General features: G+C 60.7%; 55 protein-coding genes and 1 other RNA gene (1 of these 56 running past the window's edge). 23 read left to right on the top strand and 33 right to left on the bottom strand.

The genetic code is table 11. The features are described 5' to 3' along the window. The 4 genes from mlaC to murA form a co-directional block, all read left to right on the top strand. A protein-coding gene (mlaC, locus tag BHU62_RS10825; protein WP_073532021.1) for a phospholipid-binding protein MlaC crosses the window boundary here: on the top strand, positions 1–92 show its 3' portion. The gene continues 538 nt to the left of window position 1, outside the view; only the last 92 of its 630 coding nucleotides appear in the window; its start codon lies off the left edge, out of view; its stop codon occupies positions 90–92. Further along, positions 92–394, top strand: a complete 303-nt coding sequence (gene mlaB / locus BHU62_RS10820; protein ID WP_073532020.1) for a lipid asymmetry maintenance protein MlaB — start codon at positions 92–94, stop codon at positions 392–394. The genes mlaC and mlaB overlap by 1 nt, the downstream gene beginning before the upstream one ends. Positions 395–534: 140 nt before the next feature. Continuing rightward, on the top strand, positions 535–789 hold the full coding sequence (gene ibaG / locus BHU62_RS10815; RefSeq protein ID WP_073532019.1) for a BolA family iron metabolism protein IbaG: 255 nt from the start codon (positions 535–537) through the stop codon (positions 787–789). 55 nt (positions 790–844) lie between these two features. After that, positions 845–2,104, top strand: coding sequence for a UDP-N-acetylglucosamine 1-carboxyvinyltransferase (gene murA / locus BHU62_RS10810; RefSeq protein ID WP_073532018.1), 1,260 nt, complete (start codon positions 845–847; stop codon positions 2,102–2,104). Between the two features lie 70 nt (positions 2,105–2,174). On the opposite strand, the gene degS is transcribed toward murA, so the two are convergent. From degS to zapG, 3 genes are all read right to left on the bottom strand, one after another. Continuing rightward, positions 2,175–3,233: an outer membrane-stress sensor serine endopeptidase DegS gene (gene degS / locus BHU62_RS10805; RefSeq protein WP_073532017.1), complete on the bottom strand. Its 1,059-nt coding sequence runs from the start codon at positions 3,231–3,233 to the stop codon at positions 2,175–2,177. An 88-nt stretch (positions 3,234–3,321) separates the two neighbouring features. Continuing rightward, complete coding sequence (gene degQ, locus BHU62_RS10800) at positions 3,322–4,692, bottom strand: serine endoprotease DegQ (RefSeq protein WP_073532016.1); 1,371 nt, start codon at positions 4,690–4,692, stop codon at positions 3,322–3,324. A gap of 177 nt (positions 4,693–4,869) precedes the next feature. After that, the gene (gene zapG / locus BHU62_RS10795) at positions 4,870–5,271 is read right to left on the bottom strand and encodes a Z-ring associated protein ZapG (RefSeq protein WP_063918700.1); all 402 of its coding nucleotides are present in this window, start codon (positions 5,269–5,271) and stop codon (positions 4,870–4,872) included. Positions 5,272–5,502: 231 nt separating this feature from the next. Here zapG and zapE point away from each other — a divergent pair, with 231 nt between their 5' ends. From zapE to sspB, 5 genes are all read left to right on the top strand, one after another. Next, entirely contained in the window at positions 5,503–6,630 is a 1,128-nt protein-coding gene (zapE, locus tag BHU62_RS10790; protein WP_073532015.1) for a cell division protein ZapE, read from the top strand. Positions 6,631–6,905: 275 nt separating this feature from the next. Next, positions 6,906–7,334, top strand: a complete 429-nt coding sequence (gene rplM, locus BHU62_RS10785) for a 50S ribosomal protein L13 (protein WP_073532014.1) — start codon at positions 6,906–6,908, stop codon at positions 7,332–7,334. Positions 7,335–7,349: 15 nt separating this feature from the next. After that, positions 7,350–7,742, top strand: a complete 393-nt coding sequence (gene rpsI, locus BHU62_RS10780; protein WP_004937080.1) for a 30S ribosomal protein S9 — start codon at positions 7,350–7,352, stop codon at positions 7,740–7,742. Between the two features lie 325 nt (positions 7,743–8,067). Continuing rightward, on the top strand, positions 8,068–8,709 hold the full coding sequence (sspA, locus tag BHU62_RS10775) for a stringent starvation protein SspA (protein ID WP_004937082.1): 642 nt from the start codon (positions 8,068–8,070) through the stop codon (positions 8,707–8,709). Positions 8,710–8,714: 5 nt separating this feature from the next. Further along, entirely contained in the window at positions 8,715–9,215 is a 501-nt protein-coding gene (gene sspB, locus BHU62_RS10770; protein ID WP_073532013.1) for a ClpXP protease specificity-enhancing factor, read from the top strand. 63 nt (positions 9,216–9,278) lie between these two features. Here the strand turns inward: sspB and BHU62_RS10765 are convergent, their stop codons facing one another. From BHU62_RS10765 to gltB, 3 genes are all read right to left on the bottom strand, one after another. Then, positions 9,279–9,758: a hypothetical protein gene (locus tag BHU62_RS10765; protein WP_073532012.1), complete on the bottom strand. Its 480-nt coding sequence runs from the start codon at positions 9,756–9,758 to the stop codon at positions 9,279–9,281. Between the two features lie 166 nt (positions 9,759–9,924). Further along, a complete protein-coding gene (locus BHU62_RS10760; protein ID WP_073532011.1) occupies positions 9,925–11,343 on the bottom strand; it encodes a glutamate synthase small subunit in 1,419 nt (472 codons plus the stop codon). A 14-nt stretch (positions 11,344–11,357) separates the two neighbouring features. Further along, positions 11,358–15,818 (bottom strand): glutamate synthase large subunit, encoded by a 4,461-nt coding sequence (gene gltB / locus BHU62_RS10755; protein ID WP_073532010.1) that lies wholly within the window; start codon positions 15,816–15,818, stop codon positions 11,358–11,360. 693 nt (positions 15,819–16,511) lie between these two features. Between gltB and BHU62_RS10745 the strand changes: the two genes are divergently transcribed. From BHU62_RS10745 to mtgA, 4 genes are all read left to right on the top strand, one after another. Continuing rightward, a complete protein-coding gene (locus BHU62_RS10745; RefSeq protein WP_073532009.1) occupies positions 16,512–17,450 on the top strand; it encodes a TIGR01212 family radical SAM protein in 939 nt (312 codons plus the stop codon). 92 nt (positions 17,451–17,542) lie between these two features. Next, complete coding sequence (gene arcB / locus BHU62_RS10740) at positions 17,543–19,882, top strand: aerobic respiration two-component sensor histidine kinase ArcB (protein ID WP_073532008.1); 2,340 nt, start codon at positions 17,543–17,545, stop codon at positions 19,880–19,882. Between the two features lie 237 nt (positions 19,883–20,119). Continuing rightward, complete coding sequence (gene elbB, locus BHU62_RS10735) at positions 20,120–20,773, top strand: isoprenoid biosynthesis glyoxalase ElbB (RefSeq protein WP_073532007.1); 654 nt, start codon at positions 20,120–20,122, stop codon at positions 20,771–20,773. Then, positions 20,770–21,498, top strand: coding sequence for a monofunctional biosynthetic peptidoglycan transglycosylase (gene mtgA, locus BHU62_RS10730; RefSeq protein WP_073532006.1), 729 nt, complete (start codon positions 20,770–20,772; stop codon positions 21,496–21,498). The genes elbB and mtgA overlap by 4 nt, the downstream gene beginning before the upstream one ends. Positions 21,499–21,555: 57 nt before the next feature. Here mtgA and BHU62_RS10725 read toward each other — a convergent pair whose 3' ends face one another. The 5 genes from BHU62_RS10725 to BHU62_RS10705 form a co-directional block, all read right to left on the bottom strand. After that, positions 21,556–23,112, bottom strand: coding sequence for a S10 family peptidase (locus BHU62_RS10725; RefSeq protein ID WP_073532005.1), 1,557 nt, complete (start codon positions 23,110–23,112; stop codon positions 21,556–21,558). Positions 23,113–23,227: 115 nt separating this feature from the next. Beyond that, positions 23,228–23,803: a division/outer membrane stress-associated lipid-binding lipoprotein gene (dolP, locus tag BHU62_RS10720; protein WP_073532004.1), complete on the bottom strand. Its 576-nt coding sequence runs from the start codon at positions 23,801–23,803 to the stop codon at positions 23,228–23,230. A gap of 9 nt (positions 23,804–23,812) precedes the next feature. Then, positions 23,813–24,403, bottom strand: coding sequence for a DnaA initiator-associating protein DiaA (diaA, locus tag BHU62_RS10715; RefSeq protein WP_004937103.1), 591 nt, complete (start codon positions 24,401–24,403; stop codon positions 23,813–23,815). Between the two features lie 51 nt (positions 24,404–24,454). Further along, positions 24,455–24,808, bottom strand: a complete 354-nt coding sequence (locus BHU62_RS10710; RefSeq protein WP_088776049.1) for a YraN family protein — start codon at positions 24,806–24,808, stop codon at positions 24,455–24,457. Further along, a complete protein-coding gene (locus BHU62_RS10705) occupies positions 24,805–26,844 on the bottom strand; it encodes a penicillin-binding protein activator (RefSeq protein WP_073532002.1) in 2,040 nt (679 codons plus the stop codon). Before BHU62_RS10705 ends, BHU62_RS10710 begins: the two co-directional genes overlap by 4 nt. Positions 26,845–26,906: 62 nt before the next feature. On the opposite strand from BHU62_RS10705, the gene rsmI reads away from it, so the two are divergent. Both rsmI and rnpB read left to right on the top strand, forming a co-directional pair. Continuing rightward, complete coding sequence (rsmI, locus tag BHU62_RS10700) at positions 26,907–27,770, top strand: 16S rRNA (cytidine(1402)-2'-O)-methyltransferase (protein WP_073532001.1); 864 nt, start codon at positions 26,907–26,909, stop codon at positions 27,768–27,770. Between the two features lie 41 nt (positions 27,771–27,811). Beyond that, an RNA gene (gene rnpB / locus BHU62_RS10695) (RNase P RNA component class A) lies at positions 27,812–28,189 on the top strand. Between the two features lie 57 nt (positions 28,190–28,246). On the opposite strand, the gene BHU62_RS10690 is transcribed toward rnpB, so the two are convergent. Then, positions 28,247–28,948 (bottom strand): pirin family protein, encoded by a 702-nt coding sequence (locus tag BHU62_RS10690; RefSeq protein WP_073532000.1) that lies wholly within the window; start codon positions 28,946–28,948, stop codon positions 28,247–28,249. 107 nt (positions 28,949–29,055) lie between these two features. Here BHU62_RS10690 and BHU62_RS10685 point away from each other — a divergent pair, with 107 nt between their 5' ends. Then, a complete protein-coding gene (locus BHU62_RS10685) occupies positions 29,056–29,952 on the top strand; it encodes a LysR family transcriptional regulator (RefSeq protein ID WP_073531999.1) in 897 nt (298 codons plus the stop codon). A 50-nt stretch (positions 29,953–30,002) separates the two neighbouring features. On the opposite strand, the gene BHU62_RS10680 is transcribed toward BHU62_RS10685, so the two are convergent. The 16 genes from BHU62_RS10680 to BHU62_RS10600 form a co-directional block, all read right to left on the bottom strand. Then, positions 30,003–30,989 carry a glutathione S-transferase family protein gene (locus BHU62_RS10680; protein WP_073531998.1) on the bottom strand — a complete coding sequence of 329 codons (987 nt, stop codon included), beginning with the start codon at positions 30,987–30,989 and terminating at the stop codon, positions 30,003–30,005. Between the two features lie 70 nt (positions 30,990–31,059). Then, entirely contained in the window at positions 31,060–31,455 is a 396-nt protein-coding gene (locus BHU62_RS10675; RefSeq protein WP_073531997.1) for a DoxX family protein, read from the bottom strand. Between the two features lie 295 nt (positions 31,456–31,750). Further along, positions 31,751–32,038, bottom strand: coding sequence for a YqjK-like family protein (locus BHU62_RS10670; protein WP_073531996.1), 288 nt, complete (start codon positions 32,036–32,038; stop codon positions 31,751–31,753). Then, positions 32,035–32,436 (bottom strand): phage holin family protein, encoded by a 402-nt coding sequence (locus BHU62_RS10665; RefSeq protein ID WP_073531995.1) that lies wholly within the window; start codon positions 32,434–32,436, stop codon positions 32,035–32,037. The genes BHU62_RS10670 and BHU62_RS10665 overlap by 4 nt, the downstream gene beginning before the upstream one ends. Before the next feature lie 2 nt (positions 32,437–32,438). Further along, on the bottom strand, positions 32,439–32,744 hold the full coding sequence (locus BHU62_RS10660; RefSeq protein WP_073531994.1) for a DUF883 family protein: 306 nt from the start codon (positions 32,742–32,744) through the stop codon (positions 32,439–32,441). Between the two features lie 163 nt (positions 32,745–32,907). Continuing rightward, on the bottom strand, positions 32,908–33,279 hold the full coding sequence (locus BHU62_RS10655) for a DUF1090 domain-containing protein (protein WP_073531993.1): 372 nt from the start codon (positions 33,277–33,279) through the stop codon (positions 32,908–32,910). A gap of 240 nt (positions 33,280–33,519) precedes the next feature. Further along, positions 33,520–33,894 carry an EnvZ/OmpR regulon moderator MzrA gene (gene mzrA / locus BHU62_RS10650; protein ID WP_004937130.1) on the bottom strand — a complete coding sequence of 125 codons (375 nt, stop codon included), beginning with the start codon at positions 33,892–33,894 and terminating at the stop codon, positions 33,520–33,522. Beyond that, positions 33,891–34,571, bottom strand: coding sequence for a DedA family protein (locus BHU62_RS10645; protein WP_073531992.1), 681 nt, complete (start codon positions 34,569–34,571; stop codon positions 33,891–33,893). Before BHU62_RS10645 ends, mzrA begins: the two co-directional genes overlap by 4 nt. Positions 34,572–34,707: 136 nt before the next feature. Then, on the bottom strand, positions 34,708–35,154 hold the full coding sequence (locus BHU62_RS10640) for a hypothetical protein (RefSeq protein ID WP_073531991.1): 447 nt from the start codon (positions 35,152–35,154) through the stop codon (positions 34,708–34,710). A 439-nt stretch (positions 35,155–35,593) separates the two neighbouring features. Continuing rightward, positions 35,594–36,829: a serine/threonine transporter SstT gene (gene sstT, locus BHU62_RS10630; protein ID WP_073531989.1), complete on the bottom strand. Its 1,236-nt coding sequence runs from the start codon at positions 36,827–36,829 to the stop codon at positions 35,594–35,596. A 262-nt stretch (positions 36,830–37,091) separates the two neighbouring features. Further along, the gene (locus tag BHU62_RS10625; RefSeq protein ID WP_073531988.1) at positions 37,092–38,060 is read right to left on the bottom strand and encodes a TerC family protein; all 969 of its coding nucleotides are present in this window, start codon (positions 38,058–38,060) and stop codon (positions 37,092–37,094) included. A gap of 252 nt (positions 38,061–38,312) precedes the next feature. Continuing rightward, entirely contained in the window at positions 38,313–39,044 is a 732-nt protein-coding gene (locus BHU62_RS10620) for a glutamine amidotransferase (RefSeq protein ID WP_073531987.1), read from the bottom strand. Between the two features lies 1 nt (position 39,045). Next, on the bottom strand, positions 39,046–40,026 hold the full coding sequence (locus BHU62_RS10615; RefSeq protein WP_073531986.1) for a Gfo/Idh/MocA family protein: 981 nt from the start codon (positions 40,024–40,026) through the stop codon (positions 39,046–39,048). Between the two features lie 51 nt (positions 40,027–40,077). Continuing rightward, positions 40,078–40,590, bottom strand: a complete 513-nt coding sequence (locus tag BHU62_RS10610) for a M48 family metallopeptidase (RefSeq protein ID WP_073531985.1) — start codon at positions 40,588–40,590, stop codon at positions 40,078–40,080. Further along, positions 40,583–40,906 carry a HigA family addiction module antitoxin gene (locus BHU62_RS10605; protein WP_073531984.1) on the bottom strand — a complete coding sequence of 108 codons (324 nt, stop codon included), beginning with the start codon at positions 40,904–40,906 and terminating at the stop codon, positions 40,583–40,585. The genes BHU62_RS10610 and BHU62_RS10605 overlap by 8 nt, the downstream gene beginning before the upstream one ends. A gap of 14 nt (positions 40,907–40,920) precedes the next feature. Beyond that, positions 40,921–41,211 carry a type II toxin-antitoxin system RelE/ParE family toxin gene (locus BHU62_RS10600; RefSeq protein WP_073531983.1) on the bottom strand — a complete coding sequence of 97 codons (291 nt, stop codon included), beginning with the start codon at positions 41,209–41,211 and terminating at the stop codon, positions 40,921–40,923. Between the two features lie 230 nt (positions 41,212–41,441). Between BHU62_RS10600 and rlmG the strand changes: the two genes are divergently transcribed. Further along, on the top strand, positions 41,442–42,581 hold the full coding sequence (gene rlmG, locus BHU62_RS10595; protein WP_073531982.1) for a 23S rRNA (guanine(1835)-N(2))-methyltransferase RlmG: 1,140 nt from the start codon (positions 41,442–41,444) through the stop codon (positions 42,579–42,581). A gap of 34 nt (positions 42,582–42,615) precedes the next feature. Here the strand turns inward: rlmG and BHU62_RS10590 are convergent, their stop codons facing one another. Next, positions 42,616–44,637: an FAD-dependent oxidoreductase gene (locus BHU62_RS10590; RefSeq protein ID WP_073531981.1), complete on the bottom strand. Its 2,022-nt coding sequence runs from the start codon at positions 44,635–44,637 to the stop codon at positions 42,616–42,618. A gap of 307 nt (positions 44,638–44,944) precedes the next feature. Between BHU62_RS10590 and BHU62_RS10585 the strand changes: the two genes are divergently transcribed. Next, a complete protein-coding gene (locus BHU62_RS10585) occupies positions 44,945–46,564 on the top strand; it encodes an ABC-F family ATP-binding cassette domain-containing protein (protein ID WP_073531980.1) in 1,620 nt (539 codons plus the stop codon). 15 nt (positions 46,565–46,579) lie between these two features. On the opposite strand, the gene BHU62_RS10580 is transcribed toward BHU62_RS10585, so the two are convergent. Next, complete coding sequence (locus BHU62_RS10580; protein WP_073531979.1) at positions 46,580–48,070, bottom strand: PLP-dependent aminotransferase family protein; 1,491 nt, start codon at positions 48,068–48,070, stop codon at positions 46,580–46,582. Positions 48,071–48,191: 121 nt separating this feature from the next. Here BHU62_RS10580 and BHU62_RS10575 point away from each other — a divergent pair, with 121 nt between their 5' ends. Genes BHU62_RS10575 through BHU62_RS10565 form a run of 3 tightly spaced genes read left to right on the top strand, consistent with a single transcriptional unit; the run spans position 48,192 to position 52,224 of the window. Continuing rightward, positions 48,192–49,457: a 4-aminobutyrate--2-oxoglutarate transaminase gene (locus tag BHU62_RS10575; protein WP_073531978.1), complete on the top strand. Its 1,266-nt coding sequence runs from the start codon at positions 48,192–48,194 to the stop codon at positions 49,455–49,457. Between the two features lie 12 nt (positions 49,458–49,469). After that, complete coding sequence (locus BHU62_RS10570; protein WP_073531977.1) at positions 49,470–50,924, top strand: NAD-dependent succinate-semialdehyde dehydrogenase; 1,455 nt, start codon at positions 49,470–49,472, stop codon at positions 50,922–50,924. A gap of 58 nt (positions 50,925–50,982) precedes the next feature. Next, entirely contained in the window at positions 50,983–52,224 is a 1,242-nt protein-coding gene (locus BHU62_RS10565) for an amino acid permease (protein WP_073531976.1), read from the top strand. A 73-nt stretch (positions 52,225–52,297) separates the two neighbouring features. Here the strand turns inward: BHU62_RS10565 and yfcF are convergent, their stop codons facing one another. After that, on the bottom strand, positions 52,298–52,933 hold the full coding sequence (gene yfcF / locus BHU62_RS10560; RefSeq protein WP_073531975.1) for a glutathione transferase: 636 nt from the start codon (positions 52,931–52,933) through the stop codon (positions 52,298–52,300). 159 nt (positions 52,934–53,092) lie between these two features. Here yfcF and BHU62_RS10555 point away from each other — a divergent pair, with 159 nt between their 5' ends. Further along, positions 53,093–53,809, top strand: a complete 717-nt coding sequence (locus BHU62_RS10555; protein WP_073531974.1) for an HPP family protein — start codon at positions 53,093–53,095, stop codon at positions 53,807–53,809. Here the strand turns inward: BHU62_RS10555 and aac(6') are convergent, their stop codons facing one another. Both aac(6') and BHU62_RS10545 read right to left on the bottom strand, forming a co-directional pair. Beyond that, positions 53,810–54,250, bottom strand: a complete 441-nt coding sequence (gene aac(6') / locus BHU62_RS10550; protein WP_073531973.1) for an aminoglycoside 6'-N-acetyltransferase — start codon at positions 54,248–54,250, stop codon at positions 53,810–53,812. 125 nt (positions 54,251–54,375) lie between these two features. Beyond that, complete coding sequence (locus BHU62_RS10545) at positions 54,376–54,726, bottom strand: hypothetical protein (RefSeq protein ID WP_073531972.1); 351 nt, start codon at positions 54,724–54,726, stop codon at positions 54,376–54,378. An 81-nt stretch (positions 54,727–54,807) separates the two neighbouring features. Between BHU62_RS10545 and BHU62_RS10540 the strand changes: the two genes are divergently transcribed. Beyond that, positions 54,808–55,494 (top strand): helix-turn-helix transcriptional regulator, encoded by a 687-nt coding sequence (locus tag BHU62_RS10540; RefSeq protein ID WP_073531971.1) that lies wholly within the window; start codon positions 54,808–54,810, stop codon positions 55,492–55,494. Positions 55,495–55,622 lie beyond the last annotated feature (128 nt).

Raw genomic sequence — 55,622 nt, 5'->3', positions numbered from 1 at the left:
CGTCTACGCTGCGAACTCAGGGCATCGACGGCCTGACCAAACAACTGCAGGCCGCCGCCGCGCAGCCGATCTCGCTGGACAAGAAAAACTGATGTCGGCAGCGCTCAGCTTCGAATCAGAGCAGCAGACGCTGATCCTGCGCGGTGAACTGGACCGGGAAACGCTGCTGCCGCTGTGGCGGCAACGCGACGCGTTGATGGCGGGTAAAACCGCGATCGACGTGGCGCAACTGCAGCGGGTGGACTCCTCCGGGCTGGCGCTGTTGCTGCATCTGCAGGAAGAGCAACGCCAACGCGGCGCAGCGCTAAAAATTTTCGGCGCCACCGAGCGCCTGAAAACGCTGATTGCGCTCTATAACCTGCAGGCGATAATGCCTGTCGATACCGCCGGTTAGCGGCGTTTTACGCCGCCTTTAGGTGGTCAAACGCTACAAGGCCCCTGTTATACAGGGGCTTTTTCTTTAGTTTAAGAAAACATCGTATTCCACTAAGATATTAGGCTGTTTATGATCCTTTAGCGGCAGAACTGGATACTATGGAAACCAACGAGATTAAAGACGTGCTGATGCGTGCATTGGCACTGGATGAAGTGCATGTGACGGGTGACGGCAGTCATTTTCAGGCGATCGTGGTCGGCGAACTGTTCGCCGGCATGAGCCGCGTCAAAAAACAGCAGACGGTTTACGCGCCGCTGATGGAATACATTGCGGACAACCGCATTCATGCCTTGTCGATCAAGGCTTACACCCCTGAAGAGTGGCAGCGAGACCGCAAACTCAACGGATTTTAAGGCTGTTTGCCCTGATGGGTGGGCAGCTTCAGATTAGATAACAGAGAGTAGTCAGATGGATAAATTTCGTGTGCAGGGTCGGACCCGCCTGAGCGGTGAAGTGTCTATTTCCGGGGCCAAGAACGCCGCCCTGCCGATCCTGTTCGCCGCCCTGTTGGCGGAAGAGCCGGTCGAGCTGCAGAATGTCCCTAAGCTGAAGGACATCGACACCACCATTAAGCTACTCAATCAGTTGGGCACCAAGATTGAGCGTAACGGTTCGGTCTTCGTGGACGCCAGCGGCGTGAACGAGTTCTGTGCGCCTTACGATCTGGTGAAAACCATGCGCGCTTCCATCTGGGCGCTGGGGCCGCTGGTAGCGCGCTTTGGCCGTGGCCAGGTTTCTCTGCCGGGCGGCTGCGCGATCGGCGCGCGTCCGGTCGATTTGCACATCACCGGTCTGGAGCAGTTGGGCGCTGAAATCAAGCTGGAAGAAGGTTACGTCAAGGCGTCCGTCGACGGTCGCCTGAAGGGCGCACACATCGTCATGGACAAAGTGAGCGTGGGCGCGACCGTGACCATCATGAGCGCTGCGACCCTGGCGACCGGCACTACCGTTATCGAGAACGCCGCGCGTGAGCCGGAAATTGTCGACACCGCCAATTTCCTCAACACGCTGGGCGCGAAGATCAGCGGCGCCGGCAGCGACAAGATCACCATCGAGGGCGTCGAGCGCCTGGGCGGCGGCGTGTATCGCGTGCTGCCTGACCGCATCGAGACCGGCACCTTCCTGATTGCCGCTGCGGTTTCCGGCGGCAAAGTGATGTGCCGCAACACCCGTCCGGATACGCTGGATGCGGTGCTGGCCAAGCTGCGTGAAGCCGGTGCCGACATTGAAGTGGGCGAAGACTGGATCAGCCTGGACATGCACGGCAAGCGGCCGAAAGCGGTCACCGTGCGCACCGCGCCGCATCCGGGATTCCCGACCGACATGCAGGCCCAGTTCAGCTTGCTGAACCTGGTGGCGGAAGGCACTGGCGTGATCACCGAGACCATCTTCGAAAACCGCTTCATGCACGTGCCGGAACTGATCCGCATGGGTGCACACGCGGAAATCGAGAGCAACACCGTGATCTGTCATGGGGTTGAACAGTTGTCCGGTGCGCAGGTGATGGCGACCGATCTGCGCGCTTCCGCCAGCCTGGTGATCGCCGGCTGCATCGCCGACGGCGTGACTCTCGTCGATCGCATCTATCACATCGATCGCGGCTATGAGCGTATTGAAGACAAGCTGCGCGCGCTGGGTGCGAACATCGAGCGTGTGAAAGGCGAGTAAGTGATTAGCGCCGGCGCGGTTGCGTCGGCAAGATGAAAATCAAAGGGCCGGCTATCTATGTCGGCCCTTTTTAATTGCTGTCTTCCGGGAACTCACCCACCGTCATTGTCAACGTAATGCGCTTGCCTTCGCGCAGCACGATGACCGGTATTTCGGTGCCCGGCCTGATCTCCGCCACCTGATCCATGGTCTCCAGCACGGAGACTGCCGGTTTGTTATCCACGTTGATGATGATGTCGTTGATTTGGAAGCCGGCGCTGCTCGCCGGGCCGTTTGGCGTAATTTCGGTCACGATGATGCCTTGCAGGCGATCGATGCCGGAGTTGGACGAGCGCAGCGGAATGATCTCTTTGCCCTGAATGCCGAAATAGCCGCGAATAACGCGGCCGTCGCGGATCAGCTTGTCCATGATCTTGGTGGCCAGTTCGATCGGAATGGCGAAGCCGAGGCCCTCCGGCGTTTCGCCGTCGGTGATTTTGTCATAGGTCAGGGTGTTGATGCCGATCAGCTCGCCCAGCGAATTGACCAGCGCACCGCCGGAGTTGCCGCGGTTGATCGAAGCGTCGGTCTGCAGGAACGTTTGCCGGCCGGTGGTGCTCATACTGATGCGCCCGGTGGCGCTGAGGATGCCCTGGGTCACGGTCTGCCCCAGGTTATACGGGTTGCCGATCGCCAGCACCACGTCGCCGACGTGGGCAACGCGGTTTTTGTTGGTGGGGATCACCGGCAAATTGCCGGGATCGATCTTCAGCACCGCCAAATCGGTCAGGCCGTCGGAGCCGACCAGCAGCGCTTCATAGCGGCGTCCGTCCTGCAACACCACGGTGATCTGCTGAGCGTCTTTGATCACGTGGCGGTTAGTGATGATGTAGCCGCGTTCGTTCATGATCACGCCTGAACCGAGCGACAGCACGTTGGCGGCGCCATTCAGGTTGCGGTTGTAGATGTTCACCACGGCGGGCGCGGCGCGGCGCACCGCTTTGTTAAAGCTCATCGGCGTTTCGTCACTGGTATTCTCAACTTTGTCTGCAAACAGGCCGTTGGAAGAACGCAGCATGGGCAGCGCGGCCAGCAACAGGCCGGCAACGATGAGACCGATAACGACGGAACGCAAGAGCTTAGCAAACATGGAGTTTTCGTGGTGTGATGAACGATGTTCGGAGGATAGCATGAGTTAACCGGGCGCAGTATGTCACCGAGCCCGGTTTTTGCACAAATTAACGCAGCAGCAGATAAATGGTTTCGTTGCCGCGCACGATATTGAGCGCCATCACGGGTGGCTTGGCTTCCAGCACCTTGCGCAGCGCGGTGATGTTGTCCACGCGCTGACGGTTGACGCCGATGATCATGTCGCCTTTTTGCAGGCCGATCTGCGCCGCCATTGACCCTTTATCGACGTTCTCCACTTTCACGCCCTTGTCGCCGCTCGGCAGCGCGCCGTTGCTGAGAGAAACCCCCTGCAGCGCCGGCGACAGCGTCTCGGCGTTGGTCGAGGCGTTCTCGCTGTTTTCCAGCGTGACCGAGACCTCCTGCGGCTTGCCGTCGCGCAGCAGGCCCACCTTGAGGGTTTTGCCCGGTGCGGTGGTGCCAACCTTGGCGCGCAGTTCGGCGAAGCTGCTTACCGGTTTGCCGTCGACGGAGACCAGGATATCCCCGGCTTTGATGCCGGCTTTGGCGGCGGCGGACTTCGGCAGCACTTCGCTGACAAAGGCGCCACGCTGGGCGTCGGTGTTGAAGGCTTTGGCCATATCAGGGGTCATTTCGCTGCCCTTGATGCCCAACAGACCGCGTTTCACTTCGCCGAATTCGATCAGCTGCTGGCTCAGGTTCTGCGCCATATTGCTTGGAATGGCGAAACCGATGCCGACGTTGCCGCCGCTCGGCGCCAGGATGGCGGTATTGATGCCGATCAGCTCGCCGTTCAGGTTAACCAGCGCGCCGCCGGAGTTGCCGCGGTTGATCGAGGCGTCGGTCTGAATGAAGTTTTCCAGCCCTTCCAGATTCAGGCCGGAGCGCCCCAGCGCCGAGATGATGCCGGAGGTGGCGGTTTGGCCCAGGCCAAACGGGTTACCGACCGCCACGGCGAAGTCGCCGACGCGCAGCTGGTCGGAGTCGGCCATTTTGATAGCGGTGAGGTTTTTGGCATCGCTGAGCTGCAGCAGGGCGATATCGGATTGCTCATCGCGGCCGACCAGCTTGGCGTCCAGTTCGCGGCCGTCGTTCAACTGCACGCGGATTTTATCGGCGTTGTTGATGACGTGGTTGTTGGTCAGCACATAACCTTTGGCGGCGTCGATGATCACGCCGGAGCCCAGCCCTTCGAACGGGCGGGTGCTCTGTTGCTGGCCGGGGAAGTTGGGGCCGAAGAAGCGTTTGAACTCTTCCGGCAGTTGCTGACGCTGCACCTGGGTGCCTGCGACGTGCACGCTCACGACGGCGGGCAAGACTTTTTCCAACATCGGTGCCAGGCTCGGCAGCGGCTGCCCCTGAACGGCGACGGGCAGGGCCGCGTTGGCCACCGGTACGGAGCTGAGCGCCAGGCCGAGGCTCATTGCCAGTGCACTAAGAATTAAAGACTTTTTCTTCATTGATGATAACTCTCTCAATACCTGCCGATGAAAATTTGATGATAAGGCAATCACCTTGCCATAGTGAAGGGTAAGACCGTGAATTTGCGTGCAAAGTTCAGTAAAGGTAACGCGGAGGAAGGTCAGTGAAGGCCAACAAGGGATAAACCCGCGGGTGGCCCCGCGGGCGAAGGGCGATCAGTCGCGGCGCGCGCCTTGACCGCGCAGCAGGCCGGAGGCGCCTTCCGAGTAGTCGCGCGGCATTTCCACCGGCGCCTGATCGTTGTCCGCTTCCGCTTCGGTCAGACGATAGCGGAACGGGTTCTCCTGCATCGGCAGGTCAGGCAGCAGATTGTTGGAGCTTTTCGCCATGTGTTGATACAGCTGGCGATAATCGCGCGCCATGTTATCCAGCAGCTCGGCGCTGCGGGCGAAGTGGCCGACCAGCTCCTGACGGTATTCTTCCAGCTCGGTTTTGCTCTTGTCCAGCTCGTTCTGCAAGACTTGTTGTTGACGTAATTTACGGTTGCCAAAACGCATCGCCACCGCACCAATCACGATACCGACGACCAAACCAATCAGCGCATACTCCCAGGTCATGATGTCTCCTATTTTGACTTCGTTGTTCCGCAGGGATTTTTCACTTAATAATATCCACTATAACCGTTAACCTTGTCCGAGTGGAATCCTGATGCGCTTCCACCTGGTTTTTACAGGGTTTTCAGCGGCGCCCTCAGCGGGTATTTGTGGCGATAACGGTGCGAATCGGCATCAACTTGCCGCCAACGTTGGCTAAATAATTTCTAAGCGTTCTTAGGGAACATCGAACAGATGCAGGTACTATCACCGTTATCTCGCTACCAGCAGGCGCTGGATGCAGGGGAATATCAGGCCGATGAGGTTCAACGCCGGGCCGTGACTCAATTGGATCGCATTTATCAGGCCCTGTTGCAAAAGCCGGCGGCGAGCGCGCCGGCCGGCGGGCTGCGCGGCAAACTCAGCCGCCTGTTGGGCAAAGGCGGTGAAACGGCGCCGCAGCGCCCGGTGCAGGGGTTGTATATGTGGGGCGGCGTCGGGCGCGGCAAAACCTGGCTGATGGACATGTTTTTCCACAGCCTGCCGGGCGATCGAAAAATGCGCCTGCACTTCCATCGCTTCATGCTGCGGGTGCATGAAGAGCTGACTGAGCTGCAAGGGCGGGAAAACCCGCTGGAGATCGTCGCCGACGGCTTCAAGGCGGAGACCGACGTGCTGTGTTTCGATGAGTTTTTCGTGTCCGATATCACCGACGCCATGCTGTTGGCTACGCTGCTGCAGGCGCTGTTCGCCCGCGGCATCACGCTGGTGACCACGTCGAACATTCCCCCGGACGATCTGTACCGCAATGGCTTGCAGCGCGCGCGTTTCTTGCCGGCCATCGATCTGATCAACGAGTACTGCGACGTAATGAACGTCGATGCCGGCATCGACTATCGTCTGCGCACCCTGACGCAAGCCCATCTGTATCTGACGCCGCTCAACGAACAGACGCGGGAAACCCTGGACCATATGTTCGTCAAGCTGGCGGGCAAAGCGGGGGACGACGCGCCGGTGTTGCAGATCAACCATCGGCCGTTGCAGGCGATCCGCTCGGTGGACGGGGTGCTGGCGGTGGATTTCCATACGCTGTGCGAAGAGGCGCGCAGCCAGCTGGACTACATTGCGCTGTCGCGACTGTACCACAGCGTGATGCTGTATAATGTGCGGGTGATGGGGCCGCTGAAAGAGAATACCGCGCGCCGCTTCCTGGCGTTGGTGGACGAATTCTACGAGCGGCACATCAAGCTGGTGATCGGCGCCGAGACGTCGATGTTCGAGATCTATCAGGGGGTGCAGCTGAAGTTCGAGTTCCAGCGCTGCCTGTCGCGCCTGCAGGAAATGCAGAGCGAAGAGTACCTTAAGCTACCACATCTGCCCTGAGTCAGGCGGGCTCGCCGCCGCCGTATCGCCGGTTGTTCGCCGCCGGCGATAAATTTATTTTCCATTCAAAAACCGTTCGATCTTTGTGAGCGACTTCTCTATAATCTTGCGACCCCACGTTACAACAAAGTTTTTTTTCCCAAAAACTTTATAGTGCCGGCAATGGCTATTCGAAGGGGTAGGTTTGCTGGACTTGTATGGTCGTGTGAGCCTCAACTGTTTTCGAGCGTTTGGGTGTTCACCAACGTGTAACTAATTATTGGGTAAGCTTTCTAATGAAAACTTTTACAGCTAAACCAGAAACCGTAAAACGCGACTGGTACGTTGTTGATGCAGATGGTAAAACTTTAGGCCGTCTCGCTACTGAACTGGCTCGTCGTCTGCGCGGCAAGCATAAAGCGGAATACACCCCGCACGTGGATACCGGTGATTACATCATCGTTCTGAACGCTGAGAAAGTTGCTGTAACCGGCAACAAGCGTAATGACAAAGTGTACTACCACCACACCGGCCACATCGGTGGTATCAAGCAAGCGACCTTTGAAGAGATGATTGCCCGCCGTCCTGAGCGCGTGATTGAAATCGCGGTTAAAGGCATGCTGCCAAAGGGCCCGCTGGGTCGTGCTATGTTCCGTAAACTGAAAGTTTACGCGGGCACCGAGCACAATCACGCGGCACAGCAACCGCAAGTTCTGGACATTTAATCGGGATTAATGGCAATGGCTGAAAATCAATACTACGGCACTGGTCGCCGCAAAAGCTCCGCCGCTCGCGTCTTCATCAAGCCGGGCAACGGTAACATCGTTATCAACCAGCGCAGCCTGGAACAGTACTTCGGTCGCGAAACTGCCCGCATGGTAGTTCGTCAGCCGCTGGAACTGGTCGACATGGTTGGCAAACTGGATCTGTACATCACCGTTAAAGGTGGTGGTATCTCCGGTCAAGCTGGCGCTATCCGTCACGGTATCACCCGTGCACTGATGGAGTACGACGAGACTCTGCGTTCTGAACTGCGTAAAGCTGGCTTCGTCACCCGTGACGCTCGTCAGGTTGAACGTAAGAAAGTCGGCCTGCGTAAAGCACGTCGCCGTCCGCAGTTCTCCAAGCGTTAATTTTCGCTGCTTCGGCAGTGCGATTTACGCAAAAAACCCGGTGCTTCACCGGGTTTTTTTATGCCTGAAATCCGCCGTCCCCGACTAAAATCTGTGGTATATCAGACAATTCAACACGAATTCGCCGCACCGTCCCCACAAAACAAGCAAAATCTGGTAAACTATCACCCACTTTTGCGCCTGTTCGCCGTGCAGTTGACCTCCTGGGCCGGTTTTTTATGGGCTTGGGTCGCGCTGCGTGCTGCCGGCCTGCGGCAAGATTATTCAGGATAGCAGCCTGTCAGTTGGCTATTCGCAGTATTTTCTAGATAACTTGGAGGTTTTCATGGCTGTCGCTGCCAACAAACGTTCGGTAATGACGCTGTTCTCTGGCCCGACCGACATTTTTAGCCATCAAGTACGTATCGTACTGGCGGAGAAAGGTGTCAGCGTCGAGATCGAGCAGGTCGAAATGGATAACCTGCCGCAAGATTTGATTGACCTCAACCCTTACCAGACGGTGCCTACGCTGGTCGATCGCGAACTGACCCTGTATGAATCCCGCATCATCATGGAATACCTGGATGAGCGCTTCCCGCACCCGCCGCTGATGCCGGTTTACCCGGTCGCCCGTGGTGAGAGCCGTTTGATGATGCTGCGCATCGAGAAAAACTGGTACTCGCTGATGGACAAGATCGAGAAGAGCAGTGGCCAGGAAGCGGAATCCGCCCGTCGCCAACTGCGCGAAGAGCTGCTGGCGATCGCGCCGATCTTCGGTCAGGCGCCGTATTTCATGAGCGAAGAGTTCAGCCTGGTAGATTGCTACCTGGCGCCGCTGTTGTGGCGTCTGCCGCAGTTGGGCATCGAATTGAGTGGCGCCGGCTCCAAAGAGTTGAAAGGCTACATGACCCGCGTCTTCGAACGCGACGCTTTCCTGGCTTCCCTGACCGAAGCCGAGCGTGAAATGCGCCTGCAAACCCGGGGCTAAGCGCGATGGACATGTCTCAGATGACGCCGCGTCGCCCGTATTTGCTGCGGGCGTTCTACGACTGGCTGCTGGATAACCAGCTGACGCCGCACCTGGTGGTCGACGTGACTCGCCCCGATGTTCAGGTGCCGATGGAGTTCGCGCGTGACGGCCAGATCGTGCTGAACATCGCGCCGCGCGCGGTAGGCAATCTGGCGCTGGGCAACGAAGACGTGCAGTTCAACGCGCGCTTCGGCGGCGTGCCGCGTCAGGTTTCGGTGCCGATGGCTGCCGTGCTGGCGATCTATGCCCGTGAAAACGGTGCCGGCACGATGTTCGAACCGGAAGCCGTTTACGACGAAAATGAAGACGTCTTCGAAGGTCTGGATAATGAGACGATCCCTTCGGAAAGCCTGATGTCGGTGATCGACGGCGATCGCCCGGATACCGCGGAAGACAACGGCCCGGACGACGAGCCGCCGCAGCCGCCGCGCGGTGGCCGCCCGGCGCTGCGCGTGGTGAAATAAGCCCGCGAGAACCAACGAAAAAGCACCCCATGGGGTGCTTTTTTTTTGCCTGGCAGAGGCGGATCAGCCTTTCAAGGCGGCAATGCAGGCGTCGCGCGGCGCACTGAGATCGCCCACGCGCACGGTGGACAAGGCGCGGGTCGCACGCTGGCGGAAGCTGGTGATGGCCGTATCGCCTTGTACTTCCGGCGGTGCGGTGCAGATATCATTGAGCGGCAGGTCGTTGCCTTTGTTGAGCGCCTGCAACACCGCCGCCGGGTTGTAGATCAGCGCTGCAGAGAGGGCCGATTTGATGCCTGCGGTAAATTCGGCATTGCCGCCGCCGGCCAGCTTGGGCGCCAGCGCGATCCAGCTATCGTCCCCCAGCCGAATGTTGTTTTCCACGGCGGTGAACTGCCCGGCCTTGCCCAACTGCGCCACGACCGGCCGCGCGCCGCGCGCTTCGATATTGTAGCCGACCTCCTGAGAATCCAGCGCCATGGCTGAAGAGCTGAAGCTGACGGCCAGCAGCGCGCCGGCCAACAGGGAAACGGAGCATTTCATGTTCGCTATCCTTAATCTCGGTGTCAGGCGCAGCCGCGCCCCGGAATGGTGCTAACTGAATACTATAGCGCGTTGAGTGGGCGAGGAGGGGGGAGGTTGTTACAAAGCGTGGCAGGCTAAAAAAGAGGCCCGGCAACGTGCCGAGCCTCTGAGCGGCACAGAAGGTTTACACTTCCAGGTAGTTCATGATGCCGTGCGCCGCCTTGCGGCCTTCGGCGATCGCCGTTACCACCAGGTCGGAGCCGCGCACCGCGTCACCGCCGGCGAAGATTTTCGGGTTACTGGTCTGGAAGGCGTTGTCGCTGCCTTCAGGCGCCACGATGCGGCCCTGCTTGTCGAGCTGCACGTCGTGTTCCGCCAGCCAGTCCATGCGGTGCGGGCGGAAACCGAATGCCATCACCACCGCGTCGGCGTCGATCACGTGTTCGGAACCTGGTACGTGCTCCGCCGCCTGACGGCCGTTGGCATCTGGCGCACCCAGCTGAGTGCGCACCATTTTTACTCCGGCCACGCGGCCGGCGCTGTTCAGCTCGATGCTCAGCGGCTGCAGATTGAACTGGAAATCCACCCCTTCTTCCCGGGCGTTCTTCACTTCGCGTTTGGAGCCCGGCATGTTGGCTTCGTCACGGCGGTAGGCGCAGGTGACCTGCGTCGCGCCCTGGCGCACCGAAGTGCGCACGCAGTCCATGGCGGTATCGCCGCCCCCCAGCACCACTACGCGTTTGCCCTCCATGCTGACGTAAGGCTCGTGCTGCTCGGTTTCATACCCCATCAGCTGCTTGGTGTTGGCGATCAGGAACGGCAGCGCGTCGTACACGCCCTGCGCATCTTCGTTCTCCAGGCCGCCGCGCATCGACTGATAGGTGCCGACGCCAAGGAACACCGCGTCGTACTCGTTCAGCAAGGTGTCCATGCTGACGTCTTTGCCCACTTCGGTGTTCAGCTGGAACTCGATGCCCATCTCGCTGAAGATGCCGCGGCGTTTGACCATCACTTCCTTTTCCAGCTTGAAGGCCGGGATGCCGAAGGTCAGCAGGCCGCCGATCTCCGGATGACGGTCATACACCACCGCCTTGACGCCGTTGCGGGTCAGCACGTCGGCGCAGGCCAGCCCGGCGGGGCCGGCACCGACGATCGCCACGCGTTTACCGGTCGGCTGCACGTGCGACATATCCGGTTTCCAGCCCATTTCGATGGCTTTATCGCTGATGTAACGCTCGATGTTGCCGATGGTAACCGCGCCGAATTCGTCGTTCAGGGTGCAGGAACCTTCACACAGGCGATCCTGCGGGCACACGCGGCCGCACACTTCCGGCAGGCTGTTGGTCTGATGCGCCAGGTCCGCCGCCTCCATGATGCGGCCTTCGTTGGCCAGTTTCAGCCAGTTCGGGATGTAGTTGTGCACCGGGCACTTCCACTCGCAATACGGGTTGCCGCAGGACAGACAGCGGTCCGCCTGGGCCTTGGCCTGGGTTTCCGAAAACGGTTCGTAGATCTCGACGAACTCGATTTTGCGGATCTTCAGCGGTTTCTTTGGCGGATCAACACGCTGCAGGTCGATAAATTGATAAACGTTCTGACTCATTAATGACCTACCTCTTACTGCGCCTGCACCCGCAGCTCGGCTGCGGAACGGCTACGGTGACCCAACAGCGCTTTGACATCGCTGGACTTCGGTTTGACCAGGGCGAACTTCGGCGCCCATTCCGGCCAGTTGGCCAGGATCTCTTCCGCGCGGGAAGAGCCGGTTGCCTGCACGTGTTCGGTGATCAGGCCGCGCAGGTGCTCTTCGTGGATCGCCAGCTGCTCGACATCCAGCACTTCCACCAGCTCCGGGTTCACGCGTTTGCGGAACTCGCCGTCTTCGTCCAGCACGTAGGCGAAGCCGCCGGTCATGCCCGCGCCGAAGTTGATGCCGGTTTTACCCAGCACGCAGACGATGCCGCCGGTCATGTATTCACAGCCGTTGTCACCGATGCCTTCCACCACGGTGATGGCGCCGGAGTTGCGCACCGCGAAACGCTCGCCCGCGCGGCCGGCGGCGAACAGCTTGCCGCCGGTGGCGCCGTACAGGCAGGTGTTGCCGACGATGCTGGCTTCATGGCTGCGGAAGGCGGAGCCGATCGGCGGGCGCACCGCGATGCTGCCGCCGGCCATACCCTTGCCGACATAGTCGTTGGCGTCGCCGGTCAGGGTCAGTTCGACGCCGCCGGCGTTCCAGACGCCGAAGCTCTGCCCGGCGGTGCCGGAGAAGTGCGCCTTGATCGGATCGGCCGCCATGCCCTGATCGCCGTGCACGTTGGCGATAGCGCCGGACAGCATGGCGCCCACGGAGCGGTCGGTGTTGCGAATGTCGAAGTAGAAGGTTTTACCCTGCTTCGCTTCGATATGCGGTTCCGCCTGCGCCAGCAGCTCTTTGTTCAGCAAGCCCTTGTCGAACGCCGGGTTGCTGCTTTCGGTGCAGTACACCGCTTTGCCCGGATGCGGCGTGGCGGTTTTCAGCAGCGGCGACAGATCCAGCTTATTCTGTTTGGCGGAGATGCCGTCCAGTTCGGTCAGGAACTCGGTGCGGCCGATCAGATCCACCAGCTGGCTCACGCCCAGCTGTGCCATGATCTCGCGGGTTTCACGCGCGATAAACTGGAAGTAATTCGTCACGCGTTCCGGCAGGCCGTGGTAATGATCGCGGCGCAGCTTGTCGTCCTGAGTCGCGACGCCGGTCGCACAGTTGTTGAGGTGGCAGATGCGCAGGTATTTACAGCCTAACGCCACCATTGGCCCAGTGCCGAAGCCGAAGCTTTCCGCGCCCAGGATCGCCGCTTTGACGATGTCCACACCGGTTTTCAGGCCGCCGTCCACCTGAAGGCGGATCTTGTGGCGCAGGCCGTTGGCCACCAGCGCCTGCTGGGTTTCCACCAGGCCCAGCTCCCACGGGCAGCCGGCATATTTCACCGAAGACAGCGGGCTGGCGCCGGTGCCGCCGTCGTAACCGGCGATGGTGATGAGATCGGCATAGGCCTTCGCCACGCCGGTGGCGATGGTGCCGACGCCCGGCTCGGACACCAGTTTCACCGAGATCACCGCCTTCGGGTTGACTTGTTTCAGGTCGAAGATCAGCTGTGCCAGATCTTCGATCGAGTAGATGTCGTGGTGCGGCGGCGGGGAGATCAGGGTCACGCCCGGCACCGAGTAACGCAGCCTGGCGATGTACGGGGTGACTTTGTCGCCCGGCAACTGGCCGCCTTCGCCCGGCTTGGCACCCTGCGCCACCTTAATCTGGATCACGTCGGCGTTCACCAGGTAGGCCGGCGTCACGCCGAAGCGGCCGGAGGCCACCTGCTTGATGCGCGACACCTTGTTGGTGCGGTAGCGCGCCGGATCTTCGCCGCCTTCGCCGGAGTTGGAGAAGCCGCCGAGGCCGTTCATGGCGATCGCCAGCGACTCGTGCGCTTCCGGGCTCAGCGCGCCAATCGACATCGCCGCGGTGTCGAAGCGTTTGAACAGCGACTCTGCCGGTTCAACCTGATCGACCGGGATCGGTTCGCCTTTCGGCGTAATGGCCAGCAGATCGCGCAGCATGGCCACCGGCCGCTCGTTCACCAGCTTGGCATAGGCCTGATAGTCGCTGTACTCGCCGCTGTGCACCGCTTTTTGCAGCGAGTTCACCACGTCCGGGTTGTAGGCGTGGTATTCGCCGCCGTGCACGAACTTCAGCAGGCCGCCTTGCTCCAGCGGCTTGCGCTTCAGCCAGGCGCGCTTGGAGAGGTTCTGCAGATCCTGCTGGAAGTCGCCGAAGCTGGCGCCGCCGATGCGGCTGACCACGCCCTGGAAGCACAGATCCGCCAGATCGCGGTGCAGGCCGACCGCTTCGAACAGCTTGGAGCAGCGGTAAGAGGCGATGGTCGAGATGCCCATCTTGGACATGATCTTGTACAGGCCTTTGTTGATGCCGTTGCGGTAGTTCAGCATCACGTCGCGGTATTTCTTGTCGATCGCCTGGCTGTCCACCAGCTTGGCCAGGGTTTCATAGGCCAGATACGGGTAGATGGCGGTGGCGCCGAAGCCGAGCAGCACGGCGAAGTGGTGCGGATCGCGGGCACTGGCGGTTTCAACGATCAGGTTGGCGTCGCAACGCAGGCTTTTTTCCACCAGGCGGGTTTGCACGGCACCGACCGCCATCGGGGCCGGTACCGGCAGGCGGCCTGGCGCGATGGCGCGGTCGGACAGCACCAACAGCACCGCGCCTTCACGCACCTTGCGTTCCGCTTCGTCGCACAGGGCGCGAATGGTTTGCTCCAGATCCTGCTGTTGCGGATCGAAGGTTAGATCGAGGGTCTCGGCGCGATAGTATTCGCCTTCCAACGTGGTGAGCTGTTTGAAATCGGAGTACAGCAGGATCGGCGATTTGAAGCTCAGGCGGTGCGCCTGGCCTTCGGCTTCGCAGAACACGTTCATTTCACGGCCGATGCTGGTAGCCAGCGACATCACGTGCGCTTCGCGCAGCGGATCGATCGGCGGGTTGGTGACTTGCGCGAACTGCTGGCGGAAATAGTCGTAAACGATGCGCGGCCGGCTGGAGAGCACGGCGAACGGGGTATCGTCGCCCATCGAACCGGTGGCTTCCTGGCCGATCTCGCCCAGTACGCGGATCACCTGATCCAGCTCTTCGCTACTGTAGCCGAACTGTTTCTGGTAGGTTTCGAGCTGCGCGTCGTCGAGCTCGCGGCTGCCGACCTGGTCGTCCGGCAGATCTTCGAACGGCACCAGGCGTTTGACGTTTTTCTCCATCCACTCTTTATACGGATGGCGGCTTTTCAGATCGTTGTCGGTTTCTGCCGAGTGCAGGATGCGGCCGCTGCGGGTGTCGATCACCATCAGCTCGCCGGGGCCGACGCGGCCTTTTTCCACCACTTCGTCAGGCTGGTAATCCCAGATGCCGACTTCGGAGGCGCAGGTGATCAGCTTGTCTTTGGTGATCACATAGCGCGCCGGGCGCAGGCCGTTACGATCGAGGTTACAGGCGGCGTAGCGGCCGTCGGACATCACGATGCCGGCCGGGCCGTCCCACGGCTCCATGTGCATCGAGTTGAAGTCGAAGAAGGCGCGCAGATCGCCGTCCATGTCCGGGTTGTTCTGCCAGGCCGGCGGCACCAGCAGGCGCATGGCGCGGATGAGATCCATCCCGCCCGCCAGCAGCAGCTCCAGCATGTTGTCCAGCGAGCTGGAGTCGGAGCCGGTTTCGTTGACGAACGGTGCGGCGGCCTGCAGATCCGGGATCAGCGGCGTTTGGAATTTGTAGGTACGGGCACGCGCCCATTGGCGGTTGCCGGTGATGGTATTGATCTCGCCGTTGTGCGCCAGGTAGCGGAACGGCTGCGCCAGCGGCCAGCGCGGCACGGTGTTGGTGGAGAAGCGCTGGTGGAACAGGCAAATGGCCGATTCCAGGCGCAGATCCGCCAGATCGAGATAGAAGCGCGGCAGATCTGCAGGCATGCACAGGCCTTTATAGATCGTCACCAGGTTGGAGAAGCTGCAGACGTAGAAGCTGTCGTCCTGCACGCGTTTCTCGATGCGGCGGCGCGCCACGAACAGGCGGCGTTCCATATCGCGCGGGCGCCAGCCGGCCGGGGCGTTAACGAAGATTTGCTCGATACGCGGCAGAGAGGAGAGGGCGATCTCACCCAGCACGTCCGGATTGGTCGGCACTTCACGCCAGCCGACGATCGACAGCGTTTCGTTTTGCAGCTCTTCTTCCACGATGCGGCGGCTGAAGCGCGCTTCTTCTTCATTCTGGCTGAGGAACATCATGCCGACGGCGTAGTTTTTGGCCAAACGCCAGCCGCGCTCTTCCGCCACCATGCGGAAGAAGCGATCGGGTTTTTGCAGCAACAGGCCGCAGCCGTCGCCGGTCTTGCCGTCGGCCAGGATCGCGCCGCGGTGCTGCATGCGGGCCAGCGCGTGAATGGCGGTGCGAACCACCTTGTGGCTAGGTTCGCCTTCTATGTGGGCGATCAGGCCGAAACCACAGTTGTCCCTCTCTTGGGATTTATCGTACAACATATCAGTGAACCTCCCCAGGCTCTGCGTGACTCTCACAACCTACTGCGAGGGGGCTTCCCAATTTCAGGCAGAAGTCCAATCAGCAAGTTAACCCCGCCAATCTGCTTTTCCGCCCTCCATCAATGGCCTCTCGTGACGGTCTCACAAGTGGTATAGGACTTGTTTTAAGAGGGAGTCTTCAATTACTGCATAAATATGACGAGACGTTTGCCCGTCCAGAAAGCTTCCAGCGGAGTTCCAACTTAGCGAGAAAGAATTCGCAGGTCAAATGTGGGCTTAAGATAGATTCTTATCGAATTGATGGTGTTTATCTTTTTGAAAAATAAGTATTTAAATGCTTTTTTGCACTATCGTGGGGCAATGCCGATCCCCGCAGAAGTGTGAGCTGTCTCACTATAGTGCAACCCCTTAATCTCTGCACCATGCTAGTGCGGGGGTTAATGGCAGAGTTTTATTCTATAAGACATTGCTTTGTTGATGTTTATAACTATTTTTCACCGCATTGTCATATTGCCGTTAACGGTTGCGTGACGATTAGAATAATTCATCAGAATTATGGTGAATTGATTTGCATTTATGGTGAATAGTTATGCTTGGTGGCGCCTTTGCGGGGAAAGCGTTGATCTCTGTCATCGCGGGAAAAGCCGTTTCTTATTAGCATCGCGGCTTTGAACACAGAGAACCACCAAGATTATGCAGTTGCCGCAATTAGTCAATATGTTTGGCGCGGATCTCCAGCGCCGCTATGGCGAAAAGATTCATAAACTCACGCTGCACGGCGGATTCAGCTGCCCAAATCGCGACGGCACGCTGGGGCGTGGCGGCTGCACGTTTTGCAATGTGGCCTCGTTCGCCGATGAGGCGATGCAGCGGCAAAGCATCGCCGAACAGCTGGTTCACCAGGCCGCGCGGGTCGACCGGGCGCGGCGCTATCTGGCCTATTTCCAGGCCTATACCAGCACTTATGCGGAAGTAGAGCTGCTGGCGTCGATGTATCGGCAGGCATTGGCGCAGAGCGAGATGGTCGGCCTGTGCGTCGGCACCCGGCCGGACTGCGTGCCGCCCGCCGCGTTGGATTTGCTGACGGGGTATCGCGAACAGGGTTACGAAGTGTGGCTGGAGTTGGGGTTGCAGACGGCGCACGATAAAACGCTCAAGCGCATCAACCGCGGCCATGACTTCCGCTGTTATCAGCAGACCGCGCAATTGGCCAGGCAGCGCGGGCTGAAAGTGTGCTGCCATCTGATCGTCGGGCTGCCGGGAGAAACCCAGCGCGATCATCTGCTCACGCTGCAGCGGGTGGCGGAGTGCGGCGTGGACGGCATCAAGCTGCATCCGCTGCACGTCGTCACCGGCAGCACCCTGGCGCGGGCGTGGCGCACCGGGCGTTTGCCCGAACTGGCGCTGGAGGAGTACGCCGCCAGTGCCGGGGAGATGATCCGCCACACGCCGGGCGAGGTGGTGTATCACCGCATTTCCGCCAGCGCCCGCCGGCCCACATTGTTGGCGCCGCTGTGGTGCGAAAACCGCTGGAACGGCATGCAGGCGGTCGGCGCTTATCTGCAGCAATACGGCGGGCAGGGCAGCGCGCTGGATGAAAAGTGGCGCTACCGCCCTGGAATGCCGCTCTGAAGTGCAATCTTTGCCACACTTCGGCGTTTGCCGCCTTATCTCACCGCTGTTTTACGGTATGATTCAAAAGATTGTGTCTGATGGGAGCCGCTATGAAGCAAATCCGGGTGTTGGCCCAGTATTACGTCGATTTAATGGTGAAACTGGGGTTGGTGCGCTTCTCGCTGCTGCTGGCCTCGGCGCTGGTGGTGCTGGCGATGGTGGTGCAGATGGCGGTGACCATGCTGCTGCGCGGCGAAGTGGAAAGCATCGACGTGGTGCGTTCGATCTTCTTCGGTCTGTTGATCACCCCGTGGGCGGTCTACTTTCTCTCGGTGGTGGTGGAGCAGCTGGAGGAGTCGCGTCAGCGGTTGGCGCGGCTGGTGGACAAGCTGGAAGAGATGCGCCACCGCGATCTGGAGCTCAATCAGCAGCTTAAAGACAATATCAGTCAGCTGAACCAGGAGATCGCCGACCGTATCAAGGCGGAAGAAGAGCGTCTGCAGGTGATGGAAAAGCTGACGGAAGAAATGGAACAGCGCGAGCTGGCTCAGATTGAGCTGGGGCAGCAATCGGCGCTGCTGCGTTCCTTCCTCGACGCCTCGCCGGACCTGGTCTACTACCGCAACGAAGACAAGGAATTCTCCGGCTGCAACCGCGCGATGGAGTTGCTGACCGGCAAGAGCGAGAAACAGCTGATCGGCCTGACGCCGTTCGACGTCTACGGCCAAGAGATCGCCGAGAAGGTGATCGAAACCGACGAAAAAGTGTTCCGCCACAACGTCTCGCTGACCTACGAACAGTGGCTGGTGTATCCCGACGGCCGCAAGGCCTGTTTCGAACTACGCAAGGTGCCGTTTTACGACCGGGTGGGCAAACGCCACGGGCTGATGGGCTTCGGCCGCGATATTACCGAGCGTAAGCGCTACCAGGACGCGCTGGAGAACGCCAGCAGGGAGAAGACCACCTTTATCTCAACGATCAGCCACGAGCTGCGCACGCCGCTTAACGGCATCGTCGGCCTCAGCCGCATTTTGCTCGATACCGAACTGAACGACGAGCAGCTGAAATACCTGAAGACCATTCACGTCAGCGCCATCACCCTTGGCAATATCTTCAACGACATTATCGAAATGGATAAGCTCGAGCGGCGCAAGGTGCAGCTCGACAACCAGCCGGTGGACTTCACCGGTTTCCTGGCGGATCTGGAGAACCTCTCCGGCCTGTTGGCGCAGCCGAAAGGGCTGCAGTTCATCATGGAGCCGCAGGCGCCGCTGCCGCAGCAGATCGTGACCGACGGCACGCGCCTGCGGCAGATCTTGTGGAACCTGATCGGCAACGCGGTGAAATTCACCCAGCAGGGGCAAATCGTGGTGCGCGTGCGGCGCGAGGCGCAGGAGAAGCTGGTGTTCGAGGTGGAAGACTCGGGCATGGGCATCCCGCAGGACGAGCAGGACAAGATCTTCGCCATGTATTACCAGGTGAAAGATCAGCGCGGCGGCCGCCCGGCCACCGGCACCGGCATCGGGCTGGCGGTGTCCAAGCGGCTGGCGCAAAGCATGGGCGGCGACATCACCGTGCGCAGCGAACAGGGGCACGGTTCTTGCTTCACCCTGACTATCAAGGCGCCGGCGGTGCAGGAAGCCGTCAGCGCGGCACCGGAGGAAGAGGAGCTGCCGTTGCCGGCGCTGCATATCCTGCTGGTGGAGGATATCGAGCTGAACGTGATCGTGGCGCGCTCGGTACTGGAGAAGCTGGGCAACAGCGTCGAGGTGGCGATGAACGGCCACGACGCGCTGGCGATGTTCGATCCGGATGAGTTCGATCTGGTGCTGCTGGATATCCAGCTGCCGGACATGACCGGGCTGGATATTGCTCGGGTGCTGCGCGAGCGCTACGCCGGGCAGGCGCTGCCGCCGCTGGTGGCGCTGACGGCCAACGTGCTGAAAGACAAAAAAGAGTATCTCGAGGCGGGCATGGACGATGTGCTGAGTAAGCCGCTGTCGGTGCCGGCGTTGACCAAGGTCATCAAACATTACTGGGATCATCAACCTTCTCACACTTCAAAGAAAACGGAGCACAAGGCGATGCAGATTAATGAGTCGTTACTCGATACCGCGATGCTGGAACAGTACATGGATTTGGTCGGCCCGCAGCTGATCCACCAAAGCCTGGAGATGTTCGAGCAGATGATGCCGGGCTATTTGGCGGTGCTGGATTCCAATATGACGGCGCGCGATCAGAAAGGCATCACCGAGGAAGGGCACAAGATCAAGGGGGCCGCCGGCTCGGTCGGTCTGCGTCACCTGCAACAACTGGCACAACAGATTCAAACGCCGACGCTGCCGGCCTGGTGGGATAACGTACAGGACTGGGTGGATGAGCTGAAACAAGAGTGGCGCAACGACGTGCAGGTACTGCGGGTTTGGGTAGAGAACGCTGAAAAAAAATGACCCCGACCTAAGCCGGGGTGCGCGAATATTGCGCCAACACCAGGGAAATTGTGAACCTGCGTATTGGTTTCAGTGTTCTGGTCGAGCAGGTTGTAGCGAATTCCTAAACATCATACAGCCAACAACATAGCAAATGTAAGCGCTCTTGTTAGAAGATTCATTAAAATGTGTGATGTAGATTAGTGTTTGTCAACTCCGAGCACGAACCAGTTGACAGCAGCGATAGGAGTAAGAGTGATGAAAAAGGTGGGTGTAGTCCTCAGCGGCAGCGGCGTTTATGACGGTACGGAGATCCATGAAGCGGTGTTGACGCTGCTGGCGTTGGACCGCGCCGGCGCGCAGGCGGTGTGCTTTGCGCCTGATAAACCACAACGCCATGTTATTAATCACTTATCTGGCGAAGAGATGGCGGAGTCGCGCAATGTCCTGATCGAATCGGCGCGCATTGCCCGCGGCGCGGTGCAGCCGTTGTCGCAGGCGGACGCCGCGCAGCTGGATGCGCTGATCGTGCCCGGCGGCTTCGGCGCCGCCAAGAACCTCAGCAATTTCGCCGAAGCCGGCGCGGAATGCTGGGTCGATGAAGATTTGGCGCGCCTGACGCGCCAGATGCATAAGGCCAACAAACCAATTGGCCTGATGTGCATCGCGCCGGCGCTGTTGCCGAAGCTGCTGGATCAACAAGCGCGGCTGACCATTGGCAACGATCCTGACCTGGGGGAAGTGATCGACGCCATGGGCGGCGAACCGGTGATTTGCCCGGTAGACGACATCGTGGTGGACAGCGAACACAAGATCGTGACCACGCCGGCCTATATGCTGGCGCCGTCGATCGCGCAGGCGGCCGCCGGCATCGATAAACTGGTGGTGCGGGTGCTGGAACTGGCTGAATGAGAAAATCGGTCGGCGGATGGCGGCTGCATCCGTGGTATTGGCTGAAGCGCGGCGTCATCGCGATTCTCGGCCTGTGGGTATTGGGTATCGTGGCCTTCGCCTTCCTGCCGGTGCCGTTTTCCGCCGTGATGGCGGAGCGGCAGATCAGCGCCTGGCTGAGCGGCGACTTCAGCTATGTTGCCCACTCGGACTGGGTGTCGATGGACGACATCTCGCCGCAAATGGCGCTGGCGGTGATGGCGGCGGAGGATCAGAAGTTTCCCGATCACTGGGGCTTTGATGTAGCGGCGATCGAAAAGGCGCTCAGCCACAACGAGAAACGCCCGACGCGTATTCGCGGCGCGTCCACGCTGTCGCAGCAAACCGCCAAGAACCTGTTTCTGTGGGATGGCCGCAGCTGGCTGCGCAAAGGGCTGGAGGCCGGGCTGACGTCGGGCATCGAGTTGGTGTGGACCAAGCGGCGCATTCTGACGGTGTATTTGAACATCGTGGAGTTCGGCGACGGGGTGTTCGGCGTGGAAGCGGCTTCACAGCGTTTCTTCCATAAGCCGGCCAAACGGCTGACAGCGGCCGAGGCGGCGCTGCTGGCGGCAGTATTGCCGAATCCGCACCGCTTCCTGGCCGATGCGCCATCCGGCTATGTGGTGCAGCGTCAACAGTGGATCATGCGCCAGATGCGGCAGTTGGGTGGGGAAGGTTTCCTGAAAGAGAACAAGCTGGATTAACCAAGCGATACCCTGCTTTCGGGCAAGGTATCTCTCTCTTCGGTGGTTAATGTCGCATCAGGGCTTATCGCTGATAAATGCCGTTAAATCCGCGTGCATCTTTTTAAGCGATAGTTCATCCACGTACGGCATATGCCCGGTGTCATACCAATAGAAACGGATATTGTCGCGTAATTTGGGCGACACGGGCAGATGGCTCATCTCATATTTGGCGACGAAGTAAGGGGTGGCCAGATCGTAAACCCCGCCAATCACCATCACTCTCATTGCCGGGGTCATTTTCATCACCCGCGACAGGCTCGGCAACACGTTAAATGATCTGTCCCGGCTGTTGCTGGACATGTTCCAGTCATAGACCTCATCGGAAAATGCGCGATAGTTTTGGTCGGCGCTAAAATGCAGCGTTTTGCCAAGATAATCGTGGAATTGCGCGACGTAGGCGGAAGTAATTGCACTGACGCTGGGATCGTAGTTGGACGTTTCAGCGATATTATCCAGCGACGGCCCACGATAGCGGGTATCGATTCTGCCAATGGTCTCGTCCTGACTGCGCAACAGTTGCTTGGCGAAGACCGGCCCACTCATGCGCAAATTGGCCTTGAGCCAATAATCGGCCGGAATGCCGGTAAATTGGTAAAGCTGCTCGGCGAGCGTTTGGCGATCTTTTTCAGGCAGATTGGCACCTTGCAGCAAGGCTTGGGCATAAGTCCCCAGCGCAAACTGCTCGGCCTGGTCTAACAGGGTTTTCAGGCTCTGGTGTTTGCCCGGCAGCCGCTGGTGGTACCATGCGCTGGCTGCGTAGGTTGGTAGTGCCAGATAGTAAGGTTGATCGACGCCGGGGTTTTGATTGGGATCGTCGATGTTATTGTCGTAGTTCAGAAACTGCGACATCAGGATAATACCGTTAAGATCGATATTCTGATTTTTTAGCGTCTCGGCCAATACCACCGAGCGGGTAGTGCCGTAGCTTTCACCCAATAAATATTTAGGTGAGTTCCAGCGTTGGTAATGCGTTAAAAACTGAACGATAAATTGAGAAAAAGCCTGAGCATCACCGTTGACGCCATACACGTTGCTGGCACTGTGTGATTTTTGCTGCGCTCTCTCCGGCTGGCTGGCGGCACTGCTGGAAAAGCGGCTGTAACCCGTTCCGGGGGCATCGATAAACACCAGATCGCTGACGTTGAGCAGGCTGTATTGGTTGTCGGTTAGTTGGTAAGGCGCCAGCTGTGTTTTCTCTGGCTGAGTAGCGATAACCCGTTTAGGCCCCAGCGCTCCCATATGCAGCCAAAGCGAGGCGGAGCCCGGCCCGCCGTTGTAGATAAAGGTAATCGGCCTGCTCTCGTTCTCATTCTTTTTGAAATACGCAACATAGAACATGCTGGTCACGGGATCTTCCGGATCATCTTTACTCAATTCCAGCACCCCGGTTTGCGCCTGATAATTGATTTTTACCTGGTCGACCGTGATCGCGCCTTCAGTAGCAACGGTTTGATCGGCCATCGGGGCCGGGTCATGTTCGGCGCGGGGCGCATCCTGTGTGGGATTGGCGGCGGAAACTCCGGCGGTGAATAAAGAAACGGCACTGGGAAAACCGATTAAAATTCTGTCCATTTGAATTTTATCCGTAATGAAGTGAGAGATTACTTTAAACGCGGCTCATTAAACTAGGGTAAACAGTGGGGAGCGTACAGAAAGTAGGCAAGGGGAAGGCCCCTTGCCTGAAGGATCATTTCACGAAGGTAAAGGCGGTGGTGACGTGTTTCACGCCGCTCACCTGGCTGGCGATCTGCGCCGCCGACTGCCCTTCCTGCTGCGTGACCAGGCCCAGCAAGAACACTTCGCCGTTTTCGGTAGTGACCTTCACGTTGGACGATTTTACCGTATCGCTGGTCAACAGCTGCGAACGCACCTTGGTGGTGATCCAGGTGTCGGAGGACGCGGTGCTCAGGCTGACCGGCGTGCCCTGACGGATTTCGTTATACACTTCAGTGGTGCCTTCCACGCCCATGGCGATCTGCTTGGCGCGCGCGGTGAGATCGGCGTTAGGCGACTGGCCGGTCAACAGCACTTTGCCCTGATAGGCGGTGGCGACCACCCGGGCTTCTTTCTTCAACTGCTGGTCTTTGCTCAGGGCGCTTTCGACCCTGGCTTCCAGCGTGCCGTCATCCACCTGGGTACCCACGCTGCGCGGGTCGGTGGCGGTTTTGGTGGCGACTGCCGCACTGCCGACGACGACGCCGGCGATACAGCCTTGCAACAGCAGGGCGCTGGACAGCACTGCAAATGTGGCTTTTAGCTTCATCTCAGTTCCTTAATCGTCCTGGTGGGGGAATAACGTATTGTCTATCAGGTCGCACAGGCAGTTTACGGTAAGCATGTGCATTTCCTGAATGCGCGAGCTGCGGTGCGACGGGATGCGGATCTCGACATCCTGCTGGCCGAGCAACCCGGCCAGTTCGCCACCGTCATAGCCGGTGAGCGCCACGATGGTCATATCGCGCGTCACGGCCGCCTCGACCGCTTTCACAATATCACGGCTGTTGCCGCGAGTGGAAATCGCCAGCAGTACGTCGCCGGTGTGCCCGAGCGCGCGCACCTGCTTGGCGTACACCTCGTCGTGCAGCCGATCGTTGCTGATCGCCGTCAGCACCACGTTGTCGGCGTTGAGGGCGATGGCCGGCAGGCTGGGGCGCTCGGTTTCAAAACGGTTGATCATGCTGGCGGCGAAGTGTTGCGCGTTGGCCGCCGAGGTGCCGTTGCCGCAGCACAGGATTTTGTTGCCGTTGAGTAAGGATTGAACCAGCGTCATCGCAGCACGGGAAATGGCGTCAGGCAACGCTTCCGCCGCCGCGATCTGGGTTTGGATGCTTTCGGTAAAACAGACTTTAATTCTATCCAGCACGTTGTATTAATCCACTAAGTCAAAGGGCCGGTCTGCGCCGCAAAACCCCGATTAATCCGCATTGAAGGCGTTGGGTATCCATTCTAACTGGCTACCGGTAATGGCCAAAACATCAAAACGGCAAGATGATGTGTCAAAACTGGCTCCGCGCCCCGCCAGCCAGACGGCGGCGGCGTGCAGCAGCCGCTGCTGTTTGCGAGCGGTGACGCTGGCGGCCGCGCTGCCGAAGGCGTCGTTGCGGCGGTAGCGCACTTCGACGAACACCCAGGTAGCGCCGTCGCGCATGATGAGGTCGAGCTCACCGCCGCGCACCGCGACGTTGGCGGCGCAGAAGGTGAGCCCGGCGTGTTCCAGATGACGGCGGGCCAGTAACTCATAGCCCGCCCCTGAGGCGCGTGGGTTCAAGAGACCGGAACGACCGTGCCCTGACGGTATTGCAGCCAAGGCAGTTTGCGGTTGATCACGCAGTTCGGCGACGCGCTCAACGTACCGGTGGTGCCGGAAACCTGGAAGCCCGGCAGCTGGCGCATTTCAGCAAAGTGGTTGGCCAATGTCCAGGCATCCATCCCCATCGCATACAGGCGCACCAGCGAGTAGTCGTTGCGGAAACGCGCGCTGGCCTGCTGCAACAGCTGAGGGTTTGAGCCCGCCAGCAGCGGGATATCGCTGAACTGCAGGCCTTCCATTTCCAGCCGGAAGTCCGGGCCGGCGCCGGCCTGGTAGCTGCGCGAGCTGGCGTACATCGCCGGTTTGCCGCGCGAGCTGGTGGCCATGTCGATCATCGGTTTAATCAGCGTCAGCTGAGACTGAGTGGCGACGATATACACCGCGTCGACGCCGCCGCCGGTAGCGGCGGGTACGTCGCTCGGCGGCGCCGGAATGGTCAGCCCGGCGATGGTTACGCTCTGCGGCGCCGGGGCGCTCGACATCGGCGTGCCGGTCATGCGGATGCCGCCGCTATTCACCATCTGGCGCAGTTCACCGGCGGAGCCGATGTCCTGGCGCAGCACGGTTTGCCCGCCTTGCTTCTGCCATTCCTGGTTGAAGGCCTTGGCGACGCGATCGCCGAAGGCGCCGCGCGGTACCAGCAGCAACGGTTGACGCTTCTGCTGTTCCCAGATGTGGCGAGCGGCGTCGCGCGCTTCATCTTCAGGCGACAGGGCGAAGTAGCAGATATTCAGGCTGTCCTTCGGCGTTTCCGGCTGGTTGAGCGCCAGCACGTTCAGCGTGGTGGTGCTGGAAGACAGCTGATCGACGTTTTCTTTCAGCAGCGGCCCGACCACCAGGGTGGCGCCGTCCTGCTGCGCCTGGCTCAGCAAGGCGGCCAGCGGCTGGCTGGAGGTGTCGTACACTTTAACCTGCGCGTTGGCGGCCTGCAGCGGCGTTACCGGCGCGCTGGACGGCGCAGTGGGTTGCGCGGCGGTCACGGCGGGCTGGCTCGCTTGCGCCGAAGGGCTGACCGCGCCGTTGGCGTTGATGTCGCCCGTGGCGGCCTGATCGGCCGGCGCCGTTGGGGCCGCTGCGCTGGCCGGTTGCGCGGCTTGAGGCTGCGGAGCCGGCGCGGAACCGCCGTTTTTCGCCGCTTCGAAGCCTTGTTGGATGGCGTCGGCGAACACTTTCGCTTGGCCGTTTAACGGCAGCAACAGGGCGATTTTCGAGGTGGAGGCCTGGGTGAAGTTCAGCGCCTGATTCAGGCGCGCCGGCAGCGTTTTGGCCGCCGGGTTCTTCGGATAACGGTTCTGCCAGTCTTTGATACCGGCCTTCAGCAGATCGGGATCCTGCTTGTTGTCCTGATAGACGCGCAGCAGATCCAGCCAGCCTTGCAGCACGTTCTCGTCGGCGTTGATCACCAGGCTGTTCATCTCCTGCGGCGACAGCTGCAGCAGCGCTTGCCAAGTCTGATCCAGGTTTTCCTGGTGCGGTTTGCCGGTCAGCAACGGCTCCTGAGCGATATAGGCACGGATCAATGGCAGCGACGCTTTGCCTTGATTGGCGGCGATCTGCGCCTGGTAGTAGCGCACCTTCTGATTAGGCGACAGCGAACCGCTGTCCAGGTGGCCCAGCGTGCTGCGGGCGCTGACGTAGCTTTTGTTGGCGATCTGCAGTTCGGCGGTCAGCAATTGGCGTTCCGTCTGCTGCGCGCCGCTGAGGTTTTTCGGCAGCTGATTCAACTGGTCGCCGGCCTGCGGCAGTTTTCCTTCACGCAGCAAGGCGCGAATAGCAAGTAATTGCCAGTCAGCCTTGTTATCATCGCTGCTTTGCTGCAACTGCTGCAGGTAGTAATCGGAGCTGGCGCTCGCTTCGTCCTGTATATTGGCGGGCGGCGTTTGCGGGGCCCGACTTGGACAGCCTGCCAGGAAAAGGGCGGCCGCGATGACTGCGGTAAGTCGGACTGGCTTGGAACGCCCTGCTTTGGTACGAACGAATGTTGAGGAAAGCATACTGTATCCAGTGATGTTTTTTTCAAGATGCTCAATATTAAATCGGCAACCCGGATGAAACAATGAATCAACACCAACAATCAGTCATTTCTGCATCAACGCTGTATGTGGTGCCCACCCCAATCGGCAATCTGGGCGATATCACCCACCGTGCGTTAGAGGTACTGAAAAGCGTTGATCTGATCGCGGCGGAAGACACGCGCCATACCGGATTGCTGCTGCAACACTTCGCGATCAACGCGCGGCTGTTCGCGCTGCACGACCACAACGAACAGCAAAAGGCCGATCAGCTGCTGGCGAAACTGCAGGAAGGCCAGAGCATCGCGCTGGTGTCCGACGCCGGCACGCCGCTGATCAACGATCCCGGTTATCACCTGGTGCGCCGCTGCCGCGAGGCCGGCATTCGCGTGGTGCCGTTGCCGGGCGCCTGCGCCGCCACCACCGCGCTGTGTGCCGCGGGCGTCGCTTCCGACCGTTTCTGCTACGAAGGCTTCCTGCCGGCGAAAACCAAGGGGCGCAAGGATACGCTGATGGCGCTGGCGGAGGAACCGCGCACGCTGATTTTTTACGAATCCACCCACCGCCTGCTGGAAAGCCTGCAGGACATGGTCACCGTCTGGGGCCCGCAGCGTTATGTGGTACTGGCGCGCGAGCTGACCAAAACCTGGGAATCTATCTATGGCGCGCCGGTAGGCGAGTTGCTGGCCTGGGTGCAGGAAGATGAAGTGCGTCGCCGCGGCGAAATGGTGCTGATCGTCGAAGGCCATAAGGCGCAGGAAGATGCGCTGCCGTTGGAGGCGCTGCGCACGCTGGCGCTGCTGCAAAAAGAGTTGCCGCTGAAAAAGGCGGCGGCGCTGGCGGCGGAAATCCACGGCGTGAAGAAAAATGCGCTGTATAAGCACGCGCTGGAGCAACAACAGCCGTAAAGCGGTTGACCTGCCGTCGCCGCGACGCTACTATCCGCGCCGGAGTTGACCAGACAGTCGCCGCTTCATTGCCGTCCTCTTCGGGGAGACAGATGGAGGGGAGGAAAGTCCGGGCTCCATAGGGCAGGGTGCCAGGTAACGCCTGGGAGGCGCAAGCCTACGACTAGTGCAACAGAGAGCAAACCGCCGATGGCCCGCGCAAGCGGGATCAGGTAAGGGTGAAAGGGTGCGGTAAGAGCGCACCGCGCGGCTGGCAACAGTTCGTGGCACGGTAAACTCCACCCGGAGCAAGGCCAAATAGGGGTTCACATGGTACGGCCCGTACTGAACCCGGGTAGGCTGCTTGAGCCAGTGAGCGATTGCTGGCCTAGAGGAATGACTGTCCACGACAGAACCCGGCTTACCGGTCAACTCCCTCGACAAAAGAAAACCCCGCGCAACGTCAGTTGCGCGGGGTTTTTTCGTTTTCCGGCCGCTTATACCGGCAGATCGATCAGCAGCGCGCGCAGCGGCGTTTCGGCGCGGATCGTCAGGCGATTCTCCTCGCGCACGAAGGCGCCGTCGCCGCAGGTCAGGCGCTGCGCTTCGTGGCGCTCGCCGGTGGCGGCGATGGTGCCGTGAATCGACTGCAAATAGGCGCGCGGCCCGTTGATAGCCAGCGTTTGCTGTTCGCCCGGCTGCAGATCGAGATGGTGGATCCAGACCTGCTGGCGCAGCTGCAGGCTGCCCTGCGCGCCGTCCGGCGAGGCCAGCAGCAGGTTGCCTGCCGCCGGCAGCGTCAGGCGCTGCACCCGCTCGTTGTTGCGTTCCGGGCAGGCGTCCAGCCACAGCTGCATGCGGGTCAGCGGCGTGTCGCTGCTGACGTTCTGTTCGCTGTAGCTCAGGCCTGGCTGAGTGGCTAACAGCAGCGCTTCACCGGCTTTGGCGCGCACCGTGTTGCCGTCGCTGTCGCGGTATTCCGCCTCGCCCTGCAGGATCAGGTTCAGGATATCCACGCTGGGATAGGTGCGCGGCTGGAACGACGCGCCCGGTGCCAGCACCTCCTGATTCAGCACCCGCAGCGACGCGTAGCCCATCAGTTTGGGATCGAAGTAGTGACCAAAGGAAAAGGTGTAGCGAGCCTGCAGCCAACCAAAGTCAGCTTGCCCGCATTGTTGTGCTGTTCTGCATGTAATCATGGCAATCGGCTCTCTAAATTCATTATCCAAATGGTAAGCATCTGGACGTCGGATTGTTAGCCAGTTAATCTGGTCGGCATATTCAAATTTCCTGACAGAGGGATGCGATGGCCAGAGATCGGGCGCTCACGCTTGAGGCGTTGAGAGTAATGGACGCGATCGACCGGCGCGGCAGTTTCGCCGCGGCCGCCGACGAATTGGGCCGGGTGCCGTCGGCGCTCAGCTACACCATGCAAAAATTGGAAGAAGAATTGGATGTGGTGCTGTTCGACCGTTCGGGCCACCGCACCAAGTTCACTAACGTGGGGCGCATGTTGCTGGAGCGCGGTCGGGTGTTGCTGGAAGCGGCCGACAAGCTGACCACCGACGCCGAAGCGCTGGCGCGCGGTTGGGAAACCCACCTGACCATCGTCAGCGAAGCGCTGTCGCCGCCGAGCCTGCTGTTTCCGCTGGTCGACAAGCTGGCGCTGAAGGCCAACACCCAGGTGTCGATTTTCACCGAGGTGCTGGCGGGCGCCTGGGAGCGGCTGGAGCAGGGGCGCGCCGACATCGTGATCGCGCCGGACATGCATTTTCGCGCTTCATCGGAGATCAACACCCGCAAACTGTATAAGGTGATGAGCGTCTACGTCGCCGCGCCGGATCACCCGATCCACCTGGAGCCGGAGCCGTTGTCCGAAGTGACCCGCGTGAAGTACCGCGGCATTGCGGTGGCGGATACCGCCCGCGAGCGCCCGGTGTTGACCGTACAGCTGCTGGATAAGCAGCAGCGCTTGACGGTGAGCACCATCGAAGACAAACGCCTGGCGCTGCTGGCTGGGTTGGGGGTGGCGACCATGCCGTATCCGATGGTGGAGAAAGATATCGAAGCCGGGCGGCTGCGCGTGGTGGGGCCGGAATACAGCCGCGAAGCCGAGATCATCATGGCCTGGCGGCGCGACAGCATGGGGGAGGCGAAAGCCTGGTTCCTGCGCGAAATTCCGCGCCTGTTCGCGCAGCGCTAACGCCGGTCAGACGAGATCCCCTTGCCGGGTGGCGAGGGGATTTTTTGGCCTTAGCCGAAGCGCCGGTCGCGGCCGTGCGGCGCGTCCAGATCCTGCGCCGGCCCGATGGAAATGATGCCGTGCGGGTTGATGGTGGCGTGGCTGCGGTAGTAGTGGTTGCGAATGTGCGGCAGGCTGACCGTCTCGGCAATGCCCGGCATCTGGTAGATGTCGCGCAGGAAACCGTATAGGTTCAGGTAGTCACTGATGCGGTGCTTGTCGCACTTGAAGTGGGTGACGTACACCGGATCGAAACGCACCAGCGTGGTCCACAGACGCAGGTCGGCTTCGGTCAGCCGATCGCCGGTCAGGTAGCGGTGCTGCCCCAGGATCTGCTCCAGGCGCTCCAGCGCGTTGAATACCCCGTTGACCGCTTCGTCGTAAGCTTCCTGGCTGGTGGCGAAACCGGCCTTATACACGCCGTTGTTCACCTGATCGTAAATCCAACCGTTCAACTCATCGATCTTGCCGCGCAGCTCGGCCGGGTAGTAATCGCCCGCGCGGGCCCCCACGCCGTCAAACGCGCTGTTGAACATGCGGATGATGTCGGCGGATTCGTTGCTGACGATGGTTTGCTGCTGTTTATCCCACAGCACCGGCACGGTCACACGCCCGCTGTAGTGCGGATCGGCACGCAGGTAGATCTGGTACAGGAAGTCGGCGTGATACAGCGGATCGCCGGTGGTTTCTGGAAAATCCTGACCGAAGGTCCAGCCGTTTTCCAACATCAGCGGGTGCACCACCGAGACCGGAATGATCTGTTCCAGCCCTTTCAGTTTGCGCATCAGCAGGGTGCGGTGTGCCCAAGGGCAGGCGAGAGAAACGTACAGGTGATAACGGCCCGCTTCGGCCTTGAAGCCGCCTACGCCGTGTTCGCCCGGCTGACCGTCGGCGGTCACCCAATTGCGAAACTGAGCGGTTGAACGTTTGAAACGGCCGCCGGTAGATTGGGTGTCATACCAGATGTCTTGCCAAACGCCATCGACAAGTTGTCCCATGGGCATCTCCTTGGTGTCCGAGTGAAAAGCGACAGGGCCCGGTATGCCGGGCCCTGAATGACAGTTTAGATTACCATTTCTTGTTCAGCAGACGGTCGATGCTGAAGCCGCCTGGGCCGGCAACCGCCAGTACGAGGAAACCGCCGGCGATGGTCAGGTTCTTCATGAACATCAGCTGGTTTACGCCTTCCGCAAAGTTGCTATGGAACAGCAGCGCGGTCAGGATGGTGAAACCGGCGGTGAACAGCGCCACGGTGCGGGTCAGGAAACCGAACAGGACCGCCAGACCGCCGCCAAATTCCAGCAGGATGGTCAGCGGCAGCAAGAAGCCAGGCACGCCCATCGATTGCATGTACTGTTGGGTACCGGCATAGGCGTCACCCATTTTGCCGTAGCCTGCCACGATAAACAGGATTGGCATCAGAATACGTGCAACCAGCAAACCTGTATCTTCTAATTTTTTCATCATCTACTCCAAAGTGTTTTTGTGTGCCTGTTCGGCGGTAGTCATGTCAACGGGCGGTATATCGGGGCTCTCACCCTGTCCGGCCCATATCGTATCGATGGAGTGAATGTTAAGCGGGAAGTGCTCAGGTTGTTAGCAAGTAAAACTGTCGTATTTTTTCAAAAAATCTGAATCTTTAGCGTGCTAATAAAATCCCCCTTGTCAGCAGGTTGCTTGGCCCCGGGATCAGAAGTGTGGTTTTAGAGGAGGAAATGAGGGCGGATCAACAGGATGTTTGAAGAAAAGTTGCAGCGGCTTATTTGGCGGAGAAGGTCTTTTTAAACAGGCGGATAGCGCTCCAGGCGCCGAAGGCGCGGCGCGACCAGCGTATCACTTTGCTGGGGTGGCGGATGCCGTACAGCGCCATGATGCTGGAACCGAGCACCAGATAACGCCGCAGGCCGAACACCGTCTGCCAACCGCGATCGATGCGTTCGGTCTTGTCCAGCCACAGGGACTTGTGTTCGGCCAGATCCAGACGCTGTTGCTGGATCTGCCGAATCAGCCTCTCTTTTTTCCATTCCAGGTAGCGGCGGCGGTTCATGGCTCCCGCTCCAGTTCGGCGCGGTCGAGCTCCAGCTGCTTGCGCGTGGCGCCCAGCAGCGTGCTGCGGCGGGCTTTGGCCAATGTCCAAAGGGTGCCGACCACGGCCAGGAACAGCAACACGCCGGTCGTCACGCCCAGCGCCACCAGCCGGTAGACCGGATCGATGGCCCAGAAGATCAGGATCAGCAGGCTCATCAAACCGAAGGCGGTGAACAGCAGCGTCATACCGGCCATGATCAGCAGCTGAATGAGGTTGGCTTTCTCCTCTTCCAGCTCGACCACCGCCAGCCGGACACGGGTTTCCACCATGCCGACCAAGATCGTGATGATGCGCTGGCCGATATCCAGGACCCCTTTGGCGGGGCCCTGCGCACGCGCTTGCGGTTGTTCAGCCATGATTAGCGACGCGCGAGCAGCACGCCCAACACCACGCCGACTGCTGCGCCGATGCCGATGCCGGTCCACGGGTTTTCGCGCACGTACTCGTCGGCTTGGCCGGCGATTTGCTTGGTTTGCGACGCCAGCTTGTCACCGGCATCGCTCAGGCGAGCGCGGGTCTCTTTCAGCGCGCCTTCCGCTTTCGAGCGCAGCTTCTCCAGCTCGGCTTTCGGCTTATCGGTGGAGGAGTTCAGCACTTCCTCCAGCGTATCGGCTAAGGACTTCAGTTCAGCGCGTAAGTTCTCTGCATTTGAATCATGTGCCATGTGATTATTCCTTAACGTTGATGACGACAGACTTTCAACATAGCGGATTTTTTCGCCGGAGCAAAGGGATGATGGCTAGCAGATAACACCAGGCATCAATTCCAGATGCTTAATAAATCCCGTGTTATGGGGCTCTCGTCGATAAATCCGCTGGTGTAAAAAATTATTCCGCCTGGGCGCGTTTTAGCTCAGCCTGCGCTTCCGCCAGCTTTTGCTGCTTCTTGGCGATCTTGTCCAGTTTGCCGGTTTGCTGTGTTTCTTTCAGTTCCAGCCGGCGCTCGTCGACCTTGCGTTGTTTCTCTTCGATATTTTTCTGGCGCTCGGCCTGCAGGCCGGCTTCGGTGCAGTGGGTCTGCACTTCGCTCAGCGCTTTTTTCAGCCCGTCTACGCGATGGGTATTGCCGTGCTGGGTAGCGTAGTCGATTTGCTGCTGGATGCTTTGCGCTTTGGCGGCGCAACCGCCCTCTGCGGCCGACGACAACATCGGCAATGCGCAAAACGGCAGCAGCAGTAACAGTGAATGGCGTAATTTCATCTTTCCGTTCCTTTTCATGGGATGCACTGGCGTGCATCCGCTTTCCTGGCTGCCGGAGACGGCAGCGCGACAGAAGGGCGCTTACGGCCGGCTGACGCTAACCTTGAGCATAGTCACGAAACCGGCGCGCCTCCAAGAATCAGCCGCAACTCGCCGCTGATAGGTCGATTTTTGAGCTATTCGATGTGGGTGAAAACGAAAACTACGGCAATGAAAGGAAACCCCTTCATATGAAGGGGATTATCCCAGATTGAGTGGGGAACGCGCAAATTCGCGTACCCAATGAGACGGCACAGGGGATTCGCTCAACGCGATGTGGTAACCGGGCGGCAGGATGGTTTGCAACGCTTCGCGCGCCAGCAGCTGCTGCTCCGGCGAATCCAGGCGGATGACCAGGCCATCGCCTTCTGGCGTGATGCTTTTGATGCGGATGCCACGCTCATCCAGGCGCTGATAGACGTAAAAACCGTCGGGCAGCGACAAGCCTTGCTGGCTGGCGCGGATGCGCAGCTCGCTTTCGGTGCGCACCATGCAGGGCACCAACAGCGTCGCCAGCGCCAGCAGGGCGAGCGCGATCATCAGGACGTATTGCCAGCGCGGGCGCTTTGCTGTCACGCCCCTTTCCCCGGATTCTGGCGGTCGGTGCGCTTTTTGCGCCACAGCACGATCAGCGAGCCGACCAGACCGACCACCAGCAACACCAGCGGCAGCATCATCAGACAGAACATCAGCTGATCTTCGTATTTGCGGAACACCGGGGTTTTACCCAGCGCGAAGCCCAGGGTGGTGAGGATCAACACCCACAGCAGCCCGCTCATCCAGTTGAAGAATTGGAAGCGCGCGTTGCTCAGGCCGGACAAGCCGGCGATGGTCGGCAGCAGGGTGCGGACGAAGGCCAGGAAGCGGCCGACCAGCAGGGCGGAAAGCCCGTGGCGGTGGAACAGGTTGTGAGCGCGCTGATGGTAGTGGGCCGGCAGGTGCGACAGCCAGCCTTGCACCGTACGCGTATTGCCGAGCCATCGGCCCTGTATGTAACTGACCCAGCATCCCAGGCTGGCGGCGACGGTCAGGATCACGATGGTCAGCGGGAAGCCCATCGTGCCTTTGGCGATCAGCACACCGACCAGGATCAGCAGGCTGTCGCCCGGCAAAAAGGCGGCCGGCAGCAGGCCGTTTTCCAAAAACAGGATCATGAACAGCAGGATGTAGAGTGTCCACACCAACGAAGGGTTCGCCAGCGTCTCAAAATCCTGCTGCCACAGGGCATGTATCAGTTCTTTAATGATGTCCATCCGGTGTTCCTAAAACGTCATTGTTTATTTTTATCTCAGCGGCGGAGCGGGCGTGGGCTGAAAGCGCGCGGCGGTCCAGAATGCTGATAACGATGAAACGGCGTTGCTTTAAGGTTTCTAAGCGGTGCGACACCGGTCATAGGTGATAAGTCAGCGTGCCACGGTACTGCATGTTACTGTCTTTCCAGCTGTCTTGCCGACTCTGTTGCCTGGAGGCGTCGAGCATCCAGTCGACCTGGGCAAGCCGGTTGGGGGCCGGTGCGTCCTGGCGGGGAAGGCGAATTCGGTAACCCGGCTCTGCGACCAGGGCATATACCGGTGCCAACTGCGCGGAAGCGAGCAGCGAACCGGGAAAAGAGTGCGCTCTGGGCAGCAGCAACGGCAATTTGCCGGGTGCTTTACGGCGCGCTTCGGCCGGCGCCCGATACACGTGATCATAGGGGGAAAGAACCGGATCCGCCAGCAGCGGCAGGCTGCTCAGCGCGCTGGGGGTAGACTTGGGTGACGCCACGCATAGCTGTTGGCCGGAGACCGAACCGGTCCAGCAGAAAAGAGCAATCAGCATGGCAAACAACCAGCGCATTTATTCGCGTTCCGCCCCGCAGCAATGGGTAAAAAAGTGGGCTAACTCTACCAAAATAGCACGATTGGCAACAGGGAAATCTACGTTGCCGACGGTGAAATAGTACACGGCAAACGGCGGTTCCGGCATCGATTCAGCGGATTTTACATTACCTGACATAAGCCGACGGTTTTTGACCTCCGTGGCTATTTTGGCTTGTGGCTCGCACCGTCCAGATGCTCTACCAGGGTTCCTGGCGAACCGGTAACGATCGGCGCCGCCGCTGAACAGCCTCTGTTTGCTGTGCGCCAGGTGCTGTCGCATCGCCAGTTTGGCGGCGCAAGGCGCCTTGCACATCGATGTATTGAGGGGCTGATCGTGATTGTAAAAGCGGGCGGATGTTGCAAGACGGACAAAAAAAGGCGCTCACGGGAGCGCCTTTTTATGGAGCGAACAGCGATTAACGCACTTTCAACGGATCTTCGTTCGCCAGCCGTTGGTCTTCCGCCTGGCAGGCCGCAGCGGTGAACAGCACGTCGGTGGAGGAGTTGAGGGCGGTTTCCGCCGAATCCTGCAGCACGCCGATGATAAAGCCCACCGCCACCACCTGCATCGCCACGTCGTTCGGGATGCCGAACATGTTGCACGCCAGCGGGATCAGCAGCAGCGAGCCGCCGGCCACGCCGGAGGCGCCGCAGGCGCACAGCGCCGCCACCACGCTCAGCAGCAGGGCGGTCGGGACGTCTACCGCGATGCCCAGCGTGTTTACCGCCGCCAGCGTCAGCACGGTGATGGTGATCGCCGCGCCGGCCATGTTGATGGTGGCACCCAGCGGGATGGAAACCGAGTAGGTGTCCTCATTCAGGTTCAGCTTCTTGCACAGCTCCATGTTCACCGGAATATTGGCGGCCGAGCTGCGGGTGAAGAAGGCGGTCACGCCGCTTTCGCGCAGGCAGGCGAACACCAGCGGATACGGGTTGCGGCGGATCTTCCAGTACACGATCAACGGGTTGAGCACCAGCGCCACCAGCAGCATGCAGCCGAGCAGCACCATCAGCAGCTGGGCGTAGCCCCACAGCACGCCGAAGCCGGTCTCCGCCAGCGTGGAAGCCACCAGGCCGAAGATGCCGAGCGGCGCACAGCGGATCACCGCGCGCACCACCAGCGTGACCGCATGGGACATGTCGTTGATCAGCCCCTTGGTGGTCTCGGAAGCGTGACGCAGCGCCAGCCCCAGCCCGACGGCCCACGCCAGAATGCCGATGTAGTTGGCGTTAATCAGTGCATGGAATGGGTTGGCCACTACGCTCATCAGCAGGCCTTTCATCACCTCCACGATGCCGCCCGGTGGGGTAATGTCCGTCGCGCCGGTGGTCAGTGCCAGCGTAGACGGGAAGATAAAGCTGACGACGACCGCCACCAGCGCGGCGGCGAAGGTGCCCAGCAGGTAGAGGAACAGGATCGGGCGAATATTGGTCTTCTGCCCTTGTTTATGGTTGGCGATCGAGGCCATCACCAGAATCAGCACCAGCAGCGGCGCCACCGCTTTCAGCGCGCCGACGAACAGGGTGCCGAGCAGGCCAACCGCCGCCGCGGCTGCCGGCGAGATCAGCGCCACCAGAATGCCGGCCACCAGGCCGACCATGATTTGTTTGACCAGGCTACCCTGCGTGATCTTTTGTAGTAGTTTTTGCATAGTGCTTTCTTCCTGATGTTATCTGGCCGCCGCGGCGGGAACGACACCGGGTAGCTTTGTATGATTCTGTAACTAAGTGTGTTTGCCGGATCAGTATTCAGCAATCGAATGATGTTGGAAAGAGGCGAGGGTGAAATTCTGAGCGCGGATCAACACTTGATAACATACTGGTTACATTTGTGTGATCGCAATAACGTTTGGCGTTTTGCGGGAATTGCCAAACAATCACGGGGCGACTAGCGCCCCGGATAACAGATTGTGGTTATTTCTTCGCCAGGCGATCATTGCGGCGATTGACCCAGGCGTTGATCAGCAAGGTGAGCGTCAGGATGCCCGCCACCACGCCGAGCGACACGCCGATCGGGATGTGGAAAAAGTCGATAATCAGCATCTTGATGCCGATAAACACCAGGATCACCGACAGGCCGTATTTCAGCATCGAGAAACGCTCCGCCACATTGGCCAGCAGGAAGTACATGGCGCGCAGGCCCATGATGGCGAACAGGTTGGAGGTCAGGACGATGAACGGATCGGTTGTGACGGCGAAGATCGCCGGAATGCTGTCCACCGCGAAGATCACGTCGCTCAGCTCTACCAGGATCAGCACCAGCACCAGCGGGGTGGCGAACAGGATGCCGTTGCGGCGCACGAAGAAGCGCTCGCCTTCCAGGCTGTCGGTCATGCGCAGGCGGCTGCGCAACCATTTCACCAGCGGCTTGTCGCCGATCGCAGAGTCATCTTCCTTCGCCAGCGCCATTTTGATACCGGTGAACAGCAGGAAAGCGCCGAACAGATACAGCAGCCACTGGAACTGGCTCACCAACCAGCTGCCGGCGAAGATCATGATGGTACGCAGCACGATCGCCCCCAGTACGCCGTAAATCAGTACCCGCCGCTGCAGGTTGGCCGGCACGGCGAAGTAGCTGAACAGCATCAGCCAGACGAACACATTATCCACCGCCAACGCTTTTTCGATCAGGTAGCCGGTCAGGAAGGCCAGCGCCTGGGTATCGGCGACGGCGCGCCCGGCGGTTTCATTCAGGTAGTACCAGAAACCGAAGTTGAACAGCAGGGAGAGGCTGACCCACACCAGCGACCAGCTGGCGGCCTGCTTCAGGGTCATGGTTTGCGCGCCTTTGCGGCCCTGCAACAGGAGGTCGATTGCGAGCATCACGACTATGACGGCGGCGAAGCTGCCCCATAACCACGGTGTGCCAACGGTATTCATCATCAGAGATATCCTTCAAAAACAAAAACGGCCAACGTCGGAAGACGCCAGCCGCTCTGTGAACGCTGCAAGCAAACCTCGCCTTCCGGCAAGGTCTCACTTACAACGTTGATGAAGGTGGTTACACCTTTGACATCAGGTTGCCCGGTAACCGGATGCTTGCGCATCGTAATGACGATTGACCGGCAATGAAGTTACTCCCCTTTGCAGAGCAGAAAGTAATGCAAAATGTGTCGGCGGTCAATGTGAATCGCGTTAGCCGGCCAACGCTTTTTGCGCGCCGAGGCTGACGACGAATCCCTGCAGCAGCAGGCGGCTGAACGGCGTGTCGCTAACCTGTTGTTGTTTCTGCTGATAGAGGGTTTGTTGCTCGGGATGCAGCTCGCCGAGCCATTGCAGATATTGGCTCATCACCGCACCGTTGAATTCCGGGTGGAACTGGGTGGTCAGGGCATGATCGCCGTAGCGCAGGATCTGGTGCGCGTCCTGCTGCGAGCGTGCCAGTGTTTGCGCACCGGCGGGTGGCGTCAGCACACTCTGCGAGTGGATCAGATTGGCCTTGAAACGCGGCGGCAGCAGGGTGAGCCGCCGGTCTTCGGCCGCGGCGGGCAGCAGTTCTATCTCCAGCGTACCGACTTCCATGCCCTGCGGATGGTAGCCCACTTCGCCGCCGAGCGCGTAGGCCAACAGCTGGTGGCCATAGCAGACGCCGAACAGCGGCAGTTTGATCGCCATCGCCTGACGCAGCCATTCGGCGGCCTCCTCGCTCCACGGCAGCCGTTCTGTCACCATCGCCGGCGAGCCGGTAATGACCACGCCGCAATAAGCGGCCGGCGGCAACGGCCGCTCGCCGGCGGGCAGGTGCACGATGTGCACGCGTTCGGCGTCGATATTACCCTGTTGCAGGAACATCCCTTCAAAGTTGGCCAATTCCTGACGAATGGCCTGCGGCGCATCGCCGGTTTGCATCACGAGCAGCGGTTTCATCTCATTCTCCGTCGGCGGGGAAGACGACGCCGGTCTGGCGGCGGATGTCGGTCAGCAGGCGGGCGACGATCAGCGAGTTCTCCAGCCCCGAATGCTCCACCTGGCGCCTCTCCACCAACTCGGCGAACGCCAGCGCTTCATACAACATGGTGTTGATGTGCTGCGGCAGGCTCAGATCCTGCCGGTTGCCGCCGCGCGGCGTCAGCGCCACGCCCTGACACTCGGAAATCTTGTCGATAATCAGCGTGCCTTCCTCCCCCTGAATTTCACTGGGGATCGCTGAGTCACTGACCTTGGAATGGGAGAGCGTGACGTCGAAATCGCCGTAGTTCAGGCAGACGGTGCCGTGGGCGTCCACGCCGGTATCCAGCAGCGTGGCGCTGGCGAGCACCGACTGCGGCGCGCCGAACAGCGCCACCGCGCTGGCCAGGCAGTAGTAGCCGATATCCATGATCGAACCGTTGGAGAACTGCGGGTTAAACGTGTTGGGGTTCTCGCCGGCGAGGTAGCGCGGGTAGCGCGAAGAGTATTGGCAGTAGTTGATAAAGGCTTTGCGCAGCCGGCCGACTTGCGGCAACGCCTGCTGTAGCGCCAGGAAATTCGGCAGATAGGCGCTTTTGAACGCTTCGAACAGCACCACCTGATTTTCCCGCGCGCTGGCCACTAGCTGTTCCGCTTCGCGCTGGTTGGAGGCCAGCGGTTTCTCGCAGATCACGTGCTTTTTATGGCGCAGGAACAGCAGCGATTGCGGGCAGTGCAGGGCATTGGGGCTGGCGATATACACCGCGTCGATAGCGTCGGACTGGGCCATCGCCTCCAGCGAGTCGAAAAACTGCGTGACCTGATAGTTGGCGCCGAACGTCTGCGCCTGTTCCAGCGAGCGTGAATAGACGGCGCTCAGTTTGAGTTTGCCGCTTTCATGGGCGGCATCGATAAAACGTTCCGTAATCCAATTGGTGCCGACGACGGCAAAGCGAATCATGCGCGAGCTCCGGTCCGGGCCTAAAATCGCAGATTATCACGCCCTCACGCACTATGCATACAGCTCGCCGAACAGCGACAGGTGCGTCAGATACAGCCGGGTATCGAACTCCAACTGGTGGTAATCGGGCTCCATATGGCAGCACAGGCTGTAGAACGCCTTGTTGTGATCTTTCTCTTTCAGGTGCGCCAGCTCATGCACCACGATCATGCGCAGGAACGGCTCGGGCGCGACCTTGAACACCGTCGCCACGCGGATTTCCGCCTTGGCCTTCAACTTGCCGCCCTGCACGCGCGAGATGGCGGTGTGCAGGCCCAGCGCGTGCTTCATGACGTGGATCTTGCTGTCGTAGGCCACCTTGCTCAGCGGCTGGGCGTTGCGCAGATACTGGTTTTTCAGATCGACGGTAAACTGATACAGCGATTTGTCGGTGGTGCAGTCGTGCACCTGCGGGTAGCGCTGTAGCAGCACGTCGCCCAACCGGTTCTGGTGGATCAGTTGCTGCACCTGGCTTTGCAGATGCGTCGGGTAGCTTTGCAGGTAGGCGAGTTCGATGTCATGCATGAGTGATATTGCGCCTCAGTATTTCTTTGATTGGCCGCAGCCGCACGCGCTGTGCATTGGCCTGTCTGGCCTCCCAGCGATCGTGCGCCGCCTGCAGGTTCAGCCAAAAGTCGGTGGTCGTTTCGAACAGATCGGCAAACAGGTTGGCCTCGGCAACGCTCATGCGCCGATGCCCGTTGCACAGACGGTTGACGGTGGCGCGGGTGACGCCCAAAACCTTTGCCAGTTCCTCCTGGCCGATGCCCAACGGCGTTAGATACTCTTCCTGCAGCACTTCCCCCACAGTGGTGGGTTCGCGAGTCGTGGTTTCCAACATAGATTCCCCCTCGTTTAGGTATCTTGGTGAGGATCGAGGTAAATTTTTTCAGCGGCGTCATGCCGCCACTGGAACATCAGCCGCCAGTGCATATTGACGCGCAGACTTGACCATCCCTGAAACGGCCCGGACAGCCGCTTGTAATAGTTGCCCGTGGGGTGATGCAAATCACGCTCTTGCTGCGCGGCCGTCAACATATCGAGCTTTCTGGCCAACTGCCGTTCGAGCGCGCCGGGAATCAGCCGGCTGCGCTTGCCTTCCAGATAGAACTGCTCCAGATAGCGATCGCGGAAAGATTTAATCATGCTTTCCCCCTTCCATAGGGACTGACAGTGTAACATTTAAAGTTACACCTCGTCAGATTAAAAAAACGTCGAAATAGAGGCTCGGGAAGGGAAGGTTAATGTTGTTAAAGGGGAAAAGGGGCGCGGGTTTTCAGATACGCGGCGCAATACGCAATTTATCCGAAAAAACATTTTACTGACGGGCGTTTTTAGGGGATAAACAGCCCAAATTTTATCAGTCAGGAGGGGCAATGAGCCAACTCGATCTGGGAACACAGCAACTTGAGCTGGAGCGTTATCCCCAACAGGAAGAATCCACCCAGCTGCAGGCGTGGGAAGCGGCGGACGAATATTTGCTGCAACAGCTTGAAAACGTGGATATCGGCGGCCGTCCGGTGCTGATTTTCAACGACAACTTCGGCACCTTGGCCTGCGCGCTGCACGCGCATCGTCCTTACAGCGTCAGCGACTCATATATGAGCCAGCTGGCGACGCGTCACAATCTCAAGCTCAACGGTCTCGATCCCGAGCAGGTCACGCTGCTGGACAGCCTGGCCGAACTGCCGGCGGCGCCGGCGGTGGTGTTGATTCGCGTGCCTAAGGCGCTGGCGCTGCTGGAACAGCAGCTGCGCGCGCTGCGCCACGTCGTGACCGAAGACACGCTGATCGTCGCCGGCGCCAAGGCGCGCGACGTGCATACCTCGACGATGCAGCTGTTTGAAAAGGTACTGGGCCCGACGCGCACCAGCCTGGCGTGGAAAAAAGCGCGCCTGATCTTCTGCCAGGCGGCGGACATCGTCCCGCCGGCGGCAGCGGAAACCACCGATTGGACGCTGGACGGCACCGATTGGCTTATCCACAACCACGCCAACGTCTTCTCGCGCGGCAGCCTGGATATCGGCGCGCGCCTGTTCATGGAGCATCTGCCGCGTGGCCTGAACGGCCATATCGTCGATCTGGGCTGTGGCAACGGCGTGATTGGGCTGACGGCGCTGGCGCAAAACCCGGAAGCGCAGGTGACCTTCGTCGATGAATCTTACATGGCGGTGGCCTCCAGCGAACTGAACGTGGAGCACAACCTGCCGCAAGAACTGGATCGCTGCCAGTTTGAGGTGAACAATTCGCTGGCGGGCATCGAGCGTGAAAGCGTGCAGGCGGTGTTGTGTAACCCGCCGTTCCACCAGCAGCACGCGATCACCGATCACACCGCCTGGCAGATGTTCTGCGACGCCAAGCGCTGCCTGCAGGTGGGTGGCGAATTGCGCATCGTCGGCAACCGCCACCTCGACTATCACCAGAAGCTCAAGCGCCTGTTCGGCAACTGCACGCTGGTGGCCTCGAACAAGAAGTTCGTGATCCTCCGCGCGGTGAAATCCGGCGCGCGTCGCTGAGAGTGAATAACAAGGGGCGCCGGGCGCCCCTTTTTTATAGCGCCATCGCCAGCCGCGTGCCCTGATCGATCGCGCGGCGGGCATCCAGCTCGGCGGCCACGTCGGCGCCGCCGATCAGGTGCACGGTTTTCCCCATCGCCAGCAGCGGTTGCTGCAACTCGCGGCGCGGTTCCTGCCCGGCGCAGATGACCACCGTATCCACTGGCAGGCAGCTGTCCTGCTCGGCGCGGGTGATGTGCAGCCCTTCATCGTCGATCAGCCGATAGTTGACGCTGTTGAGCATCTTCACGCCGCGCATCGCCAGGCTGGCGCGGTGGATCCAACCGGTGGTTTTCCCCAGGCCTTCGCCCACTTTGCTGGTTTTGCGCTGTAACAGATAGATTTGCCGCGCGGCGCGCGGTGCCTGCGGCCCTTGCGCCGCCAGCCCACCGCGCTGTTCAAGGCGACCGTCGATGCCCCATTCACGGTTGAACTCAGCCTGATCCAGGCTGCTGGACACGCCGTGCTGGCTGAGATACTCGGCGGTATCGAAGCCGATGCCGCCGGCGCCGACGATCGCCACCCGCTGGCCGACCGGCTTTTTATCGCGCAGTACGTCCAGATAGCTCAGCACCTTGGCGTGGCCGATGCCGGGGATGTCCGGGGTGCGCGGCACGATGCCGCAGGCGAGGATCACTTCGTCGAACTCGCTTAAGTCTGCCGCCTCGACCTTGACGCCCAGCCTGACCGTCACTTCGCGCAGCACCAGCTGGCGGCGGAAGTAACGCAGGGTTTCATGGAATTCTTCCTTGCCGGGGATCTGCTTGGCGATGTTGAACTGTCCGCCGATCTGCTCGGCGGCGTCGAACAGCGTTACCTGATGGCCGCGGCTGGCGGCGGTGGTGGCGAAGGCCAGCCCGGCAGGGCCGGCGCCGATCACCGCCAGTTTTTTCGGTTTCTCCGCCATGGTCAGCGGCATTTCGGTTTCACGGCAGGCGCGCGGGTTGACCAGACAAGAGGTCAGCTTGCCTTCAAAAATCTGGTCGAGGCAGGCCTGATTGCAACCGATGCAGGTATTGATCTCATCGGCGCGCCCCTCGGCGGCTTTCTGGACAAAGGCGGCGTCGGCGAGGAACGGACGCGCCATCGACACCATATCGGCGCAGCCGTCCGCCAGCACCTGCTCGGCCACCGCCGGATCGTTGATGCGGTTGGTGGTGATCAGCGGAATGCCGACCTTGCCCATCAGCTTACGGGTCACCCAGCTGAACCCGGCGCGCGGCACCATGGTAGCGATGGTCGGGATGCGCGCCTCGTGCCAGCCGATGCCGGTGTTGATGATCGTGGCGCCCGCCTGTTCGACCGCCAGTGCCAGCTGTTCGATCTCCTGCCAGCTGGAACCGTCTTCCACCAGATCGAGCATCGACAGCCGGTAGATCAGAATGAATTCCGGACCCACCGCCTGGCGTACCGCCCGCACGATCTCAACGGCGAAGCGCATGCGGTTGGTGAAGCTGCCACCCCATTGGTCGTCGCGCTGGTTGGTGCGCGAGGCCAAAAATTGGTTGATCAGGTAGCCTTCGGAACCCATCACCTCAACGCCGTCGTAGCCGGCCTGTTGCGCCAGCGCCGCGCAGTGGGCGAAGTCGGCGATGGTTTGCTCGATCTCCGCTTCGCTCAGCGCGCTTGGCGCGAAGGGGTTGATCGGCGCCTGCAGGGCGGAAGGGGCTACCGGCTGCGGTTGATAGCTGTAGCGGCCGGCATGCAGGATCTGCAGCGCGATCTTGCCGCCCGCGCGATGAACCGCCTCGGTGACCGGCCGATGGTGAGGCAGCTGCGCCTCGCTGCTGAGGGTGGAGCCGCCGCGGTACACCACGCCTTTGTCGTTGGGCGCGATGCCGCCGGTGACGATCAGGGCCACGCCGGCGGCGGCGCGCTCGGCATAGAACGCGGCCAGGCGCTGTGGGCCGTCGGGCAGCTCTTCCAGGCCGGTATGCATCGATCCCATCAGCACCCGGTTTTTCAGGATGGTGAAGCCGAGATCCAGCGGCGCCAGCAGGTGAGGGTAATTGCTCATTGCACTCTCCATCGGGTGAAATCGGGGCCCGTTGTTATAATTATGTGAACATAAGTGGTCGGATGAGATAAATCTAGCCGTTGTTGTGCCGCTTGGGAATCTGCGTTGCGCTGAATGTGATAAACGTCATGAATCTCTGACACCGTTTGCATAACGAACAAAAGATCGGTTAACCTTTGCGCGTTGTAAATTCCTTCTCTCTGCGGAGCCATAACCGAAAATGAACAACCACACCTGTTGATATCTGGTCCCACGCTGTGCGCTCCCGCGCCTTGTGGGGATGTTTTGATCTCATTCAGGAGTGCTTATGGCTCATTTAGCGCAGTCCCCTTATTTCGTTTTACATCAACTGACCTGCCAATTTGCTGACGGCGAAACGCTGTTCGGCCCGCTGGATCTCGCTTTCGATCGGCAGCACTGCGGCCTGGTGGGGCGCAACGGCGTCGGCAAAACCCAGCTGCTGCGCCTGATCGCCGGGCGGGATCAGCCGGGCAACGGGCACGTCGAATCCCATGCCGCATTGGCTTACGTTGCGCAGCAGCCGGAGATCGCGGCGGACACCACGCTGGCGCAGTTGCTGGGCTACGGCGACCTCTTCGCCGCGCTGGCGCGCATCGAGCAGGGGCGGCCGTTGGCGGACGACATCGATCGTCTGGAAGGACGCTGGGATCTCAACGATCGCCTGCAAGGCGCCTTCGCCGCCGCCGGGCTGCCGGCCTTCGAGCCGCTGCGATCCGCAAGTTCTCTGAGCGGCGGCGAACGGATGCGCGCGGCGCTGTGCGGCGCTTTTCTCGGGGAGGCGGATTATCTGCTGCTGGACGAACCGACCAACCACCTCGACAGCGCCGGGCGCACCTGGCTGTATCACCAGCTGGAACAGTGGCGCGGTGGGTTGCTTATCGCAAGCCATGACCGGCAACTGCTGGCGCGCATGGAACGGATCGTCGAACTGACGCCCGGCGCGCTGCGCAGCTACGGCGGCAACTACGACGACTACCGGCGCCAGCGCGATACGGAACAGCAGGCGGCGCGCGCCGATCTGGAACATGCGCGCGAGGAACGCCGCCGCACCCGCGCCCGCCAGCAGAGAGAGCACGACATGAGCCAGCGGCGCTCGGCGCAAACGCTGCGCGTCGTCGATACGCTGAATATCGCCTCCTTCGAGCGGGTGGCCTACAAGTCGGCGGCGAAGGAGAGCCTCGGCACGCTGCGCAAACAGCATCAGGATCAGCGCGACAGCCTCGATGCGGCGGTGCGCGAGGCCTATCAGCGGGTGGAGGAAGAACAACCGGTGTTGCTGGCGCTGCCGGGCAGCGAAGTGAGCGCAAACAAGCAGGTGCTGGTGCTCGAGCAGCTGCAGCTGCCGTTCGTCAGCGCGCCGCCGCTGGACCTGCGTATCGACGGCCCGATGCGCGTGGCGTTGACCGGCCCCAACGGCTGCGGCAAGTCGACCTTGCTGAAGACCCTTCTCGGTCAGCTGGCGGCGCTTTCCGGCCATTGTCATTGCCCGCTGTCGACGGCCTACCTCGATCAAACCCTGTCGCAGCTCGACCCGAGTCTGTCGGTGATGGAACACCTGGGGCTACAGGATTCGCCGTTGGCGGAAGGCGCGTTGCGCACCCGGCTGGCGCAGCTGCAGCTTGGTGCAGATCGCATCGCGTTGCCGCTGGGCTCGCTGAGCGGCGGTGAACGGCTCAAGGCGGCGTTAGCCTGCGCGCTGTGGCGGCGGCAACCGGCGCAGCTGCTGTTGCTGGACGAGCCGACCAACCATTTGGATCTGGCGTCGTCGCTGGCGATCGAAACCGCCCTGGCGGATTTCCCCGGCGCGATGCTGGTGGTGTCGCACGACGAAGCCTTCCTGCAGGCGCTGCGGCCGACGCACCGCCTGCATTGGCTGGCGGACGGCTGGCGGCTTCAGGCCTGGTAACGCGCGAAGGCGGCCCTAAGGGGCCGCCTTTTTCATCTCGGGCGCGTTGATGCACGCCAGCAACTGAGTGAAAGCGGCGGCCATCTGCTCTTCCGGCACGCAGGCGAAGCCCATCAGCAGGCCGCGCCGGCGATTGGGCAGCATGTAGTAGCGCGACAGCGGCCGCACCAGTACCCCCTGCGCGCCGGCGGCGGCGGCGATCGCCACGTCGTCGGCCTCGTCCGGCAGATTGAGGATCAGGTGCAATCCGGCGTTGCTGTTGAACTCGCTGAGCGCCTGTTTGCCGAGGTGCTGTTCGATCAATCCGGTCAGGAAGGCGCGCCGCCGGGCGTACAGCAGCCGCATGCGGCGGATATGCGCGGTGTAGTGCCCCTCCTGAATGAATTCCGCCAGCGCGCTCTGGATCAGCAGATGCCCACCGCGATACAGCTCGGCGTGGGCGGTTTTCAGCGCCTGCACCAGCGGCGGCGGCAACACCACATAGCCGAGGCGCAACGCCGGGTAGAGTGTTTTGCTGAAGGTGCCGATGTAGATCACCGGCGCGTCGGCCTCCAGCCCTTGCAGCGCCGGGATCGGTTGGCCGGAAAAGCGGAATTCGCTGTCGTAGTCGTCCTCGACGATCCAACCGCCGGCGTTGCGCGCCAGCGCCAGCAGCCGTTGGCGGCGCGCCAGGCTCATCACCGAGCCGAGCGGGTACTGGTGCGACGGGGTGACGAAGATCAGCCGCGGCGGGGTGGTCGGCTGCTCCGGCGGCACCAGCCCGGCTTCGTCCACCGCCAGCGGGCAGATGTTCAGCGCATTGATGCGCAGGATATTGCGGATCCCCCAATAGCCCGGCTCTTCGATCCAGGCGTCATCCCCCGGATTACACAACATGCGCGTCACCAGATCGATCGCCTGATGGATGCCCTCGGTGATCAGGATCTGTTCCGGCGAGCAACGCACCGAGCGCGCCACCCGTAAATACTCCACCAACGCATGCTGCAGCTCCGGGCTGCCGCCCTGATTGCTGTAGGTCAGCCGTTGCGGCGCCGGGCGGCGGCTGAGGCGTGCCTGGATCTTGCTGAACAGCTGATGGGGAAAGGCGTTGACGTCGGGCACGCCGGGAATGAATGCCCCCCACTGTTTGGGGCTGGCGCTGGCGTGGTGCAGCAGCGTGGCGCCGCGCGCCGACAGTTCAACGCGCCGCGGTTGCCCGCTGCCGTCCGCCGGGGCGCCGCCGGTGGAGAGGCAGCTGTCCGGCACCGTGTCGGCGACGAAGGTGCCGCTGCCGGCGCGCGCCGACACGTAACCTTCCGCCAGCAGTTGTTCATAAACGGTTAATACAGTGTTGCGGGACAGGCTGAGCTCCTGCGCCAGATCGCGCGAGGCGGGCAGGCGGCTGGAGGGCGGCAGGCTGCCGTCGAGAATGCTGGTGCGGATCGCGTTGTAAAGCCGCTTGTGCAGCTTGTCATCGGGCTGCTCGCCGAGGCGCTGCAGCAACAGATCACCACTCAATGAGCGCAATTGGATCCCTCAATTATTCGTAACTGGCACTCGATTATAGGGCCACATCCTGTGTAAATAAACGGCATTGTTTCACGAATGTGAACGAAACGTGTAACTGGCACCGACCGGAGAGAACAACATGAAAAACGCAGAATTGAACCAACGCCGTCAGGACGCCACCCCGCGCGGAGTGGGCGTGATGTGTGGTTTTTACGCCGAGCGCGCAGAGAACGCCACGCTGTGGGATGTGGAAGGCAAAGAAGTGATCGACTTCGCCTCGGGGATCGCCGTGCTGAACACCGGCCACCGCCACCCGAAGGTGATCGCCGCGATTGAAAAGCAGCTGCAGGCCTTCACCCACACCGCCTATCAGATCGTTCCTTACGAAAGCTATGTCTCGCTGGCGGAGCGCATCAACCAGCGTGCGCCGATCGCCGGCCCGTGTAAAACCGCCTTCTTCACCACCGGCGCGGAAGCGGTGGAAAACGCGGTGAAGATCGCCCGCGCCTACACCGGCCGCCCGGGGCTGATCACCTTCGGCGGCGGCTTCCATGGCCGTACCTACATGACTATGGCGCTGACCGGCAAAGTGGCGCCTTACAAACTGGGCTTTGGCCCATTCCCCGGCTCGGTGTTCCACGGCCAGTACCCGAACGCGCTGTACGGCGTGACCACCGAGGACGCGATGAACAGCCTGGATCGCCTGTTTAAAGCGGATATCGATCCCAAGCAGGTGGCGGCGATCGTGCTGGAGCCGGTGCAGGGCGAAGGCGGCTTCAACGTGGCGCCGGCCGAGTTCATGCAGGCGCTGCGCGCGCTGTGCGATCAGCACGGCATCCTGCTGATCGCCGACGAAGTGCAGACCGGCTTCGCCCGTACCGGCAAGCTGTTCGCCATGGAGCACTACAGCGTTAAACCGGATCTGATCACCATGGCGAAAAGCCTGGCGGGCGGCATGCCGCTGTCGGCGGTGGCGGGCCGCGCCGAGGTGATGGACGCGCCGGCGCCGGGCGGGCTGGGCGGCACCTACGCCGGTAACCCGCTGGCGGTGGCTGCGGCGCACGCAGTGCTGGATGTGATCGAAGAAGAGCAGCTGTGCCAGCGCGCCCAGCGCCTCGGTCAGCACCTGGTGGAAGTGTTGCAGCAGGCGCGCAAAACCAGCTCGGCGATCGCCGATGTGCGCGCGCAGGGTTCGATGGTGGCGGTGGAGTTCAACGATCCGGCCACCGGCAAGCCTTCGGCGGAGATCACCCGTCAGGTGCAGCAGAAGGCGATGGAAGAAGGGTTGCTGCTGTTGAGCTGCGGCGTGAACGGTAACGTGATCCGCTTCCTGTACCCGCTGACCATCCCGGACGATCAGTTCACCAAGGCGATGGGCATCCTGTCCCGCGCGCTGGCCCACTAAGGAGCGAACGGCATGAAATTGAATAATCCCGAGCTGTTGCGCAGCCAGTGTCTGATCAACGGCGAATGGTGCGACGCCCTGAGCGGCAAGCGCGAAGCGGTGATCAACCCGGCTAGCGGTGCCGAACTGGCCAGCATTCCGCTGGTCAGCGAAGAGGAAACCCAGCAGGCGATCGCGGCGGCGCAGCGGGCGCAAAACGACTGGAAACAGCTGACCGCCAAGCAGCGCTCCGCGCTGCTGTTGGCCTGGGCCGACAAGGTGCTGGCCGCGCAGGAAGATCTGGCGCAGCTGATGACCGCCGAACAGGGCAAGTCGCTGGCAGAAGCGCGCGGCGAAGTGGCCTACGCCGCGTCGTTCATCACCTGGTTCGCCGAAGAGGCCAAGCGGGTGGACGGCGCGGTATTGCAGGCGCCGCAGGCTTCGCAGCGCCTGGTGGTGGTGAAGCAGCCGATCGGCGTGTGCGCGGCGATCACCCCGTGGAACTTCCCGGCGGCGATGATCACCCGTAAGGTGGCGCCGGCGCTGGCGGCGGGTTGCGCCATCATCGTCAAACCGGCCGAGCAAACGCCGTTGACCGCGCTGGCGCTGGCCAAGCTGGCGCAGGACGCCGGTATTCCCGCGGGCGTTTTGCAGGTGGTGACCGGCGAAGCGGCGCAGGTGGGCAAGGTGCTGTGCGACAGCCCGGTGGTGCGCAAGCTGAGCTTTACCGGTTCGACCGAGGTCGGCCGCATCCTGATGGCGCAGTGCGCGCCGAGCATCAAGAAACTGTCGCTGGAGCTGGGCGGCAATGCGCCGGTCATCGTGTTCGACGATGCCAATTTGGACGCGGCGGTGGCGGGCATCATGGCCTCCAAGTTCCGCAACAGCGGCCAGACCTGCGTCTGCGCCAACCGCATCTACGTGCAGGACGGCATCTACGAGCGCCTGGCGGAGAAGCTGGTGGCGGCGGTCGAGCAGTTGAAAGTCGGCGACGGCAGCCACGAAGGCACCACCCAAGGGCCGCTGATCGACAGCGATGCGGTGGCGAAGGTGCAGAGCCATATCGATGATGCGCTGATCAAAGGGGCGCAGATCGCCACCGGCGGCCAGCCGCACGCGCTGGGCGGCACCTTCTTCCAACCGACGGTGGTGACCGGCGTGACGCAGAAGATGCGCTTCGCCAAAGAAGAGACCTTCGGGCCGGTGGCGCCGCTGTTCCGTTTCCATGACGAGGCTGAAGCCATCGCCATGGCCAACGACACCGAATTCGGCCTGGCCGCTTACCTGTTCACGCAGAACGCCGCGCGCCAGTGGCGTGTGCCGGAAGCGCTGGAGTACGGCATGGTCGGCATCAACACCGGGCTGATTTCCAACGAAGTGGCACCGTTCGGCGGTGTGAAACAGTCAGGGCTCGGGCGTGAAGGATCGCGCTACGGGATAGAAGAATATCTGGAGCTGAAATACCTGTGTATCGATGTGAGCTGTTGAACGCCAGGACGTTAACCCATCCCGGCGGCCAGCGTCGCCGGGCGATAAAGGATGATGCATGTCTGATAATATCTCTGTTTCTCCGGCGCTTGCCGCCGGGGTGCGAGCACCTGCACCCGCCAAATCGTTGAGTTTTCTTGAAGGGGTGGCGATGATCGTCGGCACCAACATCGGCGCCGGGGTGCTCTCCATCGCCTACGCCTCCAGCAAGGCCGGTTTCCTGCCGCTGTTGTTCTGGCTGGTCCTGGTGGGGAGCCTGACCACCATCACCATGCTGTACGTCGCCGAATCTACGCTGCGCACTCGGGCGCATTTGCAACTGAGCGGGCTGGCGAAGCGCTATGTCGGTGGCCTGGGCGCCTGGCTGATGTTCGCTTCGGTGTGCGTCAACAGCGTCGGGGCGCTCACCGCCTATATGACCGGCAGCGGCAAGCTGCTGCAATCGCTGTTCGGCATCTCGCCGGCGCTCGGCAGCCTGCTGTTCTTCGTGCCCGCCGCCGGCGTGCTGTACCTCGGTTTGAAAGCGATCGGCCGCGGCGAGAAGTTCATCAGTATCGGTATGGTGGTGATGCTGACCGCGCTGGTGGCGGCGACGCTGCTGAAAGACACCACTCAGATGCGCAACCTGCTGGACGGCGACTGGCGTTATATGGTGCCGGTGTTCAACGTGGTGGTGTTCTGTTTCTCGGCGCAGTACATCGTGCCGGAGATGGCGCGCGGCTTTGCCGACAAGCCGGAGCAGCTACCGAAGGCGATTGTCGTCGGCATGGCAGTGACCTTCATTTTGCTGGCGGCGGTGCCGATGTCGGTGATTGCGCTCAGCGGCTTGGATGACATCTCCGACGTGGCTACCATCTCCTGGGGCCAGGCACTGGGGCAGTGGGCGTTCTTCTCCGCCAATATCTTCGCGCTGTGCGCAATGCTGACTTCGTACTGGGGGCTGGGCGGCAGCTTCCTGACCAATATCTTCGACAAGTTCCGGTTGGGCAACGACGAGCTGCCGTTGCGCCGCTTCGGCGTACTGCTGCTGGTGGTGGTGCCGCCGTTCGCGCTGGCCTACAGCGGGCTGGTGTCGTTCGTCAACGCGCTCTACTTCGCCGGGGTGTTCAGCGGGGTGATCCTGTCGATCATGCCGATGCTGATCCTGCGCGGCGCACGCAAACATGGCGACCAGACGCCGCGCTGGCAGTGCAGCTGGATTACGCACCCGTTGCTGCAGATCAGCATTGTGTTGCTGTATCTGGGCAGTGCGGTGTACGCCATCGCTTCATTGTTAGGTTATCTGCCCTCTGGATGGTGATTTGCCTTCCCTCAAGTAGTGATGTTGTTTCTCGGCATTGAGAACGGCGGCGTCGTGGCCGCCGATTTTTTTCTCAGGCGCGCCGCTTGGCCGACAGCGCCAGCCAGGCCTGCACCGACGGGCGCTGCCACTGTTTGTGCGCATAGTAGCGAACGCGCTCCGGCACTGGATCGCCGTGCATCACCAGCCGGTTGAGCATCAACGCCAGATCGGTGTCGGCGATGCACCACTCCCTGAATAGATTGTCCTGCCCGTGGCTCAGCAGTTTTTCGACGGCGGCGATCAGCTTGCGTGCGGCCTCTTGAGCGGCTTCGGACAGCGGCGGGAACTTGCCGTTGTTGAACACTACCTCGGTCGAACGTTCGGCGCGGATCGGCAGCAGATCGCTGCGCAGCCAGGCCTGGATCTCACGCGCTTTGGCGCGCAGCTTGACGTCGCGCGGATACACGGCGTGGGCCGGATGGATGTCCTCCAGGTATTCGGCGATCGCCGAAGATTCCGAGAGCTGGAACTCGCCGATCGCCAACGTCGGCACCCGACGGGTGAGCGACAGCGTTGCGTAGGGTGCCCCTTTATTCTCTTCCTTTGCCAGATCCACCGGCTTTACGGTGAACGGAATGCCTTTTTCCGTCAGCACGACAAAGGCGGACATGGCGTACGGGCTGAAAAATTCACTGTCGGTATAAAGTTCGGTGATCGGTTGAGACATCGGCGGTTCCTCGGGGTTAAGGGGGGATCTTCATCATTGTCGAGGGAAGACCAAAAATCAATCTGTTAGGCCAAAAGTTCTTTCCCGGCGCGGCGTATGGCGGCAATCTCGATGTGATATATTTGTTGCCAACACGTGAATTGAGTCATACCGGGTAACATGAAGACGCAGTGGATAGAACGAGTGAAAGTGGGATGCGCGCGCCTGTGGCCGCATCCGCTGGCGGTGGGCAAGCGAGAAATGCTGATTTCCAGCGTCGGCGCCGGTTTGGGGCTGATGCTCGCCGGCTGGATCAGCCACTTTATTTTGGGTGAGGTGAACCTGTGGTTTATCGCGCCGATGGGCGCCTCGGCGGTGTTGTTGTTCGGCGTGCCTAACAGTCCGTTGGCGCAGCCTTGGTCGATCGTCGGCGGCAATACGGTGGCGGCGACGGTGGGCGTCACCGCCGGGCTGTTGATTCCCGATCCCGGTCTGGCCTGCGGCGCGGCGGCGGCAGTGGCCATCGGCTTGATGTTCAAGCTGCGTTGTCTGCATCCGCCGGGTGGCGCCGTCGCGCTGACCGCGATCCTCGGCGGCCCCGGCATTCACCAGATGGGCTACCACTTCGTGCTGTACCCGGTGCTGTTGAACTCGGCGTTGTTGGCGGCGCTGGCCATTTTGTTCAATAACCTGGCCGGGCGGCGCTACCCACACGCGCTGGCGCCGGCGGAGGCCAAACCGGCCAATCTGCCAATTGATGCCGTTTCCATCACCCGCGCCGATCTGCACGAGGCGCTGATGGAGGGGGATCTGTTCGATATCGACGAGGACGATCTGCAGGAGATCCTGCTGCGCGCCGAGCAGCTGGCGCATCAGCGGCAAAGCAAGACCGCCTGATCAGCCCAGCGTTTTACGGTAAAACACCACCCGTTCCGTTTCGGCAAAGCCCAGCGCCGCGTGCAGGCGCTGGGAGTCCAGATTGGCGATATCGGTATCCGACGCCAGCTCGCTGCACCCCTGTTGCTTCGCCCATTCCTGCACCTGCGCGATCAAACGCGCGGCCCAGCCCTGGCGGCGGGCGCGCTCAAGGGTATAAATCCCTTCCAGAAACGCCACCGGCGACGATTCGCAGCCGTTAACGTAATCGTAGCGCAGCGCGACCTCGGCAAAGCCAACGAAAGCGCCGTCCAGCCCCCGCGCCATAAACGCGGTGTGGTGCGGTGAAGCCAATATCTCGCGCATTTCCGCGCGGTGCTCTTCAGGCGGGCTGGACGGCCACAGTGCCGTGCGCAGCGCCAGCCAAGCGTCGAGGTTGTCGTGGTCGCAGATGACGATCATGCGGGGTCCTTAGCGGTGATTTTTGTTACCCGCGAGCGTAGCAGGTCTCGACGCGCAAGCTCAATCTCTCCATTGCTATCTCGCCATTTCTCCCACTTATGATAATGATCGTCTTGTCGGTGTGCTTATCGAATAACGAGTGGAGCGCACATTAACGTTCCAAAGTGCATGCTCTCCGGCTCGATAAGGCTAAGGAAGCTTTCGCAATGTGATTGGCCATGCCAACTGGTACAGATGGCCTGCGACTGTGCATGGCTTTCTGCAATGGCCACATCGACGAAAACGTCTCCGTCCAGTTTAAGTAAATACTGATGTAGCCAACCTGGTTGCGCAGACAGATGATGTTGCACCATTTGGCAATAGGCAGCGTACATCTTCTCTTCGGTAACGCCTTTTCTTAGTCTGAAGCGGCTCAGTTCGACGCCATGGCCGGCACTGGCGGGGGAATATGCTGCTATGTGATTAGGGGATGTCATGGTAATTTTTCCAGTAATGGGTGAGTGACTATCATAGGCCGCGACCCTGCCAATTTTTGTCAGGGGTGTCGGAGGCATTCAGTGAGAACCGTCAGGTTATTTTCAATACTCGACCAACTGCGCGGCAGACAACGCCCGGTTTCGGCGGAGTTTCTGGCCCAGACGCTGGACGTTTCGGTGCGAACCATCTATCGAGATATGAGCACGTTGCAGGCGATGGGCGCGCCGATCCGCGGCGAGTCTGGATTGGGGTACCAGCTGGAAAAGGGGTATTTCTTGCCGCCGCTGCATTTTGACGCTAACGAGCTGGAGGCCATAATGCTGGGTACTCGTCTGATTGCGGCTCGTGGTGATGCGCAGCTGGGTGAAGCGGCACGTCGCGTTTCATCCAAAATAGGTGCCATGTTGGATGACGATGCGAAGAAACGCTATGAGCATATGCCATTGCGCGCCGTCTCGCGCAGGAGTCTGGAGTATGAGCTGGCCGACAGGCATCTGGAGCCATTGCGCGTGGCTATTCGAGGCAGAAAGCGGTTGGTCGTCTGCTATCGCGACCTTAAAGGCAATGAAAGCCGAAGAAATATCAGGCCATTAGGATTGACGATGTTTGACGCCGTATGGCTGCTGACCATATGGTGCGAGACCAAAGCCGATTTCCGCAATCTGCGCGTTGATGGCATTCTATCGTTGACGGACACCGGCGAACGTTTTCGACAGGAAAGAGGTAAACGTTTTGAAGATTATATTAAATCTTTACCGGCAGCATAGGCGCTATGGAGGCGGCTTTGGCGATAATGACACGACGAGCCATTGTGTGGGCGGCACTGTAACGACGGGCTGTTTAAATACCTGCCCTTTGAGGGCATTGGGTAGCCTTGTGCCGCCACTGTGGGCAA

The organism is Serratia marcescens (assembly GCF_001902635.1).
Classification (GTDB): domain Bacteria; phylum Pseudomonadota; class Gammaproteobacteria; order Enterobacterales; family Enterobacteriaceae; genus Serratia; species Serratia marcescens_F.
This window is presented reverse-complemented; position numbering and strand designations above follow the sequence as displayed.

Bases quoted from the DNA above. Each gene is read 5' to 3' on its own strand.
- BHU62_RS10600 (WP_073531983.1), bottom strand. From the start codon at position 41,211: ATGATTAAATCTTTCCGCGATCGCTATCTGGAGCAGTTCTATCTGGAA.
- BHU62_RS10615 (WP_073531986.1), bottom strand. From the start codon at position 40,026: ATGATTCGCTTTGCCGTCGTCGGCACCAATTGGATTACGGAACGTTTT.
- rpsI (WP_004937080.1), top strand. From the start codon at position 7,350: ATGGCTGAAAATCAATACTACGGCACTGGTCGCCGCAAAAGCTCCGCC.
- gltB (WP_073532010.1), bottom strand. From the start codon at position 15,818: ATGTTGTACGATAAATCCCAAGAGAGGGACAACTGTGGTTTCGGCCTG.
- rlmG (WP_073531982.1), top strand. From the start codon at position 41,442: ATGAGCCAACTCGATCTGGGAACACAGCAACTTGAGCTGGAGCGTTAT.
- mtgA (WP_073532006.1), top strand. From the start codon at position 20,770: ATGAGAAAATCGGTCGGCGGATGGCGGCTGCATCCGTGGTATTGGCTG.
- BHU62_RS10625 (WP_073531988.1), bottom strand. From the start codon at position 38,060: ATGATGAATACCGTTGGCACACCGTGGTTATGGGGCAGCTTCGCCGCC.
- yfcF (WP_073531975.1), bottom strand. From the start codon at position 52,933: ATGTCTCAACCGATCACCGAACTTTATACCGACAGTGAATTTTTCAGC.
- BHU62_RS10610 (WP_073531985.1), bottom strand. From the start codon at position 40,590: ATGCATGACATCGAACTCGCCTACCTGCAAAGCTACCCGACGCATCTG.
- BHU62_RS10665 (WP_073531995.1), bottom strand. From the start codon at position 32,436: ATGGCTGAACAACCGCAAGCGCGTGCGCAGGGCCCCGCCAAAGGGGTC.
- sspA (WP_004937082.1), top strand. From the start codon at position 8,068: ATGGCTGTCGCTGCCAACAAACGTTCGGTAATGACGCTGTTCTCTGGC.
- BHU62_RS10565 (WP_073531976.1), top strand. From the start codon at position 50,983: ATGTCTGATAATATCTCTGTTTCTCCGGCGCTTGCCGCCGGGGTGCGA.
- dolP (WP_073532004.1), bottom strand. From the start codon at position 23,803: ATGAAGCTAAAAGCCACATTTGCAGTGCTGTCCAGCGCCCTGCTGTTG.
- elbB (WP_073532007.1), top strand. From the start codon at position 20,120: ATGAAAAAGGTGGGTGTAGTCCTCAGCGGCAGCGGCGTTTATGACGGT.
- BHU62_RS10680 (WP_073531998.1), bottom strand. From the start codon at position 30,989: ATGGGACAACTTGTCGATGGCGTTTGGCAAGACATCTGGTATGACACC.
- ibaG (WP_073532019.1), top strand. From the start codon at position 535: ATGGAAACCAACGAGATTAAAGACGTGCTGATGCGTGCATTGGCACTG.
- zapE (WP_073532015.1), top strand. From the start codon at position 5,503: ATGCAGGTACTATCACCGTTATCTCGCTACCAGCAGGCGCTGGATGCA.
- BHU62_RS10760 (WP_073532011.1), bottom strand. From the start codon at position 11,343: ATGAGTCAGAACGTTTATCAATTTATCGACCTGCAGCGTGTTGATCCG.
- BHU62_RS10575 (WP_073531978.1), top strand. From the start codon at position 48,192: ATGAAAAACGCAGAATTGAACCAACGCCGTCAGGACGCCACCCCGCGC.
- mlaB (WP_073532020.1), top strand. From the start codon at position 92: ATGTCGGCAGCGCTCAGCTTCGAATCAGAGCAGCAGACGCTGATCCTG.
- BHU62_RS10605 (WP_073531984.1), bottom strand. From the start codon at position 40,906: ATGTTGGAAACCACGACTCGCGAACCCACCACTGTGGGGGAAGTGCTG.
- BHU62_RS10660 (WP_073531994.1), bottom strand. From the start codon at position 32,744: ATGGCACATGATTCAAATGCAGAGAACTTACGCGCTGAACTGAAGTCC.
- BHU62_RS10640 (WP_073531991.1), bottom strand. From the start codon at position 35,154: ATGCGCTGGTTGTTTGCCATGCTGATTGCTCTTTTCTGCTGGACCGGT.
- zapG (WP_063918700.1), bottom strand. From the start codon at position 5,271: ATGACCTGGGAGTATGCGCTGATTGGTTTGGTCGTCGGTATCGTGATT.
- BHU62_RS10745 (WP_073532009.1), top strand. From the start codon at position 16,512: ATGCAGTTGCCGCAATTAGTCAATATGTTTGGCGCGGATCTCCAGCGC.
- sstT (WP_073531989.1), bottom strand. From the start codon at position 36,829: ATGCAAAAACTACTACAAAAGATCACGCAGGGTAGCCTGGTCAAACAA.
- BHU62_RS10675 (WP_073531997.1), bottom strand. From the start codon at position 31,455: ATGAAAAAATTAGAAGATACAGGTTTGCTGGTTGCACGTATTCTGATG.
- BHU62_RS10765 (WP_073532012.1), bottom strand. From the start codon at position 9,758: ATGAAATGCTCCGTTTCCCTGTTGGCCGGCGCGCTGCTGGCCGTCAGC.
- degQ (WP_073532016.1), bottom strand. From the start codon at position 4,692: ATGAAGAAAAAGTCTTTAATTCTTAGTGCACTGGCAATGAGCCTCGGC.
- BHU62_RS10570 (WP_073531977.1), top strand. From the start codon at position 49,470: ATGAAATTGAATAATCCCGAGCTGTTGCGCAGCCAGTGTCTGATCAAC.
- rsmI (WP_073532001.1), top strand. From the start codon at position 26,907: ATGAATCAACACCAACAATCAGTCATTTCTGCATCAACGCTGTATGTG.
- BHU62_RS10725 (WP_073532005.1), bottom strand. From the start codon at position 23,112: ATGGACAGAATTTTAATCGGTTTTCCCAGTGCCGTTTCTTTATTCACC.
- murA (WP_073532018.1), top strand. From the start codon at position 845: ATGGATAAATTTCGTGTGCAGGGTCGGACCCGCCTGAGCGGTGAAGTG.
- BHU62_RS10620 (WP_073531987.1), bottom strand. From the start codon at position 39,044: ATGAAACCGCTGCTCGTGATGCAAACCGGCGATGCGCCGCAGGCCATT.
- BHU62_RS10670 (WP_073531996.1), bottom strand. From the start codon at position 32,038: ATGAACCGCCGCCGCTACCTGGAATGGAAAAAAGAGAGGCTGATTCGG.
- BHU62_RS10655 (WP_073531993.1), bottom strand. From the start codon at position 33,279: ATGAAATTACGCCATTCACTGTTACTGCTGCTGCCGTTTTGCGCATTG.
- BHU62_RS10585 (WP_073531980.1), top strand. From the start codon at position 44,945: ATGGCTCATTTAGCGCAGTCCCCTTATTTCGTTTTACATCAACTGACC.
- degS (WP_073532017.1), bottom strand. From the start codon at position 3,233: ATGTTTGCTAAGCTCTTGCGTTCCGTCGTTATCGGTCTCATCGTTGCC.
- BHU62_RS10545 (WP_073531972.1), bottom strand. From the start codon at position 54,726: ATGACATCCCCTAATCACATAGCAGCATATTCCCCCGCCAGTGCCGGC.
- BHU62_RS10645 (WP_073531992.1), bottom strand. From the start codon at position 34,571: ATGGACATCATTAAAGAACTGATACATGCCCTGTGGCAGCAGGATTTT.
- BHU62_RS10555 (WP_073531974.1), top strand. From the start codon at position 53,093: ATGAAGACGCAGTGGATAGAACGAGTGAAAGTGGGATGCGCGCGCCTG.
- BHU62_RS10690 (WP_073532000.1), bottom strand. From the start codon at position 28,948: ATGATTACATGCAGAACAGCACAACAATGCGGGCAAGCTGACTTTGGT.
- sspB (WP_073532013.1), top strand. From the start codon at position 8,715: ATGGACATGTCTCAGATGACGCCGCGTCGCCCGTATTTGCTGCGGGCG.
- BHU62_RS10705 (WP_073532002.1), bottom strand. From the start codon at position 26,844: ATGCTTTCCTCAACATTCGTTCGTACCAAAGCAGGGCGTTCCAAGCCA.
- rplM (WP_073532014.1), top strand. From the start codon at position 6,906: ATGAAAACTTTTACAGCTAAACCAGAAACCGTAAAACGCGACTGGTAC.
- BHU62_RS10590 (WP_073531981.1), bottom strand. From the start codon at position 44,637: ATGAGCAATTACCCTCACCTGCTGGCGCCGCTGGATCTCGGCTTCACC.
- arcB (WP_073532008.1), top strand. From the start codon at position 17,543: ATGAAGCAAATCCGGGTGTTGGCCCAGTATTACGTCGATTTAATGGTG.
- BHU62_RS10685 (WP_073531999.1), top strand. From the start codon at position 29,056: ATGGCCAGAGATCGGGCGCTCACGCTTGAGGCGTTGAGAGTAATGGAC.